The sequence below is a fragment of the Streptomyces sp. NPDC006326 genome, from assembly GCF_040612915.1.
GTDB lineage: Bacteria > Actinomycetota > Actinomycetes > Streptomycetales > Streptomycetaceae > Streptomyces.
This window is the reverse complement of record NZ_JBEXRC010000032.1, coordinates 1-55900: the sequence shown is the minus strand read 5'-3', so window position 1 is coordinate 55900 and position 55900 is coordinate 1. Positions and strand designations below refer to the sequence as shown.

47 protein-coding genes, 4 pseudogenes and 1 riboswitch (1 of these 52 cut by a window edge) are annotated in these 55900 nt (G+C 72.3%); of the genes and pseudogenes, 28 read left to right on the top strand and 23 right to left on the bottom strand.

Going from position 1 to position 55900, the window contains the following annotated elements; genetic code table 11:
• Positions 1–2096: the 5' portion of a cobaltochelatase subunit CobN gene (gene cobN / locus ABZ128_RS23610; RefSeq protein WP_356850769.1), read on the bottom strand. The gene continues 1516 nt to the left of window position 1, outside the view; the window shows 2096 of its 3612 coding nt (coding positions 1–2096); its start codon is at positions 2094–2096; its stop codon lies off the left edge, out of view.
• Positions 2097–2128: 32 nt separating this feature from the next.
• Positions 2129–2286: riboswitch (cobalamin riboswitch) on the bottom strand.
• A 160-nt stretch (positions 2287–2446) separates the two neighbouring features.
• Here cobN and cobG point away from each other — a divergent pair.
• Genes cobG through ABZ128_RS23595 form a run of 3 tightly spaced genes read left to right on the top strand, consistent with a single transcriptional unit; the run spans position 2447 to position 5921 of the window.
• Entirely contained in the window at positions 2447–3784 is a 1338-nt protein-coding gene (gene cobG / locus ABZ128_RS23605) for a precorrin-3B synthase (RefSeq protein ID WP_356850768.1), read from the top strand.
• Entirely contained in the window at positions 3781–4428 is a 648-nt protein-coding gene (locus ABZ128_RS23600; RefSeq protein ID WP_356850767.1) for a precorrin-8X methylmutase, read from the top strand. Before cobG ends, ABZ128_RS23600 begins: the two co-directional genes overlap by 4 nt.
• Entirely contained in the window at positions 4425–5921 is a 1497-nt protein-coding gene (locus tag ABZ128_RS23595; RefSeq protein WP_356850766.1) for a precorrin-2 C(20)-methyltransferase, read from the top strand. The genes ABZ128_RS23600 and ABZ128_RS23595 overlap by 4 nt, the downstream gene beginning before the upstream one ends.
• Before the next feature lie 65 nt (positions 5922–5986).
• On the opposite strand, the gene ABZ128_RS23590 is transcribed toward ABZ128_RS23595, so the two are convergent.
• Genes ABZ128_RS23590 through cbiE form a run of 3 tightly spaced genes read right to left on the bottom strand, consistent with a single transcriptional unit; the run spans position 5987 to position 8815 of the window.
• A complete protein-coding gene (locus ABZ128_RS23590; RefSeq protein WP_356850765.1) occupies positions 5987–6784 on the bottom strand; it encodes a cobalt-precorrin-6A reductase in 798 nt (265 codons plus the stop codon).
• Positions 6774–7523: a precorrin-4 C(11)-methyltransferase gene (gene cobM / locus ABZ128_RS23585; RefSeq protein ID WP_356850764.1), complete on the bottom strand. Its 750-nt coding sequence runs from the start codon at positions 7521–7523 to the stop codon at positions 6774–6776. Before cobM ends, ABZ128_RS23590 begins: the two co-directional genes overlap by 11 nt.
• Positions 7520–8815, bottom strand: coding sequence for a precorrin-6y C5,15-methyltransferase (decarboxylating) subunit CbiE (gene cbiE / locus ABZ128_RS23580; protein ID WP_356850763.1), 1296 nt, complete (start codon positions 8813–8815; stop codon positions 7520–7522). Before cbiE ends, cobM begins: the two co-directional genes overlap by 4 nt.
• Positions 8816–8954: 139 nt before the next feature.
• On the opposite strand from cbiE, the gene ABZ128_RS23575 reads away from it, so the two are divergent.
• Both ABZ128_RS23575 and ABZ128_RS23570 read left to right on the top strand, forming a co-directional pair.
• Positions 8955–9887 (top strand): oxidoreductase, encoded by a 933-nt coding sequence (locus tag ABZ128_RS23575; RefSeq protein WP_356850762.1) that lies wholly within the window; start codon positions 8955–8957, stop codon positions 9885–9887.
• Positions 9888–10015: 128 nt separating this feature from the next.
• Entirely contained in the window at positions 10016–11413 is a 1398-nt protein-coding gene (locus ABZ128_RS23570; protein WP_356850761.1) for an FAD-dependent monooxygenase, read from the top strand.
• 15 nt (positions 11414–11428) lie between these two features.
• Here ABZ128_RS23570 and ABZ128_RS23565 read toward each other — a convergent pair whose 3' ends face one another.
• Positions 11429–12403, bottom strand: coding sequence for a trypsin-like serine protease (locus ABZ128_RS23565; protein WP_356850760.1), 975 nt, complete (start codon positions 12401–12403; stop codon positions 11429–11431).
• 226 nt (positions 12404–12629) lie between these two features.
• On the opposite strand from ABZ128_RS23565, the gene ABZ128_RS23560 reads away from it, so the two are divergent.
• Positions 12630–13469 carry a serine protease gene (locus tag ABZ128_RS23560; RefSeq protein ID WP_356850759.1) on the top strand — a complete coding sequence of 280 codons (840 nt, stop codon included), beginning with the start codon at positions 12630–12632 and terminating at the stop codon, positions 13467–13469.
• A 198-nt stretch (positions 13470–13667) separates the two neighbouring features.
• Entirely contained in the window at positions 13668–14015 is a 348-nt protein-coding gene (locus ABZ128_RS23555; protein WP_356850758.1) for a hypothetical protein, read from the top strand.
• 50 nt (positions 14016–14065) lie between these two features.
• Here the strand turns inward: ABZ128_RS23555 and ABZ128_RS23550 are convergent, their stop codons facing one another.
• Positions 14066–14935, bottom strand: a complete 870-nt coding sequence (locus ABZ128_RS23550; RefSeq protein WP_356850757.1) for a (2Fe-2S)-binding protein — start codon at positions 14933–14935, stop codon at positions 14066–14068.
• 247 nt (positions 14936–15182) lie between these two features.
• Here ABZ128_RS23550 and ABZ128_RS23545 point away from each other — a divergent pair, with 247 nt between their 5' ends.
• The 9 genes from ABZ128_RS23545 to ABZ128_RS23505 all read left to right on the top strand — a co-directional run bounded on the left by ABZ128_RS23545 (position 15183) and on the right by ABZ128_RS23505 (position 26247).
• Positions 15183–16103: an iron ABC transporter permease gene (locus tag ABZ128_RS23545; RefSeq protein ID WP_356850793.1), complete on the top strand. Its 921-nt coding sequence runs from the start codon at positions 15183–15185 to the stop codon at positions 16101–16103.
• Positions 16100–17164: an iron ABC transporter permease gene (locus ABZ128_RS23540; RefSeq protein WP_356850756.1), complete on the top strand. Its 1065-nt coding sequence runs from the start codon at positions 16100–16102 to the stop codon at positions 17162–17164. Before ABZ128_RS23545 ends, ABZ128_RS23540 begins: the two co-directional genes overlap by 4 nt.
• Positions 17161–17985, top strand: coding sequence for an ABC transporter ATP-binding protein (locus tag ABZ128_RS23535; RefSeq protein WP_356850755.1), 825 nt, complete (start codon positions 17161–17163; stop codon positions 17983–17985). Before ABZ128_RS23540 ends, ABZ128_RS23535 begins: the two co-directional genes overlap by 4 nt.
• Positions 17986–18080: 95 nt before the next feature.
• The gene (locus ABZ128_RS23530) at positions 18081–19088 is read left to right on the top strand and encodes an iron-siderophore ABC transporter substrate-binding protein (protein ID WP_356850754.1); all 1008 of its coding nucleotides are present in this window, start codon (positions 18081–18083) and stop codon (positions 19086–19088) included.
• Positions 19089–19165: 77 nt separating this feature from the next.
• A complete protein-coding gene (locus ABZ128_RS23525; RefSeq protein ID WP_356850753.1) occupies positions 19166–20371 on the top strand; it encodes an ATP-grasp domain-containing protein in 1206 nt (401 codons plus the stop codon).
• Positions 20368–22095, top strand: coding sequence for an IucA/IucC family protein (locus ABZ128_RS23520; RefSeq protein ID WP_356850752.1), 1728 nt, complete (start codon positions 20368–20370; stop codon positions 22093–22095). The genes ABZ128_RS23525 and ABZ128_RS23520 overlap by 4 nt, the downstream gene beginning before the upstream one ends.
• A complete protein-coding gene (locus ABZ128_RS23515) occupies positions 22092–23321 on the top strand; it encodes an MFS transporter (RefSeq protein WP_356850751.1) in 1230 nt (409 codons plus the stop codon). The genes ABZ128_RS23520 and ABZ128_RS23515 overlap by 4 nt, the downstream gene beginning before the upstream one ends.
• Positions 23321–25042: an IucA/IucC family protein gene (locus ABZ128_RS23510; RefSeq protein ID WP_356850750.1), complete on the top strand. Its 1722-nt coding sequence runs from the start codon at positions 23321–23323 to the stop codon at positions 25040–25042. Before ABZ128_RS23515 ends, ABZ128_RS23510 begins: the two co-directional genes overlap by 1 nt.
• Complete coding sequence (locus ABZ128_RS23505) at positions 25039–26247, top strand: type III PLP-dependent enzyme (RefSeq protein ID WP_356850749.1); 1209 nt, start codon at positions 25039–25041, stop codon at positions 26245–26247. Before ABZ128_RS23510 ends, ABZ128_RS23505 begins: the two co-directional genes overlap by 4 nt.
• Positions 26248–26478: 231 nt before the next feature.
• Here ABZ128_RS23505 and ABZ128_RS23500 read toward each other — a convergent pair whose 3' ends face one another.
• The 6 genes and pseudogenes from ABZ128_RS23500 to ABZ128_RS23475 all read right to left on the bottom strand — a co-directional run bounded on the left by ABZ128_RS23500 (position 26479) and on the right by ABZ128_RS23475 (position 33820).
• Entirely contained in the window at positions 26479–27660 is a 1182-nt protein-coding gene (locus ABZ128_RS23500; protein WP_356850748.1) for a spore photoproduct lyase family protein, read from the bottom strand.
• 54 nt (positions 27661–27714) lie between these two features.
• Positions 27715–28197: an MSMEG_6728 family protein gene (locus tag ABZ128_RS23495; protein WP_356850747.1), complete on the bottom strand. Its 483-nt coding sequence runs from the start codon at positions 28195–28197 to the stop codon at positions 27715–27717.
• Between the two features lie 207 nt (positions 28198–28404).
• Positions 28405–28617: pseudogene (locus ABZ128_RS23490) on the bottom strand (CorA family divalent cation transporter); the annotation flags it as partial.
• A gap of 379 nt (positions 28618–28996) precedes the next feature.
• Positions 28997–29246 (bottom strand): annotated as a pseudogene (locus tag ABZ128_RS23485) (transposase); the annotation flags it as partial.
• A gap of 377 nt (positions 29247–29623) precedes the next feature.
• Positions 29624–31897 carry a peroxidase gene (locus tag ABZ128_RS23480; RefSeq protein WP_356850746.1) on the bottom strand — a complete coding sequence of 758 codons (2274 nt, stop codon included), beginning with the start codon at positions 31895–31897 and terminating at the stop codon, positions 29624–29626.
• A 39-nt stretch (positions 31898–31936) separates the two neighbouring features.
• Positions 31937–33820, bottom strand: a complete 1884-nt coding sequence (locus ABZ128_RS23475) for a galactose oxidase early set domain-containing protein (RefSeq protein WP_356850745.1) — start codon at positions 33818–33820, stop codon at positions 31937–31939.
• Between the two features lie 232 nt (positions 33821–34052).
• On the opposite strand from ABZ128_RS23475, the gene ABZ128_RS23470 reads away from it, so the two are divergent.
• Positions 34053–34463 (top strand): hypothetical protein, encoded by a 411-nt coding sequence (locus ABZ128_RS23470; RefSeq protein ID WP_356850744.1) that lies wholly within the window; start codon positions 34053–34055, stop codon positions 34461–34463.
• A 442-nt stretch (positions 34464–34905) separates the two neighbouring features.
• Here the strand turns inward: ABZ128_RS23470 and ABZ128_RS23465 are convergent.
• Positions 34906–35116: pseudogene (locus ABZ128_RS23465) on the bottom strand (hypothetical protein); the annotation flags it as partial.
• Positions 35113–35466, bottom strand: a pseudogene (locus ABZ128_RS23460) (ATP-binding protein); the annotation flags it as partial. The pseudogenes ABZ128_RS23460 and ABZ128_RS23465, both read right to left, overlap by 4 nt.
• On the opposite strand from ABZ128_RS23460, the gene ABZ128_RS23455 reads away from it, so the two are divergent.
• Positions 35432–35878, top strand: a complete 447-nt coding sequence (locus tag ABZ128_RS23455) for an integrase (RefSeq protein ID WP_356850796.1) — start codon at positions 35432–35434, stop codon at positions 35876–35878. The pseudogene ABZ128_RS23460 and the gene ABZ128_RS23455 sit on opposite strands and share 35 nt — an antisense overlap.
• A gap of 61 nt (positions 35879–35939) precedes the next feature.
• Here ABZ128_RS23455 and ABZ128_RS23450 read toward each other — a convergent pair whose 3' ends face one another.
• The 3 genes from ABZ128_RS23450 to ABZ128_RS23440 form a co-directional block, all read right to left on the bottom strand.
• Positions 35940–36569, bottom strand: a complete 630-nt coding sequence (locus ABZ128_RS23450; RefSeq protein WP_356850792.1) for a restriction endonuclease — start codon at positions 36567–36569, stop codon at positions 35940–35942.
• 53 nt (positions 36570–36622) lie between these two features.
• Complete coding sequence (locus ABZ128_RS23445) at positions 36623–36835, bottom strand: hypothetical protein (RefSeq protein WP_356850743.1); 213 nt, start codon at positions 36833–36835, stop codon at positions 36623–36625.
• A 399-nt stretch (positions 36836–37234) separates the two neighbouring features.
• On the bottom strand, positions 37235–38398 hold the full coding sequence (locus ABZ128_RS23440; protein ID WP_356850742.1) for a magnesium and cobalt transport protein CorA: 1164 nt from the start codon (positions 38396–38398) through the stop codon (positions 37235–37237).
• A 137-nt stretch (positions 38399–38535) separates the two neighbouring features.
• Between ABZ128_RS23440 and ABZ128_RS23435 the strand changes: the two genes are divergently transcribed.
• On the top strand, positions 38536–39726 hold the full coding sequence (locus ABZ128_RS23435; RefSeq protein WP_356850741.1) for a winged helix DNA-binding domain-containing protein: 1191 nt from the start codon (positions 38536–38538) through the stop codon (positions 39724–39726).
• Positions 39727–39762: 36 nt separating this feature from the next.
• Positions 39763–41493, top strand: a complete 1731-nt coding sequence (locus ABZ128_RS23430; protein ID WP_356850740.1) for an AMP-binding protein — start codon at positions 39763–39765, stop codon at positions 41491–41493.
• Between the two features lie 83 nt (positions 41494–41576).
• Here ABZ128_RS23430 and ABZ128_RS23425 read toward each other — a convergent pair whose 3' ends face one another.
• Both ABZ128_RS23425 and ABZ128_RS23420 read right to left on the bottom strand, forming a co-directional pair.
• Entirely contained in the window at positions 41577–42065 is a 489-nt protein-coding gene (locus ABZ128_RS23425; protein ID WP_356850739.1) for a glutathione peroxidase, read from the bottom strand.
• Positions 42066–42252: 187 nt separating this feature from the next.
• On the bottom strand, positions 42253–43065 hold the full coding sequence (locus ABZ128_RS23420) for a hypothetical protein (protein ID WP_356850738.1): 813 nt from the start codon (positions 43063–43065) through the stop codon (positions 42253–42255).
• 281 nt (positions 43066–43346) lie between these two features.
• On the opposite strand from ABZ128_RS23420, the gene gcl reads away from it, so the two are divergent.
• Positions 43347–45134 carry a glyoxylate carboligase gene (gene gcl, locus ABZ128_RS23415; protein WP_356850737.1) on the top strand — a complete coding sequence of 596 codons (1788 nt, stop codon included), beginning with the start codon at positions 43347–43349 and terminating at the stop codon, positions 45132–45134.
• Between the two features lie 88 nt (positions 45135–45222).
• On the opposite strand, the gene ABZ128_RS23410 is transcribed toward gcl, so the two are convergent.
• Positions 45223–45936, bottom strand: coding sequence for a TetR/AcrR family transcriptional regulator (locus ABZ128_RS23410; protein ID WP_356850736.1), 714 nt, complete (start codon positions 45934–45936; stop codon positions 45223–45225).
• Between the two features lie 134 nt (positions 45937–46070).
• Between ABZ128_RS23410 and ABZ128_RS23405 the strand changes: the two genes are divergently transcribed.
• On the top strand, positions 46071–47504 hold the full coding sequence (locus ABZ128_RS23405; RefSeq protein ID WP_356850735.1) for an MFS transporter: 1434 nt from the start codon (positions 46071–46073) through the stop codon (positions 47502–47504).
• Between the two features lie 399 nt (positions 47505–47903).
• On the opposite strand, the gene ABZ128_RS23400 is transcribed toward ABZ128_RS23405, so the two are convergent.
• From ABZ128_RS23400 to ABZ128_RS23390, 3 genes are all read right to left on the bottom strand, one after another.
• A complete protein-coding gene (locus tag ABZ128_RS23400) occupies positions 47904–49361 on the bottom strand; it encodes a catalase (RefSeq protein WP_356850791.1) in 1458 nt (485 codons plus the stop codon).
• A gap of 247 nt (positions 49362–49608) precedes the next feature.
• The gene (locus ABZ128_RS23395; RefSeq protein WP_356850734.1) at positions 49609–50499 is read right to left on the bottom strand and encodes a 2-hydroxy-3-oxopropionate reductase; all 891 of its coding nucleotides are present in this window, start codon (positions 50497–50499) and stop codon (positions 49609–49611) included.
• A gap of 75 nt (positions 50500–50574) precedes the next feature.
• Positions 50575–51408 (bottom strand): TIM barrel protein, encoded by an 834-nt coding sequence (locus tag ABZ128_RS23390; RefSeq protein ID WP_356850733.1) that lies wholly within the window; start codon positions 51406–51408, stop codon positions 50575–50577.
• Between the two features lie 126 nt (positions 51409–51534).
• Here ABZ128_RS23390 and ABZ128_RS23385 point away from each other — a divergent pair, with 126 nt between their 5' ends.
• The 6 genes from ABZ128_RS23385 (at position 51535) to ABZ128_RS23360 (ending at position 55763) form a co-directional block, all read left to right on the top strand.
• Positions 51535–51786 (top strand): hypothetical protein, encoded by a 252-nt coding sequence (locus ABZ128_RS23385; protein WP_356850790.1) that lies wholly within the window; start codon positions 51535–51537, stop codon positions 51784–51786.
• Positions 51783–52166 (top strand): helix-turn-helix domain-containing protein, encoded by a 384-nt coding sequence (locus ABZ128_RS23380; protein WP_356850732.1) that lies wholly within the window; start codon positions 51783–51785, stop codon positions 52164–52166. Before ABZ128_RS23385 ends, ABZ128_RS23380 begins: the two co-directional genes overlap by 4 nt.
• Before the next feature lie 153 nt (positions 52167–52319).
• The gene (gene uraD / locus ABZ128_RS23375; protein WP_356850731.1) at positions 52320–52826 is read left to right on the top strand and encodes a 2-oxo-4-hydroxy-4-carboxy-5-ureidoimidazoline decarboxylase; all 507 of its coding nucleotides are present in this window, start codon (positions 52320–52322) and stop codon (positions 52824–52826) included.
• 5 nt (positions 52827–52831) lie between these two features.
• A complete protein-coding gene (gene uraH / locus ABZ128_RS23370; RefSeq protein ID WP_356850730.1) occupies positions 52832–53224 on the top strand; it encodes a hydroxyisourate hydrolase in 393 nt (130 codons plus the stop codon).
• Positions 53225–53229: 5 nt separating this feature from the next.
• On the top strand, positions 53230–54153 hold the full coding sequence (gene pucL, locus ABZ128_RS23365; RefSeq protein ID WP_356850729.1) for a factor-independent urate hydroxylase: 924 nt from the start codon (positions 53230–53232) through the stop codon (positions 54151–54153).
• Between the two features lie 206 nt (positions 54154–54359).
• The gene (locus tag ABZ128_RS23360) at positions 54360–55763 is read left to right on the top strand and encodes an 8-oxoguanine deaminase (protein WP_356850728.1); all 1404 of its coding nucleotides are present in this window, start codon (positions 54360–54362) and stop codon (positions 55761–55763) included.
• Positions 55764–55900: the final 137 nt, after the last annotated feature.

The window sequence follows — 55900 nt, the reverse complement described above, 5'->3', positions numbered from 1 at the left end:
GTACCGCCCCAGATCTGGCGGGCGCGCAGGATCGCGAGGACCAGGTTCACCCGGGCCCCGCCCGTGGGGGCGCCGCCCAGGACGTGCAGGCCGTCGCGGATCTGGGCGTCCTTGACCTCGCACAGCCAGCCGTCGACGTGCAGCAGGAAGTCGTCGAAGCCGTCGTCGTCCGGGCGCTCTTCCAGACCCAGGTCGTGGTCGAGCTTCGCGGCCTGGATCAGGGTCCAGATCTGCGCGCGGATCGCGGGCAGCTTCGCCGGGTCCATGGCGCTGATCTGCGCGTACTCGTCCAGGTGCTGTTCGAGGCGGGCGATGTCCCCGTACGACTCCGCGCGCGCCATCGGCGGGACCAGGTGGTCGACCAGGGTCGCGTGCACGCGGCGCTTGGCCTGGGTGCCCTCACCCGGGTCGTTGACCAGGAACGGGTAGACCAGGGGCAGGTCGCCGAGCGCGGCGTCCGGGGCGCAGGCCGCCGACAGGCCCGCGTTCTTGCCCGGCAGCCACTCCAGGTTGCCGTGCTTGCCCAGGTGGATCATCGCGTCGGCGCCGAAACCGCCGTCCTCCGCGCGCGCCTGGATCCAGCGGTACGCGGCCAGGTAGTGGTGCGAGGGCGGCAGGTCCGGGTCGTGGTAGATCGCGATCGGGTTCTCGCCGAAACCGCGCGGCGGCTGGATCAGGATGAGCAGGTTCCCGCGGCGCAGGGCCGCGAGGACGATGTCGCCCTCGGGGTTGGCGGAGCGGTCGACGAACATGTTGCCCGGGGCCTCGCCCCAGTGCTCCTCGACGCTCTCGCGCAGCTCGGCCGGGAGTTCGGCGTACCACCGCTTGTAGTCGGCGGCCGGGATCCGGACCGGGTTGCGGGCCAGCTGCTCCTCGGTCAGCCAGTCCTGGTCGTGGCCGCCGGCCTCGATCAGGGCGCGGATCAGCTCGTCGCCGTCGCCGGAGACCACGCCGGGGATGTCCTCGACGGGACCGAAGTCGTAACCGCCCGCGATGAGGGTGCGCAGCAGTTCCACCGCGCTGGCCGGGGTGTCGAGACCGACCGCGTTGCCGATGCGGGAGTGCTTGGTCGGGTACGCCGACAGCACGAGCGCGAGCTTCTTGTCGCGGCGCTCGATGTGCCGCAGGCGGGCGTGCCGTACGGCGATCCCCGCGACGCGGGCGGCCCGCTCCGGGTCCGCCACGTACGCGGGCAGGCCGTCCTCGTCGAACTCCTTGAAGGAGAACGGGACGGTGATGAGCCGGCCGTCGAACTCGGGTACGGCGACCTGGGTCGCGGCGTCGAGCGGCGACAGGCCCTCGTCGTTCTCCTCCCAGGCGCTGCGCGAACCGGTCAGGCACAGGGCCTGGAGGATCGGCACGCCGAGCGCGGCGAGCGCTCCCGCGTCCCAGGACTCGTCGTCGCCGCCCGCGGAGGCGGTCGCGGGCCTGGTGCCGCCGGCCGCGAGCACGGTGGTGATCACCGCGTCGGCGGACGCCAGCTCGGCCAGCAGCTCCGGTTCCGGGGTGCGCAGGGAGGAGACGTACAGGGGCGCGGGGGTGCCGCCGGCCTCCACGATCGCGTCGCACAGGGCGTGCACGAAGGCGGTGTTGCCGCTCATCTGGTGGGCGCGGTAGTAGAGGACCGCGATCCGCGGGCCGTACGGGCGTACGGGCGTGCGCTCCAGGTGCCCCCAGGTGGGCGCGGCGGCGGGCGGCTCGAAGCCGTGGCCGGTGAGCAGCACGGTGTCGGAGAGGAACCGGGCCAGCTGGTCGAGGTTGGCCGGGCCGCCGTGCGCGAGGTAGGCGTGCGCCTCGGCCGCGATGCCGATCGGGACCGTGGAGGCCTCCATCAGCTGGGCGTCGGGCGCCTGTTCGCCGGTCAGGACGACGACGGGACGGGTCTGCCCGGGGGCGAGGAGGAGGTCGAGGCCGTCCTGCCAGGCGCGCAGGCCGCCCAGGAGGCGTACGACGACCAGGTCGACGCCGTCGAGCAGCCCGGGCAGGTCGTCGAGGGGAAGGCGGGAGGGGTTCGCGAACCGGTACGGGACGGGGCCGTCGGCGGCGGCGCGGGCGCTGAGCAGATCGGTGTCGGACGTCGACAGCAGCAGGATCATGCGGCGGCAGGCCTTCCTCGGGGTTTCCGCGCCCCGGGCAGTGAGGACGACGGGAGTTCCTGACTCACCCGGCGGATGGCTCCGCAGGGTTCACAGTGGCGGGACCGCGCCGGATTCGCACCGGGCTTCCTCCCATGTCGCCGTCCTCGGCGATGACGGGCCAGGTGGCCCGCCGGTGGTCATCTTAGGTGTCCGGGCCACCGGCCGGGAGCAGGGGTCACCGGGGCGCACCCGGGGCGCCCGGAAGCGCGGGTGTGCGCCCCGGGCGGGATTCGGGCAGGTGGGGGCGGAAGGGGCGGGTGGCGACGGCCACAGGTCGGGGTGCGGCAATCGTGGGTATGCTCGCCGCCATGCCGCCCCAGCCCCCCTCCGCCGCATCGCGGGACGAACCCGTCATACGCGACCGCGGCGACGCCTGCCCCGGCGCGCTGCGGCTGCACGCCGCGGACGACGGGTTCCTGGCCCGCATCCGGATCCCGGCCGGCCTGCTCACCGCCGGCCAGGCCTCCCGGCTCGCGCTCGCGGCCGACCGGTTCGGCGACGGGCACCTGGAGCTGACCTCCCGCGGCAACGTCCAGCTGCGCGGGCTGGCGGACCAATGCGGCGCCGAGCTGGCGGCGTTGCTGGACGATGCCGGGCTGCTGCCCGCACCCGGCCACGAGCGGGTCCGCAACATCGTGGCCACCCCCCTGTCCGGACTGGACGGCTCCGGCCGGCCCGACGTACTGCCGTGGGCCGGCGAACTGGACCGGCTGCTGTGCGCGAGCGCCCGGGCCACCGCCCTGTCCGGGCGGTTCCTGTTCGCCTTCGACGACGGCCGCGGGGACGTCGCCGCACTGGGCCCCGACATCACCGTGCTCGCCCGGCCCGGCGGCCGGGCCCTGCTCCGCCTCGGCCGCGCCGCGGACGCGGTGGAACTGTCCTCGGCCGACGCACCCCGGGCGGCGCTGCTCGCCGCCCTCCACTTCCTCGACACCGCCGACGCGGCCGGCACCCGCGCCTGGCGCGTATCCGAACTGCCCCCCGAACGCGCCCTGCGGGCCGAGGAGTTCGTCCTGCGGCTGGCCGCCGCCGGCATTGGGGCGAGTCGTACGGCCGACCCCGCCTGGCCGTACGCCGCCCCTCCCCGCCCCGGGCGGAGCGGCGCCGGCGACCGGGCCGTGCTGTGCGTCCTGCCGCCGCTCGGCCGCCTGACCACCGCTCAGTGGCGGGCGCTGGTCCAGGTCGCGGACCGGGGCGGGCACCGCCTGCGGATCACCCCCTGGCGCAGCATCGTCCTGCCCGACGCCCCGCCCGCCGCCCCGCCCGAACGGCCCGGGGACGGGACCGGCACCGCCCCGGCCCTGCTGGAGGGCGCCGGACTGGTGGTGAGCCCCGGCAGCCCCTGGGAGTCCGTCACCGCCTGCACCGGCAGGCCCGGTTGCGCCAAGTCCCTCGCCGACGTCCGCGCCGACGCGCGGAGCGTGGTGGAGCAGGCCCGCGGTGCCCGCCCCGTGCACTGGTCCGGCTGCGAACGGCGCTGCGGACACCCCCGCGGGACCGCCTGGGTCGACGTGGTCGCCACCCCCTCGGGGTACGACGTGGCCACCGAAGGCAGCGCCGCGCAGCACGGCGTCCCCCTCTCCGCACTTCCCGCGGCCCTCGCGGCCGCACGCCGCACCACCTCCCACGACGCAGCGAAGAAATGAGCGAGTACACAGTGTTCGAGTACGAGAAGGACGGCGCGGCGATCTACCGCCAGTCCTTTGCCACGATCCGCGCCGAGGCGGACCTCTCCGGGCTGCCCGCCTCCGTCGCCCAGGTCGCGGTGCGCATGATTCACGCCTGCGGAATGACCGACCTGCCCCAGGACCTCGGCTACACCCCGGACGTCGTACTGCGGGCACGCGCCGCGCTGCACGCAGGCGCCCCCGTCCTCTGCGATGTGCAGATGGTCGCCAGCGGGGTCACCCGCAAGCGGCTGCCCGCCGACAACGAGGTGATCTGCACCCTCTCCGACCCGGCCGTCCCCGCGCTCGCCGCGAAGATGGGCACCACGCGCAGCGCCGCCGCCCTCGAAGTCTGGCGTGACCGGGGCCTGCTGGAGGGCTCCGTGATCGCCGTCGGCAACGCGCCGACCGCGCTGTTCCGGCTGCTGGAGATGATCGAGGAGGGCGCCCCGCGCCCGGCCGCCGTCATCGGCGTGCCCGTCGGCTTCATCGGCGCCGCCGAGTCCAAGGACGCCCTCGCCGAACACCCCTCCGCCCTCGACCACTTGATCGTACGGGGCCGGCGCGGCGGCAGCGCCATCGCGGCCGCCGCCGTCAACGCGATTGCGAGCGAGGAAGAATGAGCGACACCACCCCGGGCCGCCTGTACGGGGTCGGGCTCGGTCCCGGCGACCCGAACCTGATGACCCTGCGCGCCGTCCAGGTGATCGCCGAGGCGGACGTCATCGCCTACCACAGCGCCCGCCACGGCCGTTCCATCGCCCGCTCGATCGCCGCCGCACACCTGCGCGCCGACCACGTCGAGGAACCGCTGGTCTACCCGGTCACCACCGAGACCACCGACCACCCCGGCGGCTACCAGGGAGCCATGGAGGAGTTCTACGAGGCCTCCGCGGCCCGCCTCGCCGCGCACCTGGACGCCGGGCGCACCGTCGCGGTCCTCGCCGAGGGCGACCCGCTCTTCTACGGCTCGTACATGCACATGCACAAGCGGCTCGCCGACCGCTATCACGCCGAGGTGGTCCCCGGCGTGACCTCGGTCAGCGCCGCCGCGGCCCGGCTCGGCACCCCTCTGGTGGAGGGCGAGGAGGTGCTGACCATCCTGCCCGGCACCCTGCCGGAGGAGGAGCTCACCGCCCGGCTCGCCGCCACCGACTCGGCGGTGGTGATGAAGCTCGGCCGTACCTTCCCCGCCGTGCGGCGGGCGATGGAGGGCAGCGGCCGCCTCGCCGAGGCCCGCTACGTCGAGCGCGCGACCATGGACGGCGAGCGGACCGGCGTCCTCGCGGACACCGACCCGGACACCGTTCCGTACTTCGCCGTGGCCGTCGTGCCCAGCCGCGTCGGCAACCCGGGCAGCGTGCCGTCCGGGCCCGGCGAGGTCGCCGTGGTCGGCACCGGGCCGGCCGGGCCGCTGTGGCTCACCCCCGAGACCCGGCGGGCCCTGGCCGACGCGGAGGTCCTCGTCGGCTACACCACCTACCTCGACCGCGTCCCCGCGAAGCCGGGCCAGATCCGGCACGGCTCGGACAACAAGGTGGAGTCCGAGCGCGCCGAGTTCGCCCTCGACCTGGCCCGCCGCGGCAAGCGGGTGGCCGTGGTCTCCGGCGGCGACCCGGGCGTCTTCGCCATGGCCACCGCCGTCCTGGAGGTCGCCGGGCAGCCCGAGTACAAGGACGTGCCCGTACGGGTCCTGCCGGGCGTCACCGCCGCCAACGCGGCGGCCGCCGCGGCCGGGGCCCCCCTCGGCCACGACTACGCCACCATCTCCCTGTCGGACCGGCTCAAGCCCTGGGAGGTCATCGCGCAGCGGCTGCGCGCCGCCGCGGCGGCGGACCTGGTGCTGGCCCTGTACAACCCGGGCTCGCGCAGCCGGACCTGGCAGGTCGCCCAGGCCAAGGAGCTGCTGCTGGAGCTGCGCGCCCCGCAGACCCCGGTGGTCGTCGCGCGGGACGTGGGCGGACCGGAGCAGTCGGTGCGCATCGTCACGCTCGCCGAACTGGAGCCGTCCGAGGTGGACATGCGCACGATCCTGCTGATCGGCTCCTCGCAGACCCAGGTCACGCAGCGGCCCGACGGGTCCAGGGTCACCTGGACCCCGCGCCGCTACCCCTGACCGCCGGAGTGCACGAAGGGGGCCCTGGGCGGTGATCCGCCCAGGGCCCCCTTCGCACCGGCAGATCAGCCCGGCGGCCGCAGCCAGTCCCGGACGGCCTCGACCGAGCCGGTCTCCGCAACGCCTTCCGGGACCGGGGGCCTGCGGACGACGAGCACTGGGATCCCGGCCTCGCGGGCGGCGGTGAGCTTCGGGGCGGTCGCCGAGCCGCCGCTGTCCTTGGTGACCAGCACGTCGATCCGGTGGCGGGCGAGCAGCTCCCGCTCGTCCTCCAGGGTGAACGGGCCGCGGGCGAGCACGGCTTCCAGCTGCGGCGGCACCTGCCCGTCCGGCGGGTCCACCGAACGCACCAGGAACCAGGTGCCGGTGAGGTGCGCGAAGGCGTGCAGCCCCATCCGGCCGGTGGTCAGGAACGCCCGGCGGCCGAGGGCGGGCAGCAGCTCGGCGGCCCCCGCGAGGGAGTCCGCGAAGGTCCAGGAGTCGCCCGGCCCCGGCGTCCAGCCGGGGCGGCGCAGCGCGAGCAGCGGGATCCCCGAAAGGGCCGCCGCCTCGGCCGCGTTGAAGCTCATCCGCTCCGCGAACGGGTGCGTGGCGTCGACGACGTGCGTGACGTCGTGCGCGAGGAGCCAGCCGGCCAGCCCGGCCGGCCCGCCGAAACCGCCGATGCGGGTCGCGCCCGGTGGCAGCACGGGCGCGGTGACCCGGCCCGCGAGCGAGGTCGTCACCCGGCAGGCGGGGTCGGCCGCCAGCGCCTCCGCCAGGCGGCGGGCCTCCGTCGTACCGCCCAGGATCAGGACGTGCCGCCCGGAGCCGGGTCCGGCAGAGGGGCCCGGTCGGGCAGAGGAGTCCGGTTCAGCAGACATGCCGGTCGCGCTCGGGGGAGTACAGGTGGCTGTCGCGGAACTGCTCGGCGCCCAGCGTGCGGCCCACCACGATCACCGCGGTGCGCACCAGGCCCGCCGCCTTCACCTGGGCCGCGATGTCCGCCAGCGTGCCGCGCAGGATCAGCTCGTCGGGGCGGCTGGCCATCGCCACCACCGCCACCGGGCACTCGGCCCCGTAGTGCGGCCGCAGTTCGTCGACGACCCGGTCCACGTACCGCGTGGCCAGGTGCAGGACGAGCAGGGCGCCGCTGCGGCCCAGGGTGGCCAGGTCCTCGCCGGGCGGCATGGGGGTGGCCTGCTGGGCGATCCGGGTCAGGATCACGGTCTGCCCGACGGTGGGGACCGTCAGCTCCCGCTTCAGCGCGGCCGCCGCCGCGGCGAACGCCGGGACGCCGGGCACCACCTCGTACGGGATGCCGGCCGCGTCGAGCCGCCGCATCTGCTCCGCGACCGCGCTGAAGATCGACGGGTCGCCCGAGTGGAGGCGCGCCACGTCCTCGCCCGCCGCGTGGGCCCGTACGCACTCGGCGATGATCTCGTCGAGGTTGAGCTGCGAGGTGTCGACCAGGCGGGCGTCCGGCGGGCATTCGGCCAGCAGTTCGCGCGGGACCAGGCTGCCCGCGTACAGGCAGACCGGCGCGGCGGCGAGCCGCCTGGCACCGCGCACCGTGATCAGGTCGGCGGCGCCGGGGCCCGCACCGATGAAGTACACGGTCATGTCGTCTGATCCTTTTCGTTCTCTGCGGTCGCTTCGGTGAGGTCCCGGGTCCGTGGCCCGGGTTTGGTCACGGACCACTGGGTGACCGGCATCGCCTGCCGCCAGCCCGTGAAGCCGCCGACCGCCGCCGCGTGCGCGACGGCGAGCTTGACCAGTTCACCGCCGTGGCGCCGGTAGCGGTCGGTGAGGACGGCCTCCGACTCCAGGGTCACGGTGTTGACCACCAGGCGCCCGCCCGGGGCCAGGGCCGCCCACGCCGCGTCCAGCAGGCCCGGGGCGGTCAGCCCGCCGCCGATGAACACCGCGTCGGGAGAGGGGAGTCCGGCGAGGGCATCGGGTGCGGCGCCCGTGACCACCCGCAGGCCCGGTACGCCGAGCGCCGCCGCGTTGCGGGTGATGCGCGCCGCCCGTTCCGGGACGCGCTCCACCGCCACCGCCCGGCAGGCGGGGTGCGTGCGCATCCACTCGATGCCGATGGAGCCGGAGCCGCCGCCGATGTCCCACAGGAGTTCCCCGGGGGCCGGGGCCAGGGCGCACAGGGTGGCGGCGCGGACGTGGCGCTTGGTGAGCTGGCCGTCGTGCTCGTACGCGGTGTCGGGCAGGCCGGGGGTCGCGCCGAGCCGCGGCACGGCGGTGGCGGGGTCGCGGCGGCAGTCCACGGCCACCACGTTGAGGGGGTCGCCGGGAGCGTGGTCCCAGCGGTCGGCCCGGCCCTCGTACGCGTCCTCGCGCTCGGAGCCGAGCTGTTCGAGCACCCGCATCCGGCTCGGCCCGAAGCCCCGCTCCCGGAGCAGAGCAGCGATCTCGTCCGGGGTCGCCGCTCCGGCACTGAGCACCAGGACCCGGCGCCCCTCGTACAGCGCGGCCGCGAGCCGGGCCACCGGGCGCCCGACCGCCGTGACCACCTCGGTCTCCTCCACCGGCCAGCCCAGCCGGGCGCAGGCGTACGACACCGACGAAGGGTGCGGGAGGACCCGCAGGGCGTCCGGGCCGAGCTCCTGCGCGAGGGCGCGCCCGATCCCGTAGAACATGGGGTCGCCGCTGGCCAGGACCGCGATCCGGCGCCCCGCGTGCTCCGCCATCAGCTTCGGCACGGCCGGCCGCAGCGGGCTGGGCCACGCCACCCGCTCACCGCCGCACTCCGGGGCGGGCAGCAGGTCCAGCTGCCGGGGCCCGCCGATCAGCACCTCGGCCGAGGCCAGCGCGGTCCGCGCGGCGGCGGTGAGCCCGGCCCAGCCGTCGGCGCCGAGGCCGACGACCGTCACGGGCGGGGAGGGCGGTGCGGAGCTCACTGGGCGGTACCTCGGGAACGGGGAAGGGGCGGCGGAAGCGGGCGGACCCGCAGCCTACTGGCCGGTGAACCAGCCCGCGGCTCCACCCCCGGACAGCGGCGGTCTACCCTCGGTAACCCACCGTCGCGAGGGAGCCGTCATGCCGGGCTGGAACGCCGAGAACATCCCCGACCTGAGCGGCCGCGCCGCCGTCGTCACCGGTGCCAACAGCGGCATCGGCTTCGTGACCGCCCGGGAACTCGCCCGGCATGGTGCGGACGTGGTGCTGGCCTGCCGCAGCGCGGCCCGCGGCCGGGCCGCCGAGGTCCGACTGCGGGCCGAAGTGCCGGGCGCCGCAGTGCAGTTCCTGCCGCTGGACCTGGCCGACCTGGGCTCTGTGCGCCGTTTCGCGGCGGCGTACGGGCAGCGGCGCGACTCCCTCGACCTGCTCGTCAACAACGCGGGCGTGATGGCCCTGCCGTACGGGCGGACCGCCGACGGGTTCGAGACCCAGTTCGGCGTGAACCACCTCGGGCACTTCGCCCTCACCGGGCTGCTCCTGCCCCGGCTGCTGGCCGCGGCCCCCGGGGCCCGGATCGTCAACGTCTCCAGTGGCTTCCACGCGCTCGGCGACATCGACCACGACGACCTGAACAGCGAGCGCCGCTACCGGCGCTGGACCGCGTACGGCCGTTCCAAGACCGCCAACCTGCTCTTCACCCACGAACTGGCCCGCCGGCTCCACGCCGCCGGCTCCGGGATCGTCACCGCCGCCGCGCACCCCGGTTACGCCTCCACCCACCTGCACGCCGGAGCCTCGCGGCAGGAGGGCCGCAGCGTCATGTCGGGCATCATGGCCCTCGGCAACGCCGTTCTCGCCCAGTCCGCGGCCGCCGGGGCGCTGCCCACCCTGTACGCGGCGACCGCCCCCGGGGTCCGGCCCGACGCCTTCTTCGGTCCGCGGCTCGGCTGGCGCGGCGCACCCGCCCGTTCGTGGCGGGCGAAGTGGACCCTGGACGACGTGTCCGGTGAACGCCTCTGGGCGGCCTCCGAGAAGCTCACCTCCGTCCCGTACGCACTGCCCGCCCGCTGATCGGGGCAGCACCGCCCGTCGCCGGCCGGGCCGGGCGCCCTGCCGTGAACCCGTCCGCCCCCGGGTGCCCCAAGGCGCCCCGGCGGGCACCTGACCTGTGCTGCGGCAGTCCCGGAACACTCCCTGCCATGGACGACGACATGGACAACCACCCAGCAGGCCACGATCACGCGGTGGTCCTCGGCGCCGGCCTGGCCGGGCTGCTGGCCGCGCGGGTGCTCGCCCGGCGGTTCGCCCGCGTGACCGTGGTGGAACGGGACGAACTCCCCGCAGCAGGGCCCGCCTTCCGGCCCGGCGTTCCACAGTCCCGGCACGCCCACGTGCTGTGGTCGCGCGGCCTGGAGGTGATGGAGGCGCTGCTGCCCGGCATCACCCGCGCGTTGCTGGCGGGCGGGGCCGCCCTGCTCGAATCCCCGCGGGACTTCCTCTGGCTGAGCACGGCGGACTGGTTCGGACCGGTGCCCGGGGCGCGCATCCTGCTGGCCGGGCGCGAGCTGCTCGACTGGACGGTCCGCCAGGAGGTGCTGAGCGACGGCCGCATCGAGGTCCGCTCCGGCTGCGCGGCCACCGGACTGCGCGCCGGACCGGACGGCCATACGGTGACCGGCGTGGAGCTGCGCGACGGCGCTCCGCTGGCCGCCCGCCTCGTGGTCGACGCCACCGGGCGCACCTCCCGGGCCCCGGCCTGGCTCGCGGCCCTCGGCCACCCGGCCCCGGCGGTCACGCGCTACGACTCCCACCTCGGCTACTCCAGCCGCTTCTACGAGATACCGCCGGACCCCGGCCGCCGCTGGCAGGGGATGTACGTACAGGGCCGGCCGGACAGCCCGCGCGGGGGAGTGCTGGTCCCGCTGGAGGGCGGCCGCTGGCTGGTCACCCTCATCGGCAACGGGGAGCACGCCCCGCCCACCAGGGACGAGGAGTTCCTCGACTTCGCGCGCGGCCTGCGCAGCCCCGCCCTGTACGACGCCATCCGCGACGCCAAGCCGCTGTCCGCGCCCACCGGCTTCCGGAGCACGGCCAACGAATGGCGCCATTACGAGCGCCTGGAGCGCTGGCCGGCCGGATTCGTCGTGCTCGGGGACGCCGCGTGCCGCTTCAACCCGGTGTACGGGCACGGGATGACGGTGGCCGCCCTCGCGGCGGAGGCCCTGGACCGGGCCATCGGCACCCTCGCCGCCCGGGACGTACCCCGGGCCGCGCGCCGGATCCAGCGCAGTACCGCCGCCGTGGCCGCCGTGCCCTGGCAGATCGCCACCAGCGAGGACATGCGCTACCCGGAGACGGAGGGGCCGCCGCCCGACCGGGTGGCCAGGGCGCTGCAGGGCTACATGTCGCGGGTGCTGGTGGGCGCCAATGCCGATCCGGTGATCTCCCGCCGGTTCTTCGGGGTGCTGTCGCTGTCGACGTCCCCGAACACCCTGCTGAGTCCGGGCACGGTGGTCCGGGTCCTGTCCAAGTGGCGGCTCCCGACCAGCCCGGCGACCACCGACTACCCCGCCCACCACGTGCCGCCGGCGGGTTAGGAGGCCGCCTGCGGGTCAGCCGGTCGTCGGCGGGCCGGCCGCGGCCCGTTCGTACACCTCGCGGACGGCTTCGCCGAAGCGGCTGCTGTACGAGGTCCGGTCGTCACCGCCGCCGTCGCGACCGCCGATCACGCCGATCAGGGTGTGACCGCCGGTCAGCACAGGTCCACCGCTCGTGCCGTCGGGTACGTCCGCGCAGTCCAGCCGCAGCTGCGCGGGCCCCGCGGCGCGGGCGGTGTTGGAGCAGTCCACCGGGTACTCGGTGGTGTTCGGATAGCCCACCACCCGGGCGGGCGCCGGGAGACCGGTCCCGAAGCGGATCGTCTGCGCCCCGGTGGTGTCCTCCAGGCGCTCGCCGGGGTGGCCGGGGCGGCGCAGCCGGAGGAAGGCCACGTCCAGGTCCGGGTCCTGGTCCTCGCTCCACCGCGGGTGCACGTCGATCCGGGTGGGCACCCAGATGCCGTACGGGGCCGTGCCGTCCCGGTAGCCCGGCGCGAAGGCCAGGTTGGTGCGGAAACCGAGCCCGCGCCGGTACACGCAGTGGGCGGCGGTGGCGATGAGGTCGCCGGCGGGGGAGTGGACCACGCTCGCCGAGCAGTGGTGGTCGGGGTCCCCGTCGTCGCCGGGGGAGAACAGCGCCCCGACCGCGGGCTCGGCGGGGGCGGGCCGGGCCACCAGCGGCTCGGAGGGCCGCCAGGGCGCGCCGTCCGTGGCGCCGGGCGCCGCGGGCGCCGCGGGCGCCGCCCCTTCGCGCGCCGCCTCCTCGGGTACCGCCCCTTCGTGCACCGCCCCGTCCAGGGCGGCCGAGGCGGCGCGGTCGGCGAGGACCGGGTCCTGGACGTAGCTGCCCTCGGCCCGGTTCCCGTCGTCCGAGTACGCCGCGAGGGAGCGCAGCTCCCACAGGCATGCGGAGCCCCCGGCCAGCAGGGCGCAGCCGAGGGCGGCGAGCACGGCGATGCGTACGGTCCGCCGGTGGACCTTGGTGACCATGTGCCGCTCCTGCCTGTGTGCCGCCCGTTCGAGAACGGGACGGGCGGGGCCGCCGGTTCCGGAATCGGAACGTGTCCGTCCTCACACCGGGCCGGCCCGGACGGTGGCCGGATTGCGCCGTACACCAACTGCCTTGGCACTCTTGTCAGTTGAGCTTGGGATCCCAACAATGCCCATGACAACCGGAGGATCTTCGGTTGCATCGTCATCAGAGGGGAACCCCCACATGAAGAAGCCTCTCGTCGGCGCCTTGCTGTCGCTGTTCCTGATGGGTGCGGCGGCGGCCCCGGCCGTGGCCTCGCCGTCGCCCCAGGACAAGGCCGCGGCAGCCGTCACCGTGAACTTCGCCGGGACGGTCGCGCTGAGCAACTGTTCCGGCTCCGTCGTCCGCACCCCCAACTCGCAGCCGGGCGACCCTGCGCTCGTCCTCTCCAACGGGCACTGCCTGGAGACGGGCTTCCCGGGACCGGGCGAGGTCCTCAAGGACCGGCCCTCCTCGCGCTCCTTCACCCTGCTGAACGCGGCGGGCTCGCGGGTCGCGACGCTGCGGGCGAGCAAGATCGCGTACGCGACGATGACGGACACGGACATCTCGGTCTACCAGCTGACCAAGACGTACGCCCAGATCCAGAGCCAGTACGGCATCAGCGCGCTCACCCTGAACGACGCCCACCCGGTGCAGGGCACCGCCATCAAGGTGGTGTCGGGGTACTGGAAGCGGATCTACAGCTGCAACATCGACGGCTTCGCCTACCGCCTCAAGGAGGGCGACTGGACCTGGAAGGACTCGGTCCGCTACACCTCCTCCTGCAACACCATCGGCGGCACCTCGGGCTCCCCGGTGATCGACACCACGACGGGCAAGGTCGTCGCCGTGAACAACACGGGCAACGAGGACGGCCAGCGCTGCACGGTGAACAACCCGTGCGAGGTCGACGCGAGCGGCAACGTGACCGTCCGCCAGGGCATCAACTACGCCCAGGAGACCTACACCATCGTGGCCTGCATCGGCGCCGGCAACGTCTTCGACCTGACCCGCCCCGGCTGCACGCTTCCCAAGCCGTAACCGGTCGCGCCCCGGGCGCGCCGCCGGGGCGGGCAACCCGCGCGCCCCGGCCGGTGTACGGGGGCGGGGCGCGGCCCCGGGGCGCCGGGTGCCTCGTTCGGCCGTCATCCGGCCGGGTGCGCCGGGGATGCCCTCCGCGGCGCGGCTCGCCAGTCTGCGAGTGAGGAGTGCCATCACCGCACAGACGAGGACCGTGCCATGTCCCCCTTCCGGCGTATCGGCGTCACCACCGGGGCGGCAGTACTGCTGCTCGCCGCCACGGCCTGCTCGGCCGACAGGACCACCGTGGGCTCGCTCAGCTTCCGCGCCCATGACTCCCCGGTCGAGATCACGTACGCGAACACGCCCGTCCAGGGCTGCCACAGGATCGGACTGCCGCGGGGTGCGGCCCACGTGGAGAACCACACCCTGGTGGACGTCATCCTGTACCGGACCCCGGACTGCAGGAAGGTCGACGGGGCCGACGGCATCTACGTCCCCACCGACTCCTCGAACGTGACGGCTCCCGACAGCCTGCCCTGGCGCAGCTTCAGCGTCGTCCACTGATCCGCCGCCCGACCCGGTCCGGGGAACGCTCCGGTCCGGGCCGGGCGGGGTCAGGCAGCGGCCGAGGGGGCGGCCGGTGCCTGCTGCTCCTCCTCCAGCCGCCGGACGCGTTCGGCGTCCGAGGTGCGCGGGCAGGTGAGGCAGGCGTTGCCGGGGCGGACGGTGTAGTACAGGCAGCATCCGAGCCGGGTGCGGGTCGGGTGGCTGCGGCCGTCGGTGCCCGGCAGGCTGCGGAAGGCGGCGGCGCCGGGGAGCGGCGGGGTGTCGCCGGGCAGCACCCGGCCGGCCGCCCGGACGGCGCGCTCCTCTTCGCCGAGCATGCGGCCCAGGTACCAGATGCCGGAGGCCAGTTCGTCGGTGACCATCCGCCACAGGGCCTGCGGGCGGCGCCGCAGTGCGCTTCCGAAGGCGGCGAGGACGGGGGCGGCGTGGGCGGCGACCACGGCCCGCAGCTCGGCCCGCAGCTCGTCCTCGCCGGCGAGGACGTGGGCGCCCGGCAGGCGGGCCGCCGGATCGCCGGGCAGGCAGGCGAAGTCGCCGGGGCGCAGGGCCAGGTCGCCGGTCCGGGGGTCCATCCAGACGTCCTCGGGCCGGATCCGGGGCACTCTGCGGTCCAGGTACCAGGGTCCGCTGACCAGGAGGCAGACCGACCACAGGTAGTGGTGCAGCAGTCGTGCGGCCGCCACGTGTCCGCGGGGGACGCAGTCGTACCCCGCCTGGATGCGGGCCGATTCGCCCGCGATCAGCTGCTCCTGGTGGCGGTCGAAGGCGGCCGCGCTGACCCAGTCCCGCCCGTCCGCCGGGGGCTGCGCCGAGGGGGTCAGCTCGAAGCGGAGGCTGGGGGACCGGCTTGCGAGACGCCGGTAGGTCCAGCCCAGCACAACGACGGCGCGGGGCCGGACCGGCTGCGTCTCGGACATGGATGCTCCCCACTTCGGCAATATCGACTAAGGTGAGGCTAACCTTACAACCACTGTAGGGTCTGCAGGTGCGCCGACTTGCCGGTGCGGTGCGGGACTTGACGAATTTAGGTAAACCTAACCTAATATGCGTCTTGTGAAACTCGATCTGCCGGCTCCCGCAGCCCCTGCGGCGCAACGGTCCCCGGCGGTACGGCGGCTCCTGCTGCTGGCCGCGGGGACGGGTGCGCTGGGGCTGTGCGCGGCCATGAGCCTTGCGCTCGGAACGCGTCCGATCCCGCTGCCCACCGTGCTCGACGCACTGCTCGGCGACGTACACGGCGGCGACGCCGACGTGGTGACGGGGCTTCGGGTTCCGCGCACGCTCATCGGCCTGGTGGTCGGCGGGGCCCTCGGGGTGGCCGGGGCCGTCGCCCAGGGCGTCACCCGCAACCCCCTCGCCTCTCCCGTCACTCTCGGCATCAACGCCGGGGCCGGCTTCGCCGTGGTCACCGCCATCTTCACGCTGGGGCTCGACCGGCCGATCGAGTACCTCTGGTTCGCCTTCGCCGGAGCGGCGGCAGCGGCCCTCGCCGCGTTCGCCATGTCCCGCCGGGGCGGTGACCTCGACCCCGTCCGTCTCGCCCTCAGCGGCACCGTCCTGACCGTGGTGCTGACCTCCTGGACCTCGGCGCTGATGCTCGCCAGCCACCGCACGCTGGACGAGGCGCGGTTCTGGCTGGCCGGCTCGGTCGGCGGCCGGAACCTGGAGGTCCTCACCCCCGTACTGCCCTTCGTGGCGCTGGGCCTGCTGGCCGCCTTCGCCATCTCCCCGGCCCTCAACACGCTGGCCCTCGGCGACGAGACGGCGCAGTCGCTCGGTGTGCCGGTGGCCCGGATCCGGCTGACCGGCACCGTCGCCGTGGTGCTGCTGGCCGGCTGCGCCGTGGCGGTCGCCGGCCCGGTCGCCTTCATCGGCCTGGCGGCCCCGCACCTGGTCCGTCCCCTGCTCGGCGGCGACCACCGCTGGCTGGTTCCCGGCTGCCTGATCGCCGGACCCGTCCTGCTGCTCGCCGCCGATGTGCTCGGGCGGGTGGCGGCCCGCCCCTCCGAGATCGAGGTCGGCATCGTGACGGCCTTCCTCGGCGCGCCGCTGCTCGCCGTACTGGCCCGGAAGGTGGCCCGATGACCACCGTCCTCACCGCCCCCGGGGCGGCGCCGGCCCCCGCCCGCCGCAGCGCCCGGGCCCGGGCCAGGGCCCGTACGCTGGCCTGGTGCGCCGTCACGGCCGCACTGCTGCTGTGGCTGACCGGCCTCGCGCTGGGCACCGGCCAGGTGAAGATGTCCGTCGGGGAGGCGCTGCGTGCGCTGGCCGGCCTGGGGGACCCCGGAAACGTGCTGGTCGTCCGCCAGTTCCGCGCGCCCCGGGTGGTCTCCGCGCTGATCGCGGGCGCCGGTCTCGCCGTGGCGGGCTCGATGCTGCAACGGCTGTTCCGCAACCCGCTGGCCTCCCCCGACACCATCGGTGTCACCGGCGGTGCCTCCTTCGGCGCGACCCTGATGCTGGCCACCGGCGCCTCGCAGGCGATGATCCCCCTCGCCGCGCTGGGCGGCGGACTGCTCGCCGCGCTCCTGCTCGGCGGCTTCGCCTGGCGCTCCCGGATGGCCGTGACCCGGCTGGTGCTGGTCGGCCTGGCGGTGCAGCAGGGCCTGGCCGCGGCGGTCAACCTGATGATCGTGCGCTTCCCCGCCGAACTCGCCACCTCCGCGATGCAGTGGACCACCGGCTCGCTGTACGGACGCAGCTGGCCCGAGGTCTGGGCGGCCGGCGGCGCGATCGCGCTGACCGCCACGGGCGCCTTCCTGGTGAACCGCCGGGTCTGCGTACTCGACCTCGGCGACGACTCCGCCGGAGGCCTCGGCCTGCGCCCGAACCGGGACCGGCTCTGGCTGCTCCTGCTCACCATCGCCCTCGCCTCGCTGGCCGCCGCGCTCACCGGCCCGGTCGCCTTCGTCGCACTCGCCGTGCCGCACCTGGTCCGCCTGCTGGCCGGTCCGCCCACCGTGGCGACCCTGGCGCTGACCGCGCTGGTCGGCTCCGTCCTGCTGCTCTCCTCCGACCTCCTCGTCCTGCACGTCCTGCCCGTCCACGGCCTGCCCGTCGGCTCCGTCACCGCGACCCTCGGCGCCCCGTGGCTGCTGTGGCTGATGATCCGACAGGGCCGGCTTCCCCAGAGGAACGACTCATGACCGCCAACCAGCTGGCCACCCAGAACCTGACCTTGCGTTACGGCAGCCGGGAGATCATCGGCGGCCTCGACCTGACCCTCCCCGCCAACGCGGTGACGGCGATCGTCGGCCCGAACGCGTGCGGGAAGTCCACCCTGCTGCGCGGCCTGGTCCGGCTCCTCGACCCCGCCTCCGGGACGGTCACCCTGGACGGCGCCGACGTCCACCGCATGCCCGCCCGCGCCCTGGCCCGCCGGATGGGACTGCTGCCCCAGCAGCCCGTCACCCCCGAGGCGATCACCGTCGAATCGCTGGTGAGGCTCGGCCGCTTCCCCCACCAGCGGATGCTGACCCCCTGGTCGAAGGCCGACCAGGCCGCGGTCGAGGAGGCGTTGGAGCGCACCGGCACCGCCGCCCTGCGCGACCAGCCCGTGGACCGGCTCTCCGGAGGCCAGCGCCAGCGCGCCTGGATCGCCCTCGCGCTGGCCCAGGACACCGAACTGCTGCTGCTCGACGAACCGACCACCTTCCTGGACCTGCGCCACCAGCTCGACGTCCTGAACCTGGTCTCCGACCTGCACGCAGAAGCCGGCCGCACGGTGGTGATGGTGCTGCACGACCTGGGCCAGGCCGCCCGGTACGCCGACCACCTCGTCGTGCTGCACGCCGGCAGACTCGCCGCCGCCGGCCCGCCGGCGGAGGTGCTGACCGAGGAACTGGTCGAATCCGTGTTCCAGGTGCCCTGCCAGGTGGTCCCCGACCCCGAGACCGGCACCCCGCTGGTCATCCCGCGCGCCCGCATCCCGGCCGAGGCCCGCAGCGCACGGACCGCCACCGTCTGACCCGCCGCTTTCCCGCTCCCGCACCCTTCCGGGCCCCAGTCACCATCGGGGTCCCGGTGCCCCGCCCTGCCCAGAAACACAGAAAAGGAACCCCCATGGCCCGCACCGCTCGTCCCCGCAGACTGCCCGTCGCCGTCCTCTCCCTCGCGCTCTCCACCGCCCTGCTCACCGCCTGCGGCGGCAAGGACGGAGGGGACGCCGCCGAGCCCGCCGCCGGCCAGAGCGCCGCCCCGGCGGCCGCCGGCTTCCCGCGCAGCGTCAAGCACGCGGCCGGCACGGCCGAGATCAAGGCCCAGCCCAAGCGCGTGGTGGTCCTGGACAGCGGCGAGCTGGACGACGTCACCCTGCTCGGCATCACCCCGGTCGGCGCGGTCTCCCCGCACATGAAGACCGAGGGCGGCTTCCCGAACTACCTCAAGGACAAGATCAAGGACACCAAGGACGTCGGCCCGATGACGGAGCCGAACCTGGAACTGATCGCCTCCCTGAAGCCCGACGTCATCCTCTCCTCGAAGGTCCGCCACGGAAAGGTCTTCGACAAGCTCAACGCCATCGCCCCGACCGTCCTCGCCGAGACCACCGGCCTGCCCTGGAAGGAGAACCTGGCCCTGTACGCCCAGGCCCTGGGCAAGGAGACCGAGGCGAAGAAGGCCCTGGACGACTACCAGGCCCGTGCCGCCAAGCTCGGCCAGGCCATCAAGGAGAAGAACTCCGGCACCGTCCCGACCGCCTCCGTCGTGCGCTTCGTGGCCGGTCCGACCCGCCTGTACCAGAAGGCCTCCTTCAGCGGCACCGTGCTCAAGGACGTCGGCCTCGCCCGTCCCGCCTCGCAGGACGTCGACGCGGCGATGCTCGACGTCAGCGCCGAGGAGATCAACAAGGCCGACGCCGACCTGGTCTTCGTGACCGTCGCCGACGACCCGACCAAGACCAAGCAGAGCGAGGTCCAGAGCACCGCGGTGTGGCAGGGCCTGAACGCCGTCAAGAACGGCAAGGTCTTCAACGTCCCCGACGAGACCTGGATGTCCGGCATCGGGGTGCAGGCCGCCGACCAGATGCTGATCGACATCGCCAAGGCCGCGGGCGTCGACGCCCCCAAGTAGCCCGGATACGGGGCGGGCCGACGCGGCCCGCCCCCGCCCGCCCCACCGCCACCACCCCCAGGAGAGGACCGTCCCCCATGCGGTTGTACCTGCTCGCACTCAACCCCACGGACTCCGTCACGGAGGGCTTCCTGCCGGCCGCCGCACGACTGGGCCTCGACGTCACCGTCCTCTCCGACGCGGCCGAACCCCACCGCCGCGCCTACGCCGCACTGCCCTGCCCACCCGAGGTGCTGGAGTGCGACGTACGTGACTTCCGCGAGGTCGTCGGCCTCGTCTCGCGCCACCACGCACCGGACGCCGTCTTCACCAACAGCGACCACCTCCAGACCCAGGCCGCCCTCGCCGCCGGGTACTTCGGACTGCCCGCGAAGGACTGGAAGGCCACGCTGCGCACGAAGAACAAGGCCGAGCTGCGCCGCCACCTGGCGGCCGCCGGGCTGGACGCGGTCCGGTCGGCCGAACTGGCCCCCGGCCAGGACCCGGCCGAACAGGATGTCCAGGCCATTGCCTTCCCCTGCATCGTCAAGCCCAGGGAGGGCGTGGCCAGCGAGGACGTTGCCCTGGCCGAGGACATGGGCGAACTGGTGCAGCGGTGCAAGGAGATCCGGCACCGCCGCCCCGACGGGGCCCTGGTCATCGAGGAATACCTGGCCGGCGAACTGTGCACGCTGGAGACCCTCGGCGACGGAGACCGCCTCCACGTGCTCGGCGGCTTCCGGACCCGGCTCTCCCCACCGCCCGGCTTCATCGAGGAGGTGATGGAGTTCGCCCACGCGCACCCCCGGCCCGTCGTCGACCAGGTCCTCGCCCAGCTGGACGCACTCGGGGTCGGCTTCGGCGCCTGCCACACCGAGTTCACCGTCCAGGCCGACGGCCGGGCCCGCCTCATCGAGGTGAACTACCGTGCCATAGGCGACCGGACCGACCTGGCGATGGCCCGGATCCTGGACATCCCCTACTTCGAGCACGTCCTGCGCACCCACTTCGGCGAGCCGCTCCCCGCCGACCTCGGCTCCCGGACCGACGTCCAGGCCCACAACCTGGCCGTCTGCGCCGACCGGGCCGGCACCCTGAGCTCCGCCCCCGAGGCCTGCGACCTGGTGATCGACGGCGTCGAACTCTCCTACCGCCCCCTGCGGGCCCTCGGCGAACGCCACCCGCACTACCGCACCAACCGCGACTACCTCGGCATGATCTGGGCTCTCGGCCCTGACCTCCCCGAACTACGCCGCGTCACAGCCGAGTTCGCCGCCGCCCACCAGTGGGAGATCACCCCGTGAGCGCCGAACGGCAGCTGACCCTGCGGGTGCTGTCCGCGCTGCTGCGCGAGGACGTGCTGGGCCTGCGCACCCGCAGCGTCCCCGTACACCGGGCGGACGGCGCGTGGCTGCGGCTCGACCTGGACGGCAGCGCGCTGCTGCTGCCCGTGGCCGAGGAGGGCTTCCAGTGCGAGTACGCCGCGCGGCTGCCGCTGCTGGAGGTGGACGGCGCCCGGCTCGACACCCTGGACGGCATCCTGGCCGCGCTGCGCGAGCGGGCCGAACCCCAGGACCGGGGCGGCCACGACGCCTTCGCCGAGGAGTGCCGGCAGACCCTGGCCACCATGGAGCTGCACGACACGGCGCAGCCCGGGGTGCTCGCCGCCCTGGCCGCCCGCTACGGCAGCGACCCCGCCCGCTGGGCCGGCCTGGGTGCCTCGCTCGCCCAGGACACCCTGGCCGCGTACCTCGACCACCCCGTGTACCCGACCGCCCGGGGCCGCTCGGGCCTCACCGCCGACGAACTCGCGCGCCACGCCCCGGAGTTCCACCCGTCGTTCCGGCTCCACTGGCTGGCCGTCCCCCACGGCGTACTGGACCTGCACGCCCTGGAGCCGCTGCCCGACTGGTGGCCCGGCCCCGAGCTGATCGGACTGCCCGGCCTGACCGACAGCCACGTCACCGTACCCGTCCACCCGCTCACCGCCGGGGGCCCGCTGCGGCAGGTCCTGCGCGAGGCCGGTCTGGAGGGCACGGCCGTACCGGGCCCCGTGCCGTACCTGGACGTCGTGCCCACGCTGTCGATGCGGACCGTGGCCGTCGCCCGGGACCCGCGCTGCCACCTGAAGCTGCCGCTGGCCACCGCCACCCTCGGGATGCGCAACCGCCGCACCATCAAGGCGGGCGTCCTCCCCGACGGCGCCGCCGGCCAGCGCCTGCTGGAAACCGTCATCGGTCTGGAACCGCGGTTCGCAGAGACGGTTCTGCACGCCGACGAGCAGAGCTACGCCGAAGGCGGCCACGAACTGCTGGCCGTACTGCTGCGGCGCTATCCGGCGGGCCTGGAGCAGGCGGTGACCGTACCGCTGGCCTCGCTCGCGGCCGTCGCACCCGGCGGGCGGCTGGTCGTGGACCACCTCGCCGAACGCTTCTACGACGGCGACCCGCTCGCCCTGTACGACGCGTTCCTGAGCCTCCTGCTCGACTGGCAGACCACCCTCTTCCGCTACGGCATCGCCCTGGAGTCGCACCAGCAGAACACCTCCCTGGTGTTCGACCGCGCCGGCGGCGCCACCCGGCTCCGGCTCCTCTACAAGGACAACGACGGCCTGCGGATCAACCGGTCCCGCCTGGACGCCGCGCTGGGCGAACTCGCGCCGTCCTCCAAGGAGTTCGACGACGCGCGGATCTTCTCGGACAGCGACCGCCCGCTCACCGACCTGTTCACGACCATCACCGGCCACCTGTGCACGGCCTCGCTCGCCTTCGCCCTGGCCGACCGGGGCCGGATCCCGCTGGAGAGCACCCTCGGCCTGCTGCGCGAACGGCTGACCCGGGCCGTCGACGGCCTGGGCCCCGAGGGCGCCGCGCTGCGCGCCGACCTGCTGGACGCCGACCGGCTCCCCGTCAAGGCCATGGTCACCGCGGGCACCCTGCTCAGCAAGGAGAGATCCGGCGCCGCCGACATCAACAAGCACTACACCAGCGGTCCCAACTACCTGAAGCGGACGGGGGTCGTGAGATGAGCACCGACACCATGGGCACCGACACCCTGGCCGGCTCCGCGGTGACCCCGCGGCGCTCGGCCGGCCTGGACCGCAGACAGGTGCACGCCATTGCCGCGTGCTACTTCGTCGCCTCCTTCGCGGCCCTCGGCCTGCCGCCCTACCTCACCGCGATCCTGCCGGCCCTCGGCGACCCGACGGGCAGCTGGGCCGGCGTGCTCTACATCGTGCCCACGGTGTTCAGCGCGCTGGGCGCACCGCTCTGGGGCCGGCTGGCCGACCGGTTCGGCCGCAAGCGGCTCCTGCTCCGCGCCCAACTCGGCCTCACCGTCTCCTTCCTGCTGGCGGGCGCCGCGCAGAGCCTGCCGGCCTTCACGGTCGCCCTCGTCCTGCAGGGGTTCCTCGGCGGCACCTTCGCCGCCACCAACTGCTACCTCGCCGCCGCCCTCGACGGCCCCCGGCTGTCGAAGGCCCTCACCCTGATGCAGGGCAGTGCCCGGGCCTCGCTGGTCGCCGCGCCGATCCTGGTCGGGGCGCTGACCCCGTGGATCTCACCGCACCGGCAGTACCTGGTGATGGCGGTCCTCCCGCTGGCGGCCGCCGGACTGCTGGCCCTGCTGCCCGAGCCGGGCCGCCCCGCGGCACCCACCGAAGCCGGCGAGTCGCAGGCGCCCGCACCGGCGGCGGGACCGCTGCGCCTGCTGTACGCCTTCGAGTTCGTGTTCGTCTTCTCCACCATCATTTCCTTCCCGTATCTGATATCCCTGGTCGAGGAACGGCTGCCCGGCATCTCCGGATCCGTCTCGGGACTCCTCTTCGCCCTGCCGCACCTGTGCTACCTGGTGTTCGCCGCCCGCGTGCACACCGCCTTCCTCGACCGCCCCCGGGCCGGCATCGCCCTGGGCTTCGCCTTCGTCGCCCTCGGCCTGGCCGGCCACGCCGTCGCCCACTCCCTGCCCGCCTTCGTCCTGGTGCGCCTGCTGCTCGGCGCCGGACTCACCCTCGGCCTGGTCTGCCTCTCGGTGCTCGCTGCCGAAGCCGCCCACGGCCGCGCCCCCGGACGCATGTTCGGCACCCTCGAATTCGTCTCCAAGGGCGGAGCGGTGGCCGCCGGCGCCGTCGCGGCCCTCGCCAACAGCACGCTCGGCTCCTCCGCCCCCGTGCTGATCGGCACCGCCGCCGCGCTGGCCACCGCACTCGGCGCCGCCGCGCTCGCCCTCTTCCCCCGTAGCCGATGGAGTCATTGATGCCTCTGCCCGTACAGCCGCTGACCTCCCCCGCCGTAGGCCTGCCCGCCGCCGACCACGCCGTGGCGCACACCCTGCTCAACTGCCTGCTGCGCGAGGTGTCCGGCCCCGAGCACCAGAGCGCCGTCGTCGACGGCCGGCTGCTGATCCGCCTGCCGCGGCGCGGCGTACTGCTCCGGGTCGCGCTGCGCCGCACCTCTCTGATCGGCGCGCACCGCTTCACCGGACCCGTCTTCGAGGAACGCCCGGACGGCTGGGCCGAGCTGCCCTGGCACCGGCTGGCCGAATACCTCGGACAGGAGCTGACCCTGCGCAGCGGAGTCGGCAACGAGGAGTTCATCGAGCAGGTGGCCTCCAGCCACGAGGGCGTCGCCAGCGCCCTGTCGGGCCGCGGCGAGTCCGGCGCCGACCGCTACCTGGAGTCCGAGCAGGCCCTCCTGTTCGGGCACCGCTTCCACCCCGCCCCCAAGTCCCGCTCCGAGGACCGCGCCGCGTGGGCCGCGTACGCGCCGGAGGCCCGCGCCTCCTTCCGGCTGCGCCACCTGGCGGTACGTGCCGGGCTGCTCGCCGAGGAGAGCCTCGACCCGGCCGTGACCGCGATGGTCGACGCTCTGGGCGAGGTCCCCGCCGGCTACCGGCTGCTGCCCGCTCACCCCTGGCAGTACGAGCTGCTGCGCGACAACCCCGCCCTCCGGGCCGCCGTCGAGCGGGGCGACGTACTGGACCTGGGCCCGGGCGGCGACCCGTTCACCGCGACCGCCTCGGTCCGCACCCTGTACGGCGAGGACGCGTTCCTGAAGTTCAGCCTGAACGTCCGGATCACCAACTGCCTGCGCAAGAACGCCGCGTACGAGCTGACCGGGGCCGTCGCCCTGACCCGGCTGCTGGCCCCGGCACTCGGCGAGCTGGCCCGGAGGTTCCCCGACGCCGCGATGCTGCGCGAGCCGGCCTTCCGCACGCTGGCCCTGCCCGGCCCCGGCGGCAGCGCCGACCTCGCCCTGTTCGAGGGCTTCGGTCTGATCGTCCGCGACGGCCTGGGCGGCGTCCTGCGGCCCGGTGTCACCCCGCTGCTGGCGGCGGCCGTGGCCGACGAGTACCCGACCAGCTCGGCCCACGTCTCCCGGCTGCTCGACGGCGCCGCGCCGCACGAGGCCCTGCGCTGGTGGGCGGCCTACCTGCGGCTGCTGCTGCCGCCCGTGCTCGCCGCGTACTTCGACCACGGCGTGGTCCTGGAGCCGCACCTGCAGAACGTGCTGATCGGCGTGGACGGCGACGGGTTCCCGGCCCAGGTCCTCTTCCGCGACCTGGAGGGCACCAAGCTCGTGCCCGAGCAGAATGCCGCGCTGCTGGCGCAGCTGCCCCCCGAGGTCGCCGGGCCGATGGCCTACGACCCGCAGCGCGGCTGGGACCGGGTGGTCTACTGCCTCCTCGTCAACCACGTCTCCGAACTGCTCGCGGCCCTCGCCGACCAGTACCCGGAGCTGGAGGGCGCCCTGTGGGAGGGCGTCCGCTCCGCCCTGCAGTCCTACGCCGACGAGCACGGCTGCCCGCCCCGACTGAGCGCCCTGCTCGCCGGCGTCCCGCTCCCGGCCAAGGCCAACCTGCTGACCCGCTGGGAACGCAAGGCCGACCGTGCGGCCGACTACGTGCGCCTGCCCTCCCCGATCGCCGAGTCCGTCCTGGCCGAAGCCGCCCGCCCCTCCGCCTGGAGCACCCGATGACCCTCACCCCCCTGGTGCGCGACCACGTGGCCGCGCTCGCCCCGGACGCGCTGCCGGCGTACGTCTACGACCTGGACGCGCTGCGCCGCCACGCGGCGGCCGTCCGCGCGGCGCTGCCCGCCCGCGTCGAGCTGTACTACGCGGCCAAGGCCAACCCCGAGCCGGCCGTCCTGGCGGCGCTGCGCGGATCGGTCGACGGCTACGAGGTCTCCAGCGGGGGAGAGCTGGCGCACGTCCGCCGGGCCGTGCCGGACGCACCGCTGGCCTTCGGCGGCCCGGGCAAGACCCCGGCCGAGATCGCCGAGGCCGTCGCCCTCGGGGTGCACCGCTGGCACGTGGAAGGCGTACAGGAACTGCACCGGCTGGCCGAGGTGCTCGCGACCACGCCGCAGGCTCCGGTCGACGTCATGCTGCGGGTCAACCTGCCGGTAGCCTCCGGCCAACTGGACTCGGTGGCCCTCGCGATGGGCGGCCGGCCCACCCCGTTCGGCATGGACCCGGACACCGCCGGGGAATGCGTAGGCCTGCTGGCGGGCCCGCTCGGCCGCCGGCTGCGGCTGCGCGGCATCCACGCACACCTGGCCAGCGGCCTGGACGCCGACGCCCAGGTGGCGGTGGCGGAGCGGATCACCGACTGGTCCGCGGAGCTCGCCGACCGCCACGCCCTCACCTTCGACGAGGTCAACATCGGCGGCGGCATGGCCGTCGACTACGCCGACCCGGCCGCCCGCTTCGACTGGACCGCCTTCGGGACCGGTCTGGAGAAGCTGCTCGACCGCCACCCCGGGCTGACCCTGCGCATCGAACCGGGGCGGGCCCTGACCGCGTACTGCGGCTGGTACGCCACCGAGGTGCTCGACGTGAAGCAGAGCCACGGCGAGGACTTCGCGGTGGTGCGCGGCGGCACCCACCACTTGCGCACCCCCGCCACCCGCGGCCACGACCAGCCGTTCACCGTGCTGCCCGTCGCCGAGTGGCCGCACCCCTGGTCCCGCCCCGCCGTCACCACCGGCCGCGCCACCGTGGCCGGGCAGCTGTGCACCCCGAAGGACGTCTTCGCCCACCGGCAGCCGGTGGAAGCCCTGCGCGCCGCCGACCGCGTGGTCTTCGCCCTCGCCGGCGCCTACGCCTGGAACATCTCCCACCACGAGTTCCTGATGCACCCCCGGCCCGGCTTCCACTTCCTCACCACCGAAACCCCCTGACCGCCGTCGCTGCGCGGCGGTGTCCCGGCCGTCGTCCCCGAAGGCGGTGATGGTGGGTAACCCAGGAGTGGAGGCCCGGAAGCCGGACCGCGGTGAGCAACTGGCCGTCCTCGCGCCCGGGAGGCCTGGCAGGACGCCGGTGCGCCCGAGGTCGCCCCGGAGCGCCTCGCCGCGGCCCACCGGAGCGGGGCGGGGCCGGCGGGGGTGTGCCGCCTGGGCGGCGGACGCCGGTCAGAAGGCGTACCGCACGCGGAGCCAGGGTGTCCGGTTCCGGATCATGCGGGACAGGGTTTCGACGGCCTCTCGTTTGACCGCGTTGCGGTAGCGCACGTTCCAGGCGCCGTTCTCGGACCGCTTGGGCTGCTGGAGGTCCTGTCGCCACAGGACGTCCTCGGCGCGGGGGTGCCAGCCGAGGTTGACCTCGTGCAGGTCCTGGTTGTGGGTGAGCATGATGATCTCCGCCGCGGCCTGTTCCTTGACCCGCCGCGGCAGTACGTCGTCCATCATGCACAGCAGATCGCCCCAGCCCTCGCTCCAGCCCGGGCGGATCACCACCGGAGAGAGGTTGAAGTGCACCTCGAAGCCGGCGTCCAGGAAGTCGGCGGCCGCCTCGACGCGGGCGGGGACCGGGCTGGTGCGGATGTCCAGGAGGCGGGAATCCTCCGGCGGCATGAGGGAGAATCGGATTCGCGTGCGGCCCTGCGGATCGAGCCGCAGCAGATCCGGATTGACCAGCTTGGTCGCGAACGAGGCCTTGGCCGTGGGCCAGCGGCGGAAGGCGCGGACGAGGTCGGCCGTGTTGTCGCTGATCAGGTCGTCCACCGAGCAGTCGCCGTTCTCGCCGATGTCGTAGACCCAGGCCCGTTCGTCACACTGGTTGGGTTCCCTCTTGGGGCCGGTGGCCGCGATGTGGCGGCCGAGGGCGCTCAGGACACGGTCGACGTTGGTGAAGACGGTGATGGGGTTGGCGAAACCCTTGCGGCGCGGGACGTAGCAGTACGCGCAGGCCATGGCGCATCCGTTGGACAGGCCCGGCGCGATCCAGTCGGCGGACCGCCCGTTCGGCCGGACGGAGAGGGACGTGCGTTCGCCGAGGACCAGCGTCTCCCGCTTGATCCTGACCCAGCGCCCGACGTTCCCCTCGTTGCCGTGCAGGTGCGGGATGCGCCAGTGGGACTCCGTCTCGACGAGCCGCGCGTCCGGGAAGCGTGCGAGGATCTGTCGGCCCCGCCAGGACGCGGCGGCGGCCGGTTCCGCGTGGATCTCCGTCACCCGCAGCAGCCTCTGCGCCTGCGGTCCGTCGCGGAACGGCCGGGCTCCCTCCGCCTCCGCCGAAGCGGCCGCCGCCACGAGGTCCGACACGTCGAACAGGCCCTCGGCCCCGTCGGCCGGCTTCGGGGGGCGCCGTCGCATGTCCACTCCACTCCACTCCTCTTCGTCGGATTCCGGCCCGGGAAGCACCGGCCCTCAGCCTGTCGGATCGCCGCTCTCCCGGTCGGACGCCGGCCAGAGGTAAGGCAGGTCATCCGGTACGTCGGGGAAGTGGCGGCGGTAGTGTTCCGGGTCCTTGCGCAGAAGCGCGGACTGGTGACTGCGGTGGAAGGCGGGGTCACCGAGCCAGGGCGGCAGGTCGCCGGCCGCCGCGAGCCCGCTCTGCTCGCGTACCACGGCTGACGGACGCCAGGCGAGGTAGTCCTGCATCAGGGTGACGGAGCAGGTGTCGGCGAGGCCCTCGGCGGTCCAGGTGCTGCAGACGTCCAGTCCGTAGCGCACCAGCGCCTCCTCGTATCCGGTCCACATCCGCACCGCGGGGTGGCGGCGCCACCCGTACGTCGGCACGGTCAGTCCTCGGAAGGCCTGGAGCGCCTCGACGCGCTGCTTGCCGAGCCGCCGCCGGTCGAGTACTGCCGCGGAGTCGGAGAAGCTCGGATAGGGGAGAAATGTCTGCATGGTCTTATTCCACAGCGGTGGTATCGGCGTCGCGAGGCCGTCGCGGCCACCCCGGCCGGACGCCGTCCGCCGTCGCCGGGGGGATGGGACACCTTCTCTTCCGGTATCCGGCCGCGCTCGGATGCACCCGGATCGCGAGCGTCGGCGTACGACCCCGCCGCCCGCGTCCGGGCGTGCGCAAGAGCCGAGTGGATTTTGATCTGCTGACTACAGCCAGTCCCGCTTCTTGAAGATCACGTACAGGCTCGTGCAGACCACGGCCATCAGCAGGATCGTGAAGGGATAACCGGCCGCCCACTTCAGCTCCGGCATCTCCTCGAAGTTCATGCCGTAGATCGTGCCGACCAGGGTCGGGGCGAAGAGGATGGCGGCCCAGGACCCCTTTCGGCGTCTTTCAGGGCTGTTTTGCTTCGTGTAGCCGATTCTCTCCAGGCACTCCCCAGAGCCGCTCGTACTCCCCAGATTCTCCCCAGCGAGACACTGAGATCGGCCCAGATGCCGTCGCTGGCTGGAGCCCAGACCGGCAACATCTACGACATCCTCCGCTACCCACCTCCGCCCGCACAAAGAGCACGCTGTTCTCTGTGTTGTTCTTCAACGTGTAGCGGACGACATACCACCACGTCCGGCGCCGGCACCGTCTCCTTCCACGAGCACACCGAAGGCGGCCACCTCCCCGCCCTGGAAGTCCCCAACCTCCTCGTGGATGGCATTCACGCCTTCTTCCGTCCCCTCCGCCACTGACACACGCTGCCTCGCCAGCACCCGCAAGGTCACGGCACGGGACACCGGCGCGGCAGCAGATGAGGGTGCAGGCGATGCTGGTGAAGGCAAGGAAGTGGTCGGCTTTGCGTTCGTAGCGGCGGTGGAGCCGTCGAGCAGCCGGCGAGCCAGGCCACGGTGCGTTCGATGGTCCACCGGTGTCGTCCGAGCCGCTGAGAGGATTCGATGCCTTTGCGGGCGATGCGGTGGCGAACGTCTCGGTCGGAGAGCCATTGTCGCAGGTGGTGGTAGTCGTAGCCCTTGTCGGCGTGGAGCTTGCCGGGTTTGCTCACCGTGCCGATACGTCGGCCATCACCCTGAGGCCGCGAAGGAGCCTCAGGCACCACCCGCTGCAACAACTTCCACAGCTCATCCGGCACCAGCCGCTCAACGATCCCCGCCACAGCCCACGGCCTACCGACCCAAGTCTTAGGCGCCTGAGGTGTCTGTCCGGTCCTCGCCCATCCCCGCGCGGGCGGGGTGGGCGAGGGCCAGGCAGGGCGTCAGGTCAGCGGGCGCGGCGAGTGCGCAGTCGGCGGGTGGGATCGGCACGGACGGCGCCGACGCCCGCTGCCGGCCCCTGCCCAACCCCTTGACCGGCGGGTGAGCGGTCACGGCAGGGCCCCCGGAGTGGGTTCCCGAGGGCCTCGGCGGTGGGGTGGGGTCAGCCCGGCAGCGGGCGGTCCCGCTGGACGACGGCGTCGGTGTGCGCCGAGCCGTCGGCGACGCTGATCACCCGGTAGCCGCCCTTGTGGAAGACCCAGTACCAGTTCTGGACGTTGCCCGGCTGCCGGCCAGGCACGGCCTGGACGGCGTCGACATGCTCCACCCCGGCGAGGGACGGCCACATGCCGAGCCCGCTGTCGTCCGTCTCGCGGCGGTCCCGGTAACCCCCGGCCTGCAGGGAGACGATCCGGTACCGCTGGCCCGCGGGCGTGGTGTGGAACATCCAGTAGTAGTACCGGCCGTCACCCCCGGGCTGCTTGTCGGGGATCGGCAGCACCGCGTCGACATGGATGACGGGGTCGGGCGCGGCGTCGAACGAGCTCCACTGGCTCAGCGGCCGCGCCCGGTTGCCGTCCACCCAGACCCGGACGGGCTCCTGTCCGTCGACGAGGACGCACCGGTAGCGCTGCCTGCCGTCGTCGCCCGTGAAGAACAGCCAGTGGCCGGACTCCCCGCCGACCTCCTGCCGGCCCGGGACGGGCCAGGCGGCGTCGACTCGCTTGATGTCGTGCAGGTCGTCCCAGAAGGACAGCGGCCGCCCGCCCGAGCCTTCGAGCGCGAGGGTGGCGTCGCCACCGCCGACCGAGGAGCTGAGCGGGACGGCCCTGCCGCCCTGGAAGGCGAGGTAGCGGCCCGAGTGCCCGGGCTGGGGGACCACCGCGTCGACCGGCCGCGCCTGGGGATCCGGCACGGGCGTGACCGACCCGCCGCTCTCCAGGCGCCCCTGGGCGAGACCGCGCAGGGTGCTCAGGGAGGGGTTGAAGGCGTACACCGCGCCCTCGGTCCTCACGAACGGGCGGAACCCGAGCGCCGTGGTCTGCCGCTCGCCCGCCGCGTTACGGCTCTCGAAGCTGACCTGGCCGTCGTTCACATCGGTCAGCTGCCCGCTCACCATGGGATCGGGGCCCGGCGGGTGCGGGCGGTCGTGCGGGAAGTCGGGGTCGTTGACCCAGTCGGCCTGGATGAACTCGAACTGCCGCACCAGGTCGGCCTGGTAGCAGACGAAGACGAGCCCCCGGGGGTCGTCGGCGCCGCCTCCCTCGCCCTGGGTGGGGTTGAAGGGCCGCCCGTAGGGGATGCCCCGGCGGATGATGCGCCGCTCGTCCATGAACTTCTCGTCGACGAGCTCGCCCTCGTCGACCAGTCCGTCGCGCGGGTTGGTCTTGCGCAGGTGGGAGAAGAGCGGGGTGACCAGACCGTCGGGGTCGTCCTTGAAGGTGATGTCGTTGTCCGGCTCGGGCTCCGGCTTCCCGGCCGGCTTCATCGGGCAGTTGGCGACCGACGCGCCGGACGGCCAGCGGCCCACCAGACGGGCGGCGAGCCACTCCTGGGTGGTCCGGTCGTCGACCGCCTTGGCGGCCTTGAGCTGCTTGAGCTCGATGCCGACCTGCGCCCACCAGCCGGGCACGTCCTGGTGGAGGCGGCGCAGGACCTGGAAGGAGCCGTTGCGCATCCAGGGCGGGACACCGGCGGGCCGCTTGCCGTCGCCGGTGGCGTCGACGACGAACTTGTCGGCCGAGATCAACCGGGTGCCGGGGTGGCCCAGCACATAGCCGGGGCGGGCCGGGTCCTCCTCCTCGAAGCCGCGCACGCCCGGCTCGCTGACGCCGTCCTTGAAGCCGAAGTGCTCCTTGCCCGCGGAGTCGCCGGGCAGGGTGGTCCCGTCCTGCTGGAAGACCACGACGGCCCCGGCGCGGGAAGCCGCCTCACGCTGCCGGGCCAGCTCGTTCCTGAGGTCGTCCTCGGTGTCGCAGGCGATCGTCAGGACGGCGTGCACGACGCGGGAGTGGTCGTAGCCGAACAACCAGCCCTTCGGGTCGCTGTCGTCGGTGTCGCCCAGGGCCAGCGCCCGGTCGGACGCGCCCTGGACGAACGCCTCGACCGTACTCCCGCCGGGCACGGAGTCGAAGATCTTCTCCTTGCCGGTGAAGAACTGGAGTCCGGGATGGGTGAGCGCGAGTCCCAGCCAGGTGGCCTTGAGGTGCTGGGGGTCGTCGCCCATCGAGTTGCGCCGGGCCTCGCTGAACCGGGCGTTGAATTCAGCGACCTGCCGGGTGGTGGCGATCTGCGGGACGAGGGCCTCCAGCCAGGAGCGGGCGGCGGTGACGTCGCCGAACTGGAGGAGGAGCAAGGACATGTGGTCCTTTTTGAAACCGGCCAGGATGTCGCCCTGGATCTCGGTGCTGTCGCGCAGCGTGAGCTGAGCGGGCATGAGTCTCCCTGAGGGTGTCGGGGACGGGGAGAGGCGCGGTCAGGCGCCCGGGCGCAGCTGCACCCACTGGGCGGTGCTGGGCACGCCCTGGTCGTCGAGCAGGAACAGCAGGTAGTACCCGGGGGGCGCTTCCTCGGCCGAGGCGGGGGTGCGCAGCACCAGCTTGTTGCCGGCGCGGCTGGCGATGGGCAGTTCGAGCCGGCGCTGGCTGGTGTCCACCGAGTGGGTGGAGGTGATGGGGGCCATCAGGACGGCCCGGCTGACCCGGTCCGGAGTGCTGGTGCTGACCCGCAGGTTGGCGGCGTACCCCTGCGGGGACGTGGGGACGCCGGACAGCGCCGGGCGGTCGCCCTGGTGCAGGTAGGCCGGCTCGTAGATCTCGATCGTGCCGTTCATGTCGGACTTCACGTCCGGGTCGTTGGCGATCTGCTGGAGCTCGTCGCCGGTGACCATGATGCGGCCGTCGGGCAGCAGCACCGCGTTGGAGTGGTAGGCGCGCGGCAGCCGCTGGACGGGGCCGAGGCGCCACTGGCCGCTGTCGTCGCGCAGCTCGATCTGCCGGTACTTCTCGTCGGCGTTGGGGTTGTACGGACCGTTGCCGTAGTCGCGGATGTCGTAGCCGCCGTTGACGGTGAACAGCTTGCCGTCGGGCAGGATCAGCGTGTCGTCCTGGGTGCGGCCGAAGGCGCGCGGGGTGTCCTTGGTCCAGCGGCCGCCGGAGAACTTGTAGGTGTTGGGGTCGTTGCGGTTGCCGCCCAGGATCAGGACGGAGTCCGGGCCGTTGACGCCGTTGGGCAGGGCGACCGCGGAGCCGTAGTTGCGCATGCCGCCGTCGGGGCGGTTGGTCAGCTTGCGGCTGGTCTGCTGCTCCGGGTCGAAGACGTACTGCTCGTCGTAGTTGCGCCCGAAGCCGTAGATCAGGCCGTCGCGCAGCGAGAACAGATGCGGGTAGTCGACCGTGAACTCCGCCTTGACGGGCCACTTGTCGAGCGGCTGGTGCAGCGGCCTGGTCGCCGGGTCGTGGGCGACGGCCGTGCCTTTGGCCGGGAAGCGCTCGATGCTCTTGGACAGTACGCCCCAACCGACGTCGGAGTGGCCGGAGGTGATGAACTGCCGGCCGTCGGCGCCAGTGACCACGGACGGGTACCAGCGGCCCTCCGCCATGTCCTGCTGTTGGAGCCAGGTCTCCTTCCACGGGTCGAAGACCAGCGCGAGGTGGGCGCCGGAGCCGTGGTTGCCGCCGAGGTTGCCGCCGAAGATGCCCACCATGCCGTTGGGCAGGTAGGAGTGCCCGGCGCAGAAGATCGGCGCTGGCCGTTCGTCGCCGGTGCCGTCGTCCATCTCGACCGTGGGCGGCGGTACGGCCTTGAAGGCGGAGGCCTTCGTGCCCTCCTCCGGGTTCCAGACGTAGGCGCGCCCGGCGTTGTCGCCGCCGATGACATCGGTGGGCGCGGTCTCCTTGTTCGGGTTGTCCTCGACGGGCTCGAAGGAGAACAGCAGGACCTTGCCCGTGGGCAGCAGCGCGACGTGGTCACCGAAGTCGGGGCTGGGGAAGTACTCGGTGAACTTGCCCCAAGTCTTCGCGTCGAACGCCGAGTTGATCTCTTTCTGGGACTCGGTCAGCCGCTTGAGGCTGCGGGTCCGCATGGGCTGCGAGTAGCCGTGGTCCATGGCCCGCATGCCGATGCGGTCGCGGGCCAGCTGTTCGGCGGCGTCCTGGCCGAGGGCCCCCACCTCGGCGGGGCGGACCTCCTCGCGGACCTGTTCGTCGGTGATGCGGATGCCGCCCGACCGGACCGGGGACTCGTGCGTCGGGGAGGGCTTCGAGCGGGTGGACGGGACGGAGGCGCCGGCGGGTGCGGTGGCGGACAGTGCGATCGCGGCACAGCAGACCGCGAGCGCCCATCTCCCTCTGCGGTACATCAGGCTCCTTAAGAGCGCATGGCAGCCACCCGGACAGAGCCGGGTGACCACGTAGGGTGACTGAACGAGGCGAGTAGATCACACACCGTAGCGACTTGGGAGCTGACGTCCGAGCGGAACGATTCGGCATGGCCCTTTGGTGTCCCACTCTGCGTGTCCGCAGGGGCGCGGAACGGCGCGCTGCTAGCAATGGGCCGACTCCCCTTCCCCTGCTCCAAGGAGGACCACTGCCATGCGCACGACTCGGGCCGCTCTCGCGGCCGTCGCGAGTGCCGTGACCCTGCTCGGCCTCTGCGCCGCCCCGGCCGCGGCGGACCCGCCCCAGCCGCCGCGCCACATCACTGGCAAGGTGATCCACGGCGGCGCCGACGGCCGCCCCCAAGAGCTGTTCTGTCCCGCGCCCTTCCAGGCCTACAGCGGCGGCTTCACCATCAAGGCCAGCAAGGACGCCCGCTTCATCGAGGAACCCGCCGACCTCCTGGAGAGCCGCCCCAACGACACCGCGACCGGCTGGATCGTCGCCGTACGCAAGGGCCAGCTCCTGCCGTCACCGCACCACCACCGCGCGCACTCGCGGATCGAGCCGGCCGACCTGGTCGTCCACGTGGTGTGCACACAGGACATGCCGACGCACGGTATGTGACCGTCCCCGCCGCGGGACCGCCGGCGCCTCGTCCCGCGCCGGCGGTCCCGCGGTGCTGAACTACCCTGACCGGTGTGCTGCGGATGTGACTGCTGTTCTATACGTGACCCCCCTGCGGTCCGGCGGCTCCGTGCCCACAGTCGTGGAGGCCGACGACCTCGATCCTCCCCAGCAGCTCCCCAGCAGCTCCCCAGCGGGGCTTCGTTCTCCCCAGATTCTCCCCAGCCGCAGCTGCCCGGGAAGACGGATCGTCACTGGCCAGAGCCTGGTCCGAGCGTCGCGCCAGGTAGATGGTCTTCCCGCGACGTTCGCCTGAGACAGGTAGGCCGCGGCCCGGCCCAGGGCCTCGTGCTCCTTTGCCAGCAGCTTGCTACGCCGACGTGCTACGCACAGCTTCGCGCTCTCCTGGCTGGTTGTTCCGGGCTTGGTCCCGTCGTCGATGCGTTGCCGGCCACGCCCACTGGCGGGCTGGGGAAGCGCTGAGGCCGTGCTGCCCCGCGACTTCGGCGAGATGGGCGGGAGAGCCAGAATCCTGCTGCGGTGAGCGCGACGATGACGCAGCCTGCGATGGCCAGTGCGTACCGCTCAGCCGTCTGCGTGCGGTGGGAGGTGGTGGTCGAGCGGGTGGTGCTCCAAGGGGTTGGCGCGTTCATGCGGCAGGGGAGGTGCGACGGCGGTCGGCGCCGTCGAGGACGACCCGGTGGGTCATCTCGGAGAGGCGGGAAGCCACGCGGTCGCCGAGGGCGGTGCGGAGCTCGGGGACGGGAAGGTTGGTCGTGAGCAGCGTGGGGCGCAGGTACTCGTACCGGTGGTTGATCAGCCGGTAGGTCGGCTCCTCCGTCCACTCGCTGCCCTTGGCAGCGCCGAGGTCGTCCATGAGCAGCAGCGGGCAGCGGGCCAGGGTGTGCAGCTCACGTTCCGCGTCGAGGCCGGGGCGGGGCCTCAGGCGGGCGTACAGGTCGGCGGCTGTGACCGCCTCCCAGCGCAGGCGGACGCCGGCTGTCGACGTCGAGCTGCCCTGGGGCGGTCCCGAAGCGGATCGGGAGAAGCGTTCCTTCCCACTGGTCCTTGCCACGACCTACGGCAATGCCATCCGCGCCAACATCTTCAACGACGAGGTGTGGAAGCCCGCCCTGGCGAAGGCCGGCGTGATCCCCGTGCGGGAGAAGGGCCGGCGCTGGAAGACCTCCCGCAGGGACGGCTTTCACGTACTCCGACACACCTACGCTTCCGTGATCCGCGAGGCGGGTGAATCCGTCGTCACCCTCGCCCGGTGGCTCGGCCACTCCAGCCCGACCATCACCCTCGACCACTACGCCTTCATGCCCGAGGCCGGAGGCAAGGGGCGTGCGGCTGTCGACGCGCTGCTCGGAGTGGCCCCTCAGTACGTCCCGGAAGACCTTGCCCTTGCCTGAGAACCGGTGGCACAGCACATGCTGTGCCACCCGTTCTCGTTGGCGGGTCACGCGCTGATTCTCATGCCGCTCGACGCCACGGCAGGCGCGCGCGTCTTGCGGGCAGGCCGAGGAGTTCGTGCAACGCCTTGCCCTCGTGGGCCCAGTGGTTCAGTCGGTCGCGGTCCACCCACCGCACGCCGTGTCGGTCGCCCCACGCCATGGCGTCGCGGGTGAATGCGCCGTTGGTGACGACGACCGCGTGGTCCGCCCTGTGTGCGGGACCCGCCGTTCCGTTCACCTGGTACATCACCGACGAGCCGACCTTGCCGCCGACACGGGTGTGCTTCGCCTGCACCACGATCCGCCCGAGGGGTATCCGGACGCCGATGACGTCCGCGGCTTGGTCTCCGCCGCCGCCCACCCTCCTGGCCGCCCAGCCGTCGCGGACGAGGAGGTCGCGCAGCGCGTACTCGAACTGCTGGTCGTCCATCGCGTCCAACTCGGACAAGGTGATGCGCAGACGGGCCAGTCTCTCGCTGTCCGCGCGATGCCGACGGGAGCCCCGTACCCGGAGGCAGGCCAAGCCGACGGCGAGGGCGAGACCGATCAGGACCACCAGTGGCCAGGCCGCGGCGGCCCTCGTCAGGAGGCGCGATGCGGCCTGTGCCAGGGCGACCGTGAGCGCGAGGGCAACGGCTGCCGCACCCAGTAGGTCTGCGGTACTGCGCGGTCGCCACCGGATGCTTCGCCGTCGCCGGGCCGTCACTGCCCGGCCGCTGGCGCGGAGACGGCGGGCTTCGGCGCGGGCTGCTGTTCGGTGGTGCTGTCGCCGAACCCGAAGACCTGGCCCCAGAGCCACACCACCGCGCACAGGCCGGCCACTGCCCAGACGCTCAGGCCCTTGGCAGACTTCGGCCCCGGCTTGCGGCGGAGGTGGCTTCGTACGCGCACGTATCCGTCCGGAACCTTCGGCATGCTGATTCCCTCCCCATCGGTCCACGCCATGCGGACCTCCAGATCGGTTGTAGCTGCGGCCACTGACATAACCTGATACACCGTCATGATCGTGTGGGCGGCAAGGGTGCAAGTCGGCCATGTCTTCGCGAGTCCCTGGCTGACTGCATGGCCCGCTGGCCTGCGAGTGGGCTTTCCGGTTGCGTGTCACGTACTGGAAATGCAGGGCAGATCGAATGGCCAGTTCCTGCGGAGCGCGGCTGGCGACGACTGCGCCGGGCGCCGCCCCCGTTGAGGCGGCGACGCTGAGGGTGGTCGACCCTCTGCCGCGCATTCTCCCCAGATTCTCCCCACGGGGCCTCTGAGGGCGTGATCCATGGTTCGCTTGCGCTAAGTCGATCAAGCTCGTGCGGTGGATCGCTACAGCCAGTCACGCTTCTTGAAGATGACGTACAGGCTCGTACAGACCACCGCCATCAGCAGGATTGCGAAGGGGTAGCCCGCCGCCCAGTGGAGTTCCGGCATGGTCTCGAAGTTCATGCCGTAGATGGTTCCCACCAGGGTCGGGGCGAAGAGGATGGCGGCCCAGGAGGAGATCTTCTTGATCTCCTCGTTCTGTTCGAAGCCGGCTTCGGCCAGGGCGCGCATTTCGGCGTTCTGTTGTTGGGAGACCAGGGTGGCGTTGACCGTGAGGATTTCGGTCAGGGCCTGGCGGAAGCCGTCCACGCGTTCGCTGGTGTGGGTGACGTGGTCGGCCACGTCGCGGAGGTAGCGCTGGAGCTCCTCGTCGGTGCCGTACTTCGCGAAGCCCGCCATCAGGCCGTGGAGCATGCCGACCAGGGGGCGGGTGGCGCGTTGGAACTCGACCATTTCGCGGGAGAGTTCGTAGATGCGGCGGGAGACCTCGGGGTCGCCGCGGAAGACCTCGGTCTCGATCTCGTCCATGTCGTTCTGGACGCCCTCGACGACGGGGGCGTACCCGTCGACCACCGCGTCGAGGATGGCGTACAGGGCGGCTTCCGGGCCGAGGGACAGGAGTTCCGGGGTTCCCTCCATGCGGCGGCGGACCGCGGAGAGGTCGGGGGCGGCTCCGTGGCGGACCGTAATCAGGAAGTCCGGGCCGACGAAGACGTGGAGTTCACCGAACTCGACCTCCTCCGGCGCGTCCAGGTAGCGGGCGGCGCGCAGGACGACGAAGAGGGTGTCTCCGTAGCGCTCAAGCTTCGGGCGCTGGTGGGCCTCCAGGGCGTCTTCGACGGCGAGCTCGTGGAGGTTGAACTCGGCGGCCAGGGAATGCAGTTCGGCCTCGGTCGGGCGGTGCAGGCCGATCCAGGCCATGCCGTCCGGCTCCTCGTGCAGCTGCCGGAAGGTGTCCGCGAGGGTGGCGGGGGAGGCGACGCGGCGGCCGTCGCGGTAGACGGCGGAGTCGATCACGCTGCGGTGCTCGGGCGGTGCGGCCCCGGCGGGCGCCGGCCGTCCGGCGGCCGGCGGGGAGGCGGGGGGCGTGGCGGGCGCGGACGTGGAGCGGCGCCAGGGCGGGCGCTTGGGAGACGGCGGGGGGCGGCGGTCCGGACGCTCCGACATCGCAGGTCAGCTCCCGGTCGAACGTGTGTGGAGGGCAAGGGCAGGATAGGGGCGTGGAGGGATTTTTCCCGTGAGGGACGGTCTTCGCGGGGCGGTTGCGGACAGAAGGTGTCCGCAAGCGGGGATAGCTTGCGGGCATGGCTTCCAGGACGACGACGCATCCCGTACTCGACACCCGTGCGCTCAACCGCGCCACCCTCGCCCGCCAGCTGCTCCTCGGCCGCGCCGGGATGTCCGCGCAGGACGCGGTCGCGCACCTGCTCGGGCTGCAGGCGCAGAACGTCAAACCGCCCTACTTCTCCCTGCACGCCCGGCTCGCGCACTTCCGGCCTGCCGAGCTCGCCGGGCTGATGGAGACCCGGCAGGTGGTCCGGATGGTGACCATGCGGTCCACCATCCACACCCACACCGCCCACGACGCGCTCACCCTGCGGCCGCTCGTCCAGGGCGCCCGGGACCGGGAGCTCGGGTACTTCCGCAAGGGTCTGGCCGGCGTGGACCTCGACCGGCTCGCCGAGCGGTCCCGTGCGTACGTCGAGGCCGAGCCGCGCACCATGGCGGAGATCCGCGGGGAACTGCTGGCGCAGTGGCCGGGCGCCGACCCGCAGGCGCTGTCCGTCGCCGCCCGCTGCCTGCTGCCGCTCGTACAGGTCACCCCGCGCGGGGTGTGGGGGCGCAGCGGGCAGGTGCGGCTCACCACCCTGGAGCGGTGGCTCGGGGAAGCCCCCGGGCAGCCGCAGGGCCCGCAGGAGTCCGTGGACGACGTCGTGCTGCGCTACCTCGGGGCGTTCGGCCCGGCCTCCGTGAAGGACATGCAGGTCTGGGCCGGTCTCACCCGGCTCCGGGAGGCCTTCGAGCGGCTGCGGCCGCGCCTGCTCGCCTTCCGGGACGAGAACGGGGCCGAGCTCTTCGACCTGCCCGACGCGCCCCGCCCGGACCCCGACACCCCGGCGCCGCCCCGCTTCCTCCCCGAGTTCGACAACCTGCTGCTCTCCCACGCCGACCGCACCCGGGTCGTCGCCCCCGAGCTGAAGGGCCGCAGCTGGGCGGGTAACCAGGCCTACCGCACCCTCCTCGTGGACGGTTTCCTCGCCGGACTGTGGAAGCCGGAGGGCGGCGATCTCACCGTCGAGCTCTTCGGCCGGGTCCCGGCCGGGCAGAAGGACGCCATCGTCGCCGAGGGCGAGCGGCTGCTCCGCGACATGACCGAGAAGACCGGGGAGACCGAGAAGACCGAGAAGACCGGGGACACCGAGAAGACCGGGGAGGCCGAGGGGAGCGGGGCCGGCGCCGGCGGCCGCGTCCGCTTCGGGTCAATCCGCGGCTGACGCAGCTCTGGTGGGGCACCCGGACGGCACGGCACGATGCCCCCCATGACGCACAACATCGCCGAGAACAGCAGCGCCGGCGCCGAGTTCCTGGCCGCGCGGGACTTCCTGCTGGAGCGCCGCGGGGACTACGCGGCCGCCTACGCCGGATTCACCTGGCCGCGGCCCGAGCGCTTCAACTGGGCCCTGGACTGGTTCGACCACATCGCCGCGGACACCGCCGACACCGACGCCCTGCGCATCGTCGAGGAGGACGGCACCAGCCGCTCCCTCACCTTCGCGCAGCTGTCCGCCCGCTCCGGCTCCGCCGCCACCTGGCTGCGCGAGCAGGGCGTCGCCGCCGGCGACCGGGTGCTCGTCATGCTCGGCAACCAGCAGGAGCTGTGGGAGGTCATGCTCGGCGCGATGAAGCTGCGCGCCGTCGTCATCCCCGCCACCCCGCTGCTGGGGCCGGCCGACCTCAGCGACCGGATCGAACGCGGTCACGTCCGCCACGTCGTCGTGCGCGCCGAGGACACCGGCAAGTTCGACGCGGTTCCGGGAAACTACACCCGGATCGCCGCCGGGTCGCAGGTGCCCACCGGCTGGCGGCGCCTGGAGGACATGTACGCGGCCGACCCGGCCTTCGTCCCGGACGGCCCCACCCTCGCCGCCGACCCGCTGATGCTGTACTTCACCTCGGGCACCACCGCCCGCCCCAAGCTGGTGGAGCACACGCACGCCTCGTACCCCATCGGGCACCTGTCCACCATGTACTGGCTCGGGCTGCGCCCCGGCGACGTCCACCTCAACATCGCCTCGCCCGGCTGGGCCAAGCACGCCTGGTCCAACCTCTTCGCCCCGTGGAACGCCGGCGCCACCGTCTTCGTGCACAACTACACCCGCTTCGACGCCGAGCGGCTCATGGCCGAGATGGACCGGCACGGGGTGACCACCTTCTGCGCCCCGCCCACCGTCTGGCGGATGCTGATCCAGTCCGACCTCACCCGCCTGCGCACGCCCCCGCGCGAGGCCGTCGCCGCGGGCGAACCGCTCAACCCGGAGGTCATCGAGCAGGTCCGGCAGGCCTGGGGACTCACCATCCGCGACGGCTTCGGCCAGACCGAGACCACCCTCCAGGTCGGCAACTTCCCCGGGGCGCCCGTCAAGCCCGGCTCCATGGGACGCCCGGCGCCCGGCTACGAGATCGTCCTCCTCGACCCGGTCACCGGCAAGGAGTCCCCCGACGAGGGCGAGCTCTGCGTCGACCTGCGCCCGCGGCCCGCCGGCGTGATGACCGGCTACCGCGACGACCCGGAACGCACCGCCGAGGCCATGGCCGACGGCCTCTACCGCACCGGCGACATCGCCTCGCGCGACGAGGACGGGTACCTCACCTACGTGGGCCGCAGCGACGACGTCTTCAAGGCCTCCGACTACAAGATCAGCCCGTTCGAGCTGGAGAGCGCCCTGCTGGAACACGAGGCCGTGGCCGAGGCCGCGGTCGTACCGGCCCCCGACCCGCTGCGGCTGGCGGTGCCGAAGGCGTACATCGCGCTCGCCGCCGGCTGGGAGCCGGGGCCCGAGACGGCCCGGGTGCTCTTCGCGCACTCCCGGGCCGTACTGGCCCCGTACAAGCGGATCCGCCGGATCGAGTTCGCGGAGCTCCCGAAGACCGTGTCCGGCAAGATCCGCCGGGTCGAGCTGCGCGACCTCACGGCGGCCGGCTCCGCCGCGGAATACGACGAGGCGGACCTGGGCCGGCCCGGCCTGTCGTCATCCGAGTAGACACTCCTCCGAGGAGGTGGGCTCGGCTCCCGAGCAGTACGGCGTCCACCGGACCGCGGCCGGGCCCCGGCCGACGGGGCCCGTTACGCGGGGAGCTGGGCCTCGATCGCCGCGATGACCTCGGGGGACTCGGGCTCGGTGCGCGGGCGGAAGCGGGCCACGACCTCACCGGCGGGGGAGATCAGGAACTTCTCGAAGTTCCACTGGATGTCCCCCGCCTCGCCGTCCGCGTCCGGGGTCTTCACCAGCTCCTGGTACAGCGGGTGCCGGTTCTCGCCGTTGACCTCGGACTTCTCCAGCATGGGGAAGGTCACGCCGAAGCCGGCCGCGCAGAACGTCTGGATGTCCTCGGCTGTGCCGGGCTCCTGCCCGCCGAACTGGTTGCAGGGCACGCCGATGACGGTGAAGCCCTTGTCCTGGTACGCGAACTGCAGCCGGGCCAGCCCGGAGTACTGCGGGGTGAGCCCGCACTGCGAAGCCGTGTTCACCAGCAGGATCGCCTTGCCCTTGTGGGCCGCCAGGCTGGTGGGCTCGTCGGACAGGGTGGTCAGCGGGATGTCGTACAGGCTCATCGGGCACTCCTCGGCAGTCAAGGGCGGGCGGCAACCAGTGGATCGACCAGTACAGCAACCGGTGAATCAACCAGGGGATCAACCAGTCGTTCTACCAGGGGACCGGCCGGTGGATCGACCACGGGGTGACGTCTTTCGATCCTGAAGCCTGACCGGAAAACCACCCCCGGCCGCCTGGCCCCCCTCCTCAGGCCCCCGTACCGACCAGGGCGTCGGCGGGATCGTTGACCGGCTGCGGCATGCCCGTGAGATCCATGACGAACAGCGGTATCCCCAGGTCGTCCGCGCGGCTGCGGGCGTCCTGGGTGTATCCGGCGAGGGAGAAGTAGACGCTGGTGGCCGAGGCGGTCAGCCCGTTCAGCCAGACGCACTCCACCGCCCGCAGCCCGGCCGGCGCGGTGGTCGGGTCCACCTGGGCGACCAGTCCGGGCGCCCGGAGGTCCACGGCCGCCGAGGGGATGGGACGCCCGTCGGGCTGGCGCACGTCCTGGAAGCCGAGCCAGCGCAGGTACAGCGCGGCCGTGGCCACCGCGTCCCGGGCCGTACGGATGGTCACCGGCCGGAAGGCGGGCCGCCCGCCCTGCCCGGCCTGCCCGCCGTCCGCGGCCTTCGCCGGAGCCTGGCCGGGCACGGCGGGCGGCAGGGGTACGTCGACGAGGTCGCCCCGGGCCGGAGGCACACCGGCTCCCGCCCCGGACCCCACCGGCTGTGCCGGCTCGGGGGCCTGCACCGGTTCCACCGGGTGCACCGCGATCCGCACCACCGTCCCGCACGACGAGCACCCCAGCTCCGGGTGCGGCCACTCGCTCACCCGCGCGCAGACCGTGCACCGCACCGCCACCCAGGTGTCCGACCAGGTGCGGTGCGTCAGCGGGAGGGGCGGCGCCGCCAGGTCCAGCGGAGGGACGACCGGGTTTCCACAGGCGCACGGGAACACCGGCGCCACGTAGCCGTTCTCGCGCAGGCACGCCGGGCAGCGCACCGGTACCGCTTCCGCCATGAGAGCCGAACCCCCTCCGTCGCCGTGCGTGTGCCCATGGTCCACCAACGGCGACCGGCGGCGCGAGTCCGTCCTCCACATTGCGCCGGTAATCGGCCGCGGAACCGGTCGTTCGTACAAGTTCACCCAGTGAGAAGCGGCTTTTGGTGGGTTCCGGGGTGGCCCCACGCCTTGACGTGCGGGGACTGGCCGCTTAGCTTGTTCCGTATAGCAGAACAAAACTTCCGGATTGTGGAAACAGCCCGGGAAGCAGCCTGACCGCCAGACCGCAGGAGAACTCGATGCCTCGTATGACAGCCGCCGCCGCTGCAGTGGAGATCCTCAAGCGCGAGGGTGTCGATCAAGCGTTCGGCGTGCCCGGCGCTGCGATCAACCCGTTCTACCGCGAGCTCAAGAACGTGGGGGGCATCAAGCACACCCTCGCCCGCCACGTCGAGGGCGCCTCGCACATGGCGGAGGGCTACACCCGCACGGCTCCCGGCAACATCGGCCTCTGCATCGGCACCTCCGGTCCGGCCGGCACCGACATGATCACCGGTCTGTACTCGGCGATCGCCGACTCCATCCCGATCCTGTGCATCACCGGTCAGGCGCCGGTCTCCAAGCTGCACAAGGAAGACTTCCAGGCCGTCGACATCGCCGCGATCGCCAAGCCGGTCACCAAGAAGGCCACCACCGTCCTGGAGGCCGCGCAGGTCCCGGGCGTCTTCCAGGAGGCCTTCCACCTGATGCGTTCCGGCCGTCCCGGCCCGGTCCTCATCGACCTGCCGATCGACGTGCAGCTGACGGAGATCGAGTTCGACCCGGAGACCTACGAGCCGCTGCCGGTCTACAAGCCGCAGGCGACCCGCGCCCAGGCCGAGAAGGCCGTCCGCTTCCTGCTGGAGTCCGAGCGCCCGCTGATCGTCGCCGGTGGCGGCATCATCAACGCCGACGCCTCCGACCTGCTGGTCGAGTTCGCCGAGCTGACCAACGTCCCGGTCATCTCCACCCTCATGGGCTGGGGCGTCATCCCCGACGACCACGAGCTGAGCGCGGGCATGGTCGGCGTGCAGACCTCGCACCGCTACGGCAACGCCACGTTCCTGGAGTCGGACTTCGTCCTGGGCATCGGCAACCGCTGGGCCAACCGTCACACCGGTTACAACCTGGACGCCTACCTCGGTGACCGCAAGTTCGTCCACGTCGACATCGAGCCCACCCAGATCGGCAAGATCTTCGCCCCGGACTACGGCATCGCCTCCGACGCCAAGGCTGCGCTGAAGCTCTTCATCGAGGTGGCCAAGGAGCTCAAGGCCGAGGGCAAGCTGCCCGACTACAGCGGCTGGGTCGCCTCCCACCTGGAGCGCAAGGGTTCGCTGCAGCGCCGTACGCACTTCGACAACATCCCGATGAAGCCGCAGCGCGTCTACGAGGAGATGAACAAGGCCTTCGGCCCGGAGACGCGCTACGTCACCACCATCGGCCTCTCCCAGATCGCCGGCGCCCAGATGCTGCACGTCTTCAAGCCGCGCCACTGGATCAACTGCGGCCAGGCCGGCCCGCTCGGCTGGACCATCCCGGCCGCGCTGGGTGTCGCCACCGCCGACCCGGAGAACCCGGTCGTCGCCCTCTCCGGCGACTACGACTTCCAGTTCATGCTGGAGGAGCTGGCGGTCGGTGCGCAGCACAAGATCCCGTACGTCCACGTCCTCGTGAACAACGCCTACCTCGGCCTGATCCGCCAAGCGCAGGGCGGCCTCGGCATCAACTTCGAGGTCAACCTGGAATTCGAGAACATCAACACCCCGGAGATCGGCGTCTACGGCGTCGACCACGTGAAGGTCGTCGAGGGCCTCGGCTGCAAGGCGATCCGCGTGACCGACCCGAACGAGCTGGGCGCCGCCTTCGAGGAGGCCAAGAAGCTGGCCGCCGAGTACAGCGTCCCGGTCGTCGTCGAGGCGATCCTGGAGCGCGTCACCAACATCTCGATGAGCAAGACGGTCGACATGAGCGACGTCACCGAGTTCGAGGAGCTCGCGACCGAGCCGGGCCACGCCCCGACCGCGATCCGCCCGATCTCGGCCTGATCCCCGAGCCGGCCCGTACGACGAACGGCCCCCGTCCCTCCGCGAGGAGGGGCGGGGGCCTTCGTGCTGCGCGGGCGCGGCACCGGGCTCAGCCCGAGCTCAGACCGCCGATCAGCACCTCGATGCCGAGGGCGAGCCGGGCCGCGGCCGGGCCGCCGGCCAACTCGGCGGCGCTCGCCGCGAGATGCGGGTAGCGGACCGGGTCCAGCCCGGCCAGCCGCTCCTCGATGGAGACGGCGGCGTGCCGGTGGTCCAGGGCGGTCTGCAGGGCGTCGGGGCCGCCGCTCGCCGGGGGAGCGGCGACGGAGACCTCGTAGCTCACCGCGCCGATGTACAGGGCGATCAGATCGCAGCCCCACGCGGCCCGTCGGCGCTCCACGCCCCCGGCGAGCAGCAGGCCCAGGATGCGGTCGAAGAGGCCGAGCCAGGCGGGGGTGGCGGGGATGGTGCCGAGGGAGACCCGCCCGATGCCGGGGTGGGCGTTGAGGGCGTGGACCACGTCGGTGACCAGCGCGGCCAGCCGGGAACGCCAGTCCCCGGGAGGGTCGGCAGGCAGCTCCGGCAGCGGCACGGTCGCGATCACCGCGTCGTGCATCAGGCGCAGGAGCTCCTCGCGCTGGGAGACGTAGACGTACAAGGACGCGGGGCCGGTGTCGAGCTCGGCGGCCACCTTGCGCATGGTGACCGCGTCCAGGCCCTCGCGCCGCAGGACGCGCAATCCGGCGTCGACGACGGCCCGTTCGCTGAGCGGGGGCTTGGCGGGACGGGAGCGGGTGCTCTTGCGCGGGGGCGGGGTCTGCATGGCGACAGGTTAGCAGTTGACAGCGAACGCTGTTCGTTGCGAACGTTGTTCGTGACGAACGGCGTTCGTTACGGGTGCTGCTGCCCGTCGTCCTTCGTCATGACTCTCGTCTGCCACGCCCCCGGGGGATCGCCATGACCGTTCTGCCACCGCAACCACAGCCGCAGCACCTGCAGCCGGCCGCGCAGCCGGGGCCGCAGCCGCATCCCAGTCGATGGGCCGTGCTCTGCGTCGTCCTCCTCGCGGAGGTCATGGACCTCCTGGACGCCACCATCACGGGTGTCGCCGCCCCCGCCATCGCCGCCGACCTCGGCGGGGGCCGGGAGGTGACCCAGTGGCTGCAGGCCGGCTACACCCTGCCCTTCGCTGCCCTGCTGATCACCGCCGGACGGCTGGGGGACCGGTTCGGGCGGCGGCGGCTCTTCCTCATCGGCGCCGCCGGATTCACCGTGGCCTCGGCGCTGTGCGCCCTGGCCGGCGGACCGGGCACGCTGACCGCCGCCAGGGCCCTCCAGGGCGCCTTCGGCGCGCTGCTGCTGCCCCAGGGGTTCGGCATCATCAAGGAGACCTTTCCCGAAGCGGAACTGGGCCGGGCCTTCGGCCTGTTCGGCCCCGTCATGGGCCTGTGCGCGGTCGGCGGGCCGGTGCTGGGCGGACTGCTGGCCGGCGCCGACCTGTTCGGCACCGGCTGGCGCCTGGTGTTCCTGGTGAACCTGCCGCTCGGCCTGGCAGCAGTGGCCGGTGCCACGCGCTGGATCCCGCGCGGGAAGTCCGACCCCGGGCTGCGGCTCGACGTACCGAGCATGCTGCTGGCCGGGGCGGCCTCCGCGGCCGTGGTGTACCCGCTCGTGCAGGGGCCGGAGCTGGGCTGGCCCCTCTGGTCGCTCGTCCTGGCGGCCGCGGGGCCCGCGGGGTTCGTGTTCTTCGGGCGGCTCCAGCGGCGGCGCCCGTCCCCGCTGGTGGAGCCGGGCCTGCTGGCCAACCGGGCCTACACCGGGGGCATGTGGGTCGCCCTGGTCTTCTACGCCTCGTTCACCGGGCTGATGCTGGTGCTCTCGCTCTTCCTCCAGGGCCCGCTCGGGCTCTCGCCGCAGGGGGCGGGTTACGCCATCGCCCCCATGGCCCTCGGCATCGCCCTGTCGGCGGGCCCGGCCGGCTCGCTCGCCCGGCGGCACGGACGTGTGGTGATCCAGAGCGGGATCGTCCTGACCGCCCTCGGCCTCGTGCTGCTCGCCGTCTCGGCCGGAGCAGCGGTGGACGGCTGGCGGCTGGTGCCGGGCACCCTGCTCACCGGTCTCGGCATGGGCCTGGTCGTCCCGCCGCTGTTCGACGTCATCCTTGCAGGGGTGGCGGAACCGGAGGTGGGCTCGGCCTCCGGAGTCCTGGACGCCGTGCAGCAGCTGGCCAACGCGCTGGGGGTGGCCCTGCTGGTCACCGTCTGGAGGGCCTTCACCGACCACGGCGCTGCGGCCGCCACCGCGCTGTCCGCCACGGCCCTGACGACCCTGGTCCTCCTGGCCGCCGCCCTCGCCCTCTCCGTACGCCTTCCGCGCCACGCCCGGGCATGACGGCGCACGACGGTGCATGACGACGCACGACAAAGCGCCGGGTCACGGGACCGTCCGTGACTCGGCGCTTTGGGTGTGACCGCCCGACGGTGCGAGGCTGGCGCGACAGGACGTTCGCACCGCCGGACGGAGTCATGTGCCCCTCGTGCAGGGGGCTCTGTGCGTGGCCCCTGTACGAGAGGAGTGGCTGGGACCGTGGCGGGCGGCGACGAGAACCCCGGCACCGTCTCCCTCAGGTCAAGAGACGGGTCGGAGAACCCATTACCACCGCACTGGCTCGACGCCCGCCACGGTCCTCGTCCCGCCCCCGCCGCGTACCACCCCTCATCCGGGTCCGCAGCAGGGGCTGAGCACCCGGAGCCTGACCTCCCGCCAGGCTCCCGGCGCAGCTTGTGGGGCTCAGCCCTCGCGCAGGGCGCGGACGGCCTCCTCGACGCGCTTGCCGTAGTCGGCGTCCGCGGCGTGGAAGTGAGCCAGGTTCTTCTCGATGACGTCTTCGAGGGTGACCTGCGACAGGCCGCCCGCGATGTTCGCCACCAGGCGCTGCTTCTCGGCCTCCGACATCAGGCGGTAGAGCTCACCGGCCTGGAAGAAGTCGTCGTCCTTGGTGTGCGCCGGGGCCGCGTGGGTGCCCGTGTAGCCGGAGACGGCCTTCGGGGCGCCCAGCGCCAGGCCGGTCTCGGCCGGGCCCTGGTACGAGTTGGGCTCGTAGTTCTTGTCGTGGCGCGAGCCGTTGCGCAGCGCCATGACACCGTCGCGGCCGTAGTTGTCCGCCTTCGTCGCCTTCGGGGCGTTGACCGGCAGCTGGGTGTGGTTCACACCGAGGCGGTAGCGCTGGGCGTCGGCGTACGCGAACAGGCGGCCCTGGAGCATCTTGTCCGGCGAGGCGGTGATGCCCGGGACGAAGTTGTTCGGGGAGAAGGCGGACTGCTCGACCTCGGCGAAGACGTTGTCCGGGTTGCGGTCGAGGACCAGGCGGCCCACGCGCTGCAGCGGGTAGTCGGCGTGCGGCCACACCTTGGTGAGGTCGAACGGGTTGAAGCGGTAGTCCGCGGCCTCGGCGGCCGGCATGATCTGGACGTAGAGGGTCCAGCTCGGGTTCACACCGCGCTCGATCGCCTGGAGCAGGTCGGTCTGGTGCGAGTTGGCGTCCTTGCCGACCAGCTCTGCGGCCTGGTCGGACGACAGGCAGCGGATGCCCTGGTTCGTCTTGAAGTGGTACTTGACGAAGAAGGCCTCGCCCTGCTCGTTGGTCCACTGGTAGGTGTGGGAGCCGTAGCCGTTCATGTGGCGGTACGACGCCGGGATACCGCGGTCACCCATGAGCCAGGTGATCTGGTGCGTCGCCTCGGGGGCGTGCGCCCAGAAGTCCCAGACGTTGTCCGGCTCCTGCTTGCCCGTGAAGGGGTCGCGCTTCTGGGAGTGGATGAAGTCGGGGAACTTGATCGGGTCCTTGATGAAGAACACCGGGGTGTTGTTGCCGACGAGGTCGTAGTTGCCCTCTTCGGTGTAGAACTTCAGGGCGAAGCCGCGGGGGTCGCGGACCGCGTCCGCGCCGCCCAGCGAGTCGGCGACGGTGGAGAAGCGCAGGAAGGTCTCGGTCTTCTTGCCGACCGTGTTCAGGAAGGCGGCGCTGGTGTACGCGGTGACGTCGTCGGTCACCTCGAAGTAGCCGTACGCCGCGGAGCCGCGGGCGTGCACGACACGCTCCGGTATGCGCTCACGGTTGAAGCGGGCAAGCTTCTCCAGGAGCTGCTGGTCCTGGATCAGGAGCGGGCCACCGACGCCGGCGGTGGCGGAGTTCTGATTGTCGGCGACCGGGGCGCCGGACTCGGTCGTCAGCGTGCGCTTCGACATGGTGACCTTCCGTACGGGTAACTGCCGACGGAAAGTGCCTTCCGTCATGCGGAACAACCTAGTTCGAGGCTGAACTTAACGTCAACAGTTTGTTGAAGAAAGATGAGAGAGGGTGATCCGGACGGCGCCGGCGCTTGGGCGCGACAGGACAGGTGTCAGCACCGGCGCCATCCGGAAACTCAAGTCCCCTTGCGGGGCGTTCCGCTGGAGGGAACGGGTCCCCTGGCGGGGAGGGGTGGGCCCGGGATCAGACCTGGGCGCCGGACAGGCGCTCGACCGCGCGCAGCAGGGCCGAGTGGTCCAGGCCGCCGTCACCCTGGGCGCGCAGCGAGGCGACCAGCTGGGCGACGACCGCGCCGACCGGGAGGGCCGCACCGACGTTGCGGGCGGCGTCGGTGACGATGCCCATGTCCTTGTGGTGCAGGTCGATCCGGAAACCGGGCTTGAAGTCGCGGTTCAGGAAGTTGTCCTTCTTGCGGGTCAGGACGGTGGAGCCGGCCAGACCGCCGTTGAGGACGTCCAGGGCGGCCTGGAGGTTCACGCCGGACTTCTCCAGGAAGACCACGGCCTCGGCGCACGCCTGGATGTTCACCGCGACGATGAGCTGGTTGGCGGCCTTCACCGTCTGGCCGGAGCCGTGCGGACCGCACAGGACGATGGTCTTGCCGAGCGCCGACAGGATCGGGAGGGCCGCGTCGAAGTCGGCCTGCTCGCCACCCACCATGATCGACAGGACGGCCTCGATGGCACCGGCCTCGCCGCCGGACACCGGGGCGTCGATGACGCGGATGCCCTTCTCGGCGGCGTTCTTCGCGAGGTCGATCGAGGTCTGCGGGGTGATCGACGACATGTCGATGATCAGCGCGCCGGACTTCGCGTTCTCAAGGATGCCCTCGGGACCGTAGTTGATGGCCTCGACCTGCGGGGAGGCGGGCACCATCGTGATGATGACGTCGGCGTCCTTGACGGCCTCGGCGATCGAGCCGGCGGCGGTGCCGCCGGCAGCGGCCAGGCGGTCCAGCTTGTCCTGCTCCAGGGTGAAGCCGGTGACCGAGTAGCCGGCCTTGATGAGGTTCTCGGACATGGGGGAGCCCATGATTCCGAGGCCGATCCAGGCGATCTTGGGGAGGGTGCTCATGATGAGGGTCCTTCTCTTGATGCTTTGTACGAAAAGTGCGGGGGGTGCCTGGCTGATCGCCTGGACTTGGTCCGCCTATCGGGCGGCGCGGGCCCCGGCCGGCAGCCACTCGAAGGACGCGGCGGCGTCGGCCGCCTTGTACTCCAGGCCCACGTAGCCCTGGTATCCGGCCTTCTTCAGCTGGTCGAGCAGGTCCTCAAGGGGCAGCTCGCCGGTGCCGGGGGCACCGCGTCCCGGCTTGTCCGCGATCTGGACGTGGCCGGTCTTGGCGGCGTACTTTTCGATGACCTCGGAGAGGTCCTCATCGTTCATCGCCAGGTGGTACAGGTCGAGCAGGAACTTGGCGTTCCCGAGGCCGGTGGCCTCGTTCACCTTGTCCACGACCTCGATGCCGGCCGGGGCGCTCACCAGCGGGTAGAGCGGCGACTCGGGCTTGTTGAGGGTCTCGATCAGGAGGATCGCACCCACACGGTCCGCCGCCCGGGCGGCCACGACCAGGTTCTTGAGCGCGAGCTCGTCCTGGACGGCGGGGTCCACACCCTCCACGCGGTTGCCGTAGAGGGCGTTCAGCGCCTTGCAGCCGACCGAGGCCGCGAAATCGGCGGCCACGTTGATGTTGGCGTTGAAGCGCTCCGACTCCTCACCGGGAACCGACACCGCACCGCGGTCCGGGCCCGGCAGCCGGCCGGCGTAGAAGTTCAGGCCCACCAGCTGGGTGCCGGCGTCCTCAAGAGCCTTCTTGAGGGCGTCGAGCTCCTCCTGAGCGGGGGTGGGGGTCTCGATCCAGGGCCACCACAGCTCGACCGCGGTGAAGCCCGCCGCGGCGGCGGCCGCGGGACGCTCCAGGAGCGGGAGTTCCGTGAAGAGGATCGAAAGATTCACATCGAAGCGCTGGTCCGTGTATCCCATGAGGGGTGTGCGCTCCTTCCGTATTGCGGAAGTTTGTTTCTGCCTGATGGAAGACTGCATCGGGCTTGTCGCAGATGTCAAGTACGGACTGCCGAAAAAACCTGACCGGGAGGTAGCTTGACCAGCGTGCGATTGAGAGTGGAGTTCACGACCGAGCCCTTCGATCTCGAAGAGGCCCCCGCCCATGCCGTGGCCGCTCGCGAGGTCATCCAGAAGGCGCAGCTGGACGCCGTGGATGTCGGCCCGTTCGGCAACACCGCCGAAGGGGACGCCGGCGAGGTGCTCGGCGCGGTGTCCGCGCTGCTGCGCGATGCGCTGGAAGCCGGAGCCACGCGGGTTTCGCTTCAGGTCAACGTGATCCGGGAGGACACCCCATGACCGAACCCCGTGATCACCCGTTCGTCACCGCGGTCAAACCGCTGGTGGACGCGATGGGCGGTGTGCTGATGGATCCTGCCCTCGCGCAGCCCGACGACGTCGTGCTCACCTGGGAGGGCCAGGACCTGCTGGCGGTCCGCCTGCCCCAGCTTTCCGACTCGCTGGACCACATCCTGGCGGCCCTGGAGCGCAAACACGGCGTACCGTTGTCGCAGCTGGACCGGAAGTCCAAGCAGGGCGTGGTGCGGATACTGGAGGCGCGGGGCGCCTTCTCCGTACGGCACGGCGTGGAGACGGTGGCGAACGCACTGGGCGTAAGCCGTTTCACGGTCTACAACTACTTGAACCGGGAAAACCCCAACAAAAACCACCAGGCGTGATACCGCCTTGACCCAGCGTGACAAGCCGCCGCCCTCATTCATCCGGGCGGCGGCTTTTGTGTACGCGAAGTTTCAACAAAGTGTTGACGCCGTGTTGTCGAGGGCGTTAGCTATGCCCAGCCCGTCAAAGCAACAAGGCCACGGAGGCCTACCGTGACTTCGAGTCCGACCCCGGGTCTCACCCGGTTCAACACCTTGGACGACAGTGCGGCCACGGCCGAGCTGCACGAGGTGTGCGCCAGTTCGGCATGGGGGAGCAAGCTGCTCGCCCAGCGCCCCTTCACCAGCGCCGAAGCCCTGTTCGCCGCGAGCGACGCCGCCATGGCCGAGCTGACCGCGGCCGACCTGGAAGAGGCGATGGCGGGCCACCCGCCGATCGGTCGGCCGAAGCCCGGCGACCCGACCTCCGCCCGCGAGCAGCGCGGCATGGCCGGGGCCTCCGAGGAGCTCAAGGCTGAACTGCTCGAACTGAACCTGGCGTACCAGGAGAAGTTCGGCCACGTCTTCCTGATCTGCGCCACCGGTGCGACCGGTGAGCAGATGCGGGACGCGGTCAAGGTCCGGATCGAGAACGATGCCGAGGTCGAGCGGGAGATCGCCCGCGGAGAGCTCGTCAAGATCAACCGGATCCGACTGACCCGACTCGTCGAAGGAGAGTGACAAGCATGAGCACTGAGACCACCGCCTCGGTGTCCACGCACATCCTGGACACCAGCATCGGCCGCCCCGCCGAGGGCGTCGCCATCTCGCTGTCGGCCCGCTCGGGCTTCGACGCCGAGTGGAAGCCGCTCGGCGGTTCCGCGACCGACGCCGACGGGCGTTGCAAGGACCTCCCGGCCCTGCCGGAGGGCACCACCCACGTACGCCTCGACTTCGAGACCGAGGCGTACTTCTCCAAGAAGCAAGCCGCCGAGGCGCAGCAGGACGCCCCCCGCGTAAGGGACAGCGGTGCGTTCTTCCCCGAGGTCACGATCACCTTCGCGGTGAACCCGGGCGAGCACTACCACGTACCGCTGCTGCTCAACCCGTTCGGCTACTCCGTTTACCGAGGGAGCTAGCAGACATGCCCACGATTCTCGGCCAGAACCAGTACGGCAAAGCAGAGAACCGCGTCGTCAAGATCACGCGGGACGGCGACACCCACCACATCAAGGACCTGAACGTCTCGGTCGCCCTCTCCGGCGACATGGACGACGTCCACTACTCCGGGTCGAACGCCAACGTCCTGCCGACGGACACCACCAAGAACACGGTGTACGCCTTCGCCAAGGAATACGGCATCGAGTCCGCCGAGCAGTTCGGCATCCACCTGGCGCGCTGGTTCGTCACCAGCCAGGAGCCGATCAAGCGGGCGCGCATTCGGATCGAGGAGTACGCCTGGGACCGGATCGCCACCTCGGACGCCAACTCCAAGTTCATCGGCTCCGACGAGGTGAACCACTCCTTCGTCCGCAAGGGCATGGAGACCCGCGTCACCCAGATCACGTACGACGGTGAGAAGTGGGAGGTCATCTCCGGCCTCAAGGACCTCATCGTCATGAACTCCACGAACTCCGAGTTCTGGGGTTACGTGAAGGACAAGTACACGACCCTGCAGGAGGCGTACGACCGCATCCTGGCCACCCAGGTGTCGGGCCGCTGGCGCTTCAACTGGTCGGACGACGAGCAGCGGATGCCCAACTGGGAGAAGTCCTACGCCGAGACCAAGAAGCACATGCTCCAGGCCTTCGCGGAGACCTACTCCCTGTCGCTGCAGCAGACCCTGTACCAGATGGGTTCGCGCATCATCAACCACCGTTCGGAGATCGACGAGGTCCGCTTCTCGCTCCCGAACAAGCACCACTTCCTCGTCGACCTGGAGCCCTTCGGCCTCAAGAACGACAACGAGGTCTACTTCGCGGCGGACCGCCCGTACGGTCTGATCGAGGCCACGGTCCTGCGGGACGGCGTTGACGCCCGCATCCCCGTGGACATGACCAACCTCTGATGCGGCAGGCGCGTCCCGGGGCTCCGCAGTAGCCCCGGGACGGCGCACACCCCCCCCACGCGACACACCTTCAACTTCCTGAATCGGCACCCGGACGCAACACACGGGGCGGCAGTACTGTCAGCTGTCCAGGCCCCCGGCTCCGGCACTCAAATCCCCTGGGTTTTGCCGTGCCCGCACCGCCACTGAAAGCACGAGGAAGTCCCATGGCAGCATCGGCAGCCCAGGACGGCGCCGTAGAGCGCATCGTCATCGAAAACTGTGCGATTGCGACCGTCGACGCGAACGACACCGAGTACGCCTCGGGCTACGTGGTCGTCGCCGGCAACAAGATCGAGTCGATCGGCGCGGGCAGGGCCCCCGAGAACCTCGACAATGTGGTCCGCCGCATCGACGGCACGGGTCACCTCGTCACCCCGGGTCTGGTCAACACCCACCACCACTTCTACCAGTGGATCACCCGTGGTCTGGCCACCGACCACAACCTCTTCAACTGGCTCGTCGCGCTGTACCCGACCTGGGCCCGCATCGACGAGCAGATGGCGTACACGGCCGCCCAGGGCTCCCTGGCGATGATGGCCAAGGGCGGCGTCACCACCGCCATGGACCACCACTACGTCTTCCCCAAGGGCTCCGGCGACCTCTCCGGCGCGATCATCCGGGCCGCGTCCGAGATGGGCGTCCGCTTCACCCTCGCCCGCGGCTCCATGGACCGCAGCGTGAAGGACGGCGGCCTGCCGCCGGACCACGCCGTCGAGACCCTCGAAGGCGCGCTCGCCGACACCGAGGCGACCGTCAAGAAGCACCACGACTACTCCTTCGACGCGATGACCCAGGTCGCCGTCGCCCCGTGCTCCCCCTTCTCGGTCTCCACCGAGCTGCTGAAGCAGGGCGCCGAGCTGGCCCGCCGGCTGGGTGTGCGCATGCACACGCACGGCTCGGAGACGGTCGAGGAAGAGCAGTTCTGCAAGGAGCTGTTCGGCATGGGCCCGACCGACTACTTCGAGTCGACCGGCTGGCTCGGCGAGGACGTGTGGATGGCGCACAGCGTCCACATGAACGACTCCGACATCGCCGCGTTCGCCCGGACCAAGACCGGTGTCGCGCACTGCCCGTCCTCCAACGCCCGTCTGGCCGCCGGCATCGCCCGCGTCCCGGACATGCTCGCCGCCGGCGTCCCGGTCGGCCTCGGCGTGGACGGCACCGCCTCCAACGAGTCCGGTGAGCTGCACACCGAGCTGCGCAACGCGCTGCTGATCAACCGCCTCAACCCGGTGCACCGCGAGCGCGCCCTCAACGCGCGCCAGGCCCTGCGCCTGGGCACGTACGGCGGCGCGCAGGTGCTCGGCCGCGCCTCGCAGATCGGCTCCCTGGAGGTCGGCAAGCTCGCCGACCTGGTGATGTGGAACCTGGGCACGCTGGCCCACTCCTCCATCGCCGACCCGGTGACCGCGCTGGTCTTCGGTGCGGCCGCCCCGGTGACCCTGTCGCTGGTCAATGGCAAGCAGATCGTCGAGGACAACCGACTGCTCTTCGCCGACGAGGACGCCATCGCGGTGTCCACGCGGGAAGAGGCCCAGCGCCTCGCGCGCATCACCGCGCAGGGCTGATCTCCCCCGGCTGCGGCCGGGAGGTTCTGCAGATGTCCGGCCGGGGGGGACGGCCCCCGGCCGGCGGGGGGGGGCCCGGCCCGGGGGGGCGGCGGGCCGGGGCCGGGGGCGTATCGGGATAGACACCCCCACATAAC

Excerpts from the sequence above, each read along its gene's own strand:
- ABZ128_RS23495 (WP_356850747.1), bottom strand. The coding sequence starts at position 28,197 with ATGCAGACATTTCTCCCCTATCCGAGCTTCTCCGACTCCGCGGCAGTA.
- ABZ128_RS23560 (WP_356850759.1), top strand. The coding sequence starts at position 12,630 with ATGAAGAAGCCTCTCGTCGGCGCCTTGCTGTCGCTGTTCCTGATGGGT.
- ABZ128_RS23430 (WP_356850740.1), top strand. The coding sequence starts at position 39,763 with ATGCCCCCCATGACGCACAACATCGCCGAGAACAGCAGCGCCGGCGCC.
- ABZ128_RS23380 (WP_356850732.1), top strand. The coding sequence starts at position 51,783 with ATGACCGAACCCCGTGATCACCCGTTCGTCACCGCGGTCAAACCGCTG.
- ABZ128_RS23525 (WP_356850753.1), top strand. The coding sequence starts at position 19,166 with ATGCGGTTGTACCTGCTCGCACTCAACCCCACGGACTCCGTCACGGAG.
- ABZ128_RS23470 (WP_356850744.1), top strand. The coding sequence starts at position 34,053 with ATGCGCACGACTCGGGCCGCTCTCGCGGCCGTCGCGAGTGCCGTGACC.
- ABZ128_RS23575 (WP_356850762.1), top strand. The coding sequence starts at position 8,955 with ATGCCGGGCTGGAACGCCGAGAACATCCCCGACCTGAGCGGCCGCGCC.
- ABZ128_RS23535 (WP_356850755.1), top strand. The coding sequence starts at position 17,161 with ATGACCGCCAACCAGCTGGCCACCCAGAACCTGACCTTGCGTTACGGC.
- ABZ128_RS23565 (WP_356850760.1), bottom strand. The coding sequence starts at position 12,403 with ATGGTCACCAAGGTCCACCGGCGGACCGTACGCATCGCCGTGCTCGCC.
- ABZ128_RS23515 (WP_356850751.1), top strand. The coding sequence starts at position 22,092 with ATGAGCACCGACACCATGGGCACCGACACCCTGGCCGGCTCCGCGGTG.
- ABZ128_RS23570 (WP_356850761.1), top strand. The coding sequence starts at position 10,016 with ATGGACGACGACATGGACAACCACCCAGCAGGCCACGATCACGCGGTG.
- ABZ128_RS23410 (WP_356850736.1), bottom strand. The coding sequence starts at position 45,936 with ATGCAGACCCCGCCCCCGCGCAAGAGCACCCGCTCCCGTCCCGCCAAG.
- cobG (WP_356850768.1), top strand. The coding sequence starts at position 2,447 with ATGCCGCCCCAGCCCCCCTCCGCCGCATCGCGGGACGAACCCGTCATA.
- ABZ128_RS23400 (WP_356850791.1), bottom strand. The coding sequence starts at position 49,361 with ATGTCGAAGCGCACGCTGACGACCGAGTCCGGCGCCCCGGTCGCCGAC.
- ABZ128_RS23530 (WP_356850754.1), top strand. The coding sequence starts at position 18,081 with ATGGCCCGCACCGCTCGTCCCCGCAGACTGCCCGTCGCCGTCCTCTCC.
- ABZ128_RS23550 (WP_356850757.1), bottom strand. The coding sequence starts at position 14,935 with ATGTCCGAGACGCAGCCGGTCCGGCCCCGCGCCGTCGTTGTGCTGGGC.
- ABZ128_RS23595 (WP_356850766.1), top strand. The coding sequence starts at position 4,425 with ATGAGCGACACCACCCCGGGCCGCCTGTACGGGGTCGGGCTCGGTCCC.
- ABZ128_RS23425 (WP_356850739.1), bottom strand. The coding sequence starts at position 42,065 with ATGAGCCTGTACGACATCCCGCTGACCACCCTGTCCGACGAGCCCACC.
- ABZ128_RS23445 (WP_356850743.1), bottom strand. The coding sequence starts at position 36,835 with ATGCCGAAGGTTCCGGACGGATACGTGCGCGTACGAAGCCACCTCCGC.
- ABZ128_RS23545 (WP_356850793.1), top strand. The coding sequence starts at position 15,183 with ATGAGCCTTGCGCTCGGAACGCGTCCGATCCCGCTGCCCACCGTGCTC.
- ABZ128_RS23540 (WP_356850756.1), top strand. The coding sequence starts at position 16,100 with ATGACCACCGTCCTCACCGCCCCCGGGGCGGCGCCGGCCCCCGCCCGC.
- ABZ128_RS23440 (WP_356850742.1), bottom strand. The coding sequence starts at position 38,398 with ATGTCGGAGCGTCCGGACCGCCGCCCCCCGCCGTCTCCCAAGCGCCCG.
- ABZ128_RS23555 (WP_356850758.1), top strand. The coding sequence starts at position 13,668 with ATGTCCCCCTTCCGGCGTATCGGCGTCACCACCGGGGCGGCAGTACTG.
- ABZ128_RS23475 (WP_356850745.1), bottom strand. The coding sequence starts at position 33,820 with ATGTACCGCAGAGGGAGATGGGCGCTCGCGGTCTGCTGTGCCGCGATC.
- ABZ128_RS23480 (WP_356850746.1), bottom strand. The coding sequence starts at position 31,897 with ATGCCCGCTCAGCTCACGCTGCGCGACAGCACCGAGATCCAGGGCGAC.
- ABZ128_RS23510 (WP_356850750.1), top strand. The coding sequence starts at position 23,321 with ATGCCTCTGCCCGTACAGCCGCTGACCTCCCCCGCCGTAGGCCTGCCC.
- ABZ128_RS23435 (WP_356850741.1), top strand. The coding sequence starts at position 38,536 with ATGGCTTCCAGGACGACGACGCATCCCGTACTCGACACCCGTGCGCTC.
- ABZ128_RS23600 (WP_356850767.1), top strand. The coding sequence starts at position 3,781 with ATGAGCGAGTACACAGTGTTCGAGTACGAGAAGGACGGCGCGGCGATC.
- ABZ128_RS23360 (WP_356850728.1), top strand. The coding sequence starts at position 54,360 with ATGGCAGCATCGGCAGCCCAGGACGGCGCCGTAGAGCGCATCGTCATC.
- ABZ128_RS23405 (WP_356850735.1), top strand. The coding sequence starts at position 46,071 with ATGACCGTTCTGCCACCGCAACCACAGCCGCAGCACCTGCAGCCGGCC.
- gcl (WP_356850737.1), top strand. The coding sequence starts at position 43,347 with ATGCCTCGTATGACAGCCGCCGCCGCTGCAGTGGAGATCCTCAAGCGC.
- ABZ128_RS23395 (WP_356850734.1), bottom strand. The coding sequence starts at position 50,499 with ATGAGCACCCTCCCCAAGATCGCCTGGATCGGCCTCGGAATCATGGGC.
- cobM (WP_356850764.1), bottom strand. The coding sequence starts at position 7,523 with ATGACCGTGTACTTCATCGGTGCGGGCCCCGGCGCCGCCGACCTGATC.
- ABZ128_RS23420 (WP_356850738.1), bottom strand. The coding sequence starts at position 43,065 with ATGGCGGAAGCGGTACCGGTGCGCTGCCCGGCGTGCCTGCGCGAGAAC.
- pucL (WP_356850729.1), top strand. The coding sequence starts at position 53,230 with ATGCCCACGATTCTCGGCCAGAACCAGTACGGCAAAGCAGAGAACCGC.
- uraH (WP_356850730.1), top strand. The coding sequence starts at position 52,832 with ATGAGCACTGAGACCACCGCCTCGGTGTCCACGCACATCCTGGACACC.
- ABZ128_RS23500 (WP_356850748.1), bottom strand. The coding sequence starts at position 27,660 with ATGCGACGGCGCCCCCCGAAGCCGGCCGACGGGGCCGAGGGCCTGTTC.
- ABZ128_RS23590 (WP_356850765.1), bottom strand. The coding sequence starts at position 6,784 with ATGTCTGCTGAACCGGACTCCTCTGCCCGACCGGGCCCCTCTGCCGGA.
- ABZ128_RS23390 (WP_356850733.1), bottom strand. The coding sequence starts at position 51,408 with ATGGGATACACGGACCAGCGCTTCGATGTGAATCTTTCGATCCTCTTC.
- ABZ128_RS23505 (WP_356850749.1), top strand. The coding sequence starts at position 25,039 with ATGACCCTCACCCCCCTGGTGCGCGACCACGTGGCCGCGCTCGCCCCG.